Origin of the sequence: Promicromonospora citrea (genome assembly GCF_013004695.1) — a bacterium.
In the GTDB taxonomy this organism is placed as follows: Bacteria; Actinomycetota; Actinomycetes; order Actinomycetales; family Cellulomonadaceae; genus Promicromonospora; species Promicromonospora citrea.
In genome coordinates, this window is the sequence record NZ_JABEMG010000026.1 from 1 (window position 1) to 43,663 (window position 43,663).

General features: G+C 74.3%; 35 protein-coding genes and 1 pseudogene. 30 read left to right on the top strand and 6 right to left on the bottom strand.

Annotation, left to right across the window (positions count from 1 at the left end; genetic code table 11):
- The 9 genes and pseudogenes from HLB15_RS07505 to HLB15_RS07545 form a co-directional block, all read left to right on the top strand.
- Nucleotides 1-555: pseudogene (locus HLB15_RS07505) on the top strand (DUF5107 domain-containing protein); the annotation flags it as partial.
- A complete protein-coding gene (locus HLB15_RS07510) occupies nt 552-1,829 on the top strand; it encodes a cellulase-like family protein (protein WP_171104683.1) in 1,278 nt (425 codons plus the stop codon). The pseudogene HLB15_RS07505 and the gene HLB15_RS07510, both read left to right, overlap by 4 nt.
- A 42-nt stretch (nt 1,830-1,871) precedes the next feature.
- Nucleotides 1,872-3,164, top strand: a complete 1,293-nt coding sequence (locus tag HLB15_RS07515) for an ABC transporter substrate-binding protein (RefSeq protein ID WP_229785050.1) — start codon at nt 1,872-1,874, stop codon at nt 3,162-3,164.
- Nucleotides 3,161-4,051 (top strand): carbohydrate ABC transporter permease, encoded by an 891-nt coding sequence (locus HLB15_RS07520; protein ID WP_171104684.1) that lies wholly within the window; start codon nt 3,161-3,163, stop codon nt 4,049-4,051. The genes HLB15_RS07515 and HLB15_RS07520 overlap by 4 nt, the downstream gene beginning before the upstream one ends.
- A gap of 1 nt (nt 4,052) precedes the next feature.
- A complete protein-coding gene (locus HLB15_RS07525; RefSeq protein ID WP_171104685.1) occupies nt 4,053-4,895 on the top strand; it encodes a carbohydrate ABC transporter permease in 843 nt (280 codons plus the stop codon).
- The gene (locus tag HLB15_RS07530; RefSeq protein WP_171104686.1) at nt 4,892-6,943 is read left to right on the top strand and encodes an alpha-galactosidase; all 2,052 of its coding nucleotides are present in this window, start codon (nt 4,892-4,894) and stop codon (nt 6,941-6,943) included. Before HLB15_RS07525 ends, HLB15_RS07530 begins: the two co-directional genes overlap by 4 nt.
- Nucleotides 6,940-7,737, top strand: a complete 798-nt coding sequence (locus HLB15_RS07535) for a hypothetical protein (protein WP_171104687.1) — start codon at nt 6,940-6,942, stop codon at nt 7,735-7,737. Before HLB15_RS07530 ends, HLB15_RS07535 begins: the two co-directional genes overlap by 4 nt.
- A 53-nt stretch (nt 7,738-7,790) precedes the next feature.
- Entirely contained in the window at nt 7,791-8,540 is a 750-nt protein-coding gene (locus HLB15_RS07540; RefSeq protein WP_171104688.1) for a sugar phosphate isomerase/epimerase family protein, read from the top strand.
- Entirely contained in the window at nt 8,537-9,634 is a 1,098-nt protein-coding gene (locus HLB15_RS07545; RefSeq protein ID WP_171104689.1) for a Gfo/Idh/MocA family protein, read from the top strand. The genes HLB15_RS07540 and HLB15_RS07545 overlap by 4 nt, the downstream gene beginning before the upstream one ends.
- A gap of 4 nt (nt 9,635-9,638) precedes the next feature.
- On the opposite strand, the gene HLB15_RS07550 is transcribed toward HLB15_RS07545, so the two are convergent.
- Together HLB15_RS07550 and HLB15_RS07555 are read right to left on the bottom strand one after the other, a co-directional pair.
- A complete protein-coding gene (locus HLB15_RS07550; protein ID WP_171104690.1) occupies nt 9,639-10,232 on the bottom strand; it encodes a TetR/AcrR family transcriptional regulator in 594 nt (197 codons plus the stop codon).
- A gap of 4 nt (nt 10,233-10,236) precedes the next feature.
- On the bottom strand, nt 10,237-11,076 hold the full coding sequence (locus tag HLB15_RS07555; protein WP_171104691.1) for an SDR family NAD(P)-dependent oxidoreductase: 840 nt from the start codon (nt 11,074-11,076) through the stop codon (nt 10,237-10,239).
- Nucleotides 11,077-11,165: 89 nt separating this feature from the next.
- Here HLB15_RS07555 and HLB15_RS07560 point away from each other — a divergent pair, with 89 nt between their 5' ends.
- The 20 genes from HLB15_RS07560 to HLB15_RS07655 all read left to right on the top strand — a co-directional run bounded on the left by HLB15_RS07560 (nt 11,166) and on the right by HLB15_RS07655 (nt 35,480).
- Nucleotides 11,166-12,065 (top strand): LysR family transcriptional regulator, encoded by a 900-nt coding sequence (locus tag HLB15_RS07560; protein ID WP_171104692.1) that lies wholly within the window; start codon nt 11,166-11,168, stop codon nt 12,063-12,065.
- Between the two features lie 10 nt (nt 12,066-12,075).
- Nucleotides 12,076-12,828, top strand: a complete 753-nt coding sequence (locus HLB15_RS07565; RefSeq protein WP_171104693.1) for a class I SAM-dependent methyltransferase — start codon at nt 12,076-12,078, stop codon at nt 12,826-12,828.
- Nucleotides 12,829-12,872: 44 nt separating this feature from the next.
- Nucleotides 12,873-14,012 carry an MFS transporter gene (locus tag HLB15_RS07570; protein WP_171104694.1) on the top strand — a complete coding sequence of 380 codons (1,140 nt, stop codon included), beginning with the start codon at nt 12,873-12,875 and terminating at the stop codon, nt 14,010-14,012.
- A 124-nt stretch (nt 14,013-14,136) separates the two neighbouring features.
- A complete protein-coding gene (locus tag HLB15_RS07575) occupies nt 14,137-15,159 on the top strand; it encodes a LacI family DNA-binding transcriptional regulator (RefSeq protein ID WP_171104695.1) in 1,023 nt (340 codons plus the stop codon).
- The gene (locus HLB15_RS07580; protein WP_171104696.1) at nt 15,156-16,100 is read left to right on the top strand and encodes a carbohydrate ABC transporter permease; all 945 of its coding nucleotides are present in this window, start codon (nt 15,156-15,158) and stop codon (nt 16,098-16,100) included. The genes HLB15_RS07575 and HLB15_RS07580 overlap by 4 nt, the downstream gene beginning before the upstream one ends.
- A 4-nt stretch (nt 16,101-16,104) precedes the next feature.
- Nucleotides 16,105-16,932 (top strand): carbohydrate ABC transporter permease, encoded by an 828-nt coding sequence (locus HLB15_RS07585; protein ID WP_171104697.1) that lies wholly within the window; start codon nt 16,105-16,107, stop codon nt 16,930-16,932.
- Between the two features lie 26 nt (nt 16,933-16,958).
- A complete protein-coding gene (locus HLB15_RS07590) occupies nt 16,959-18,233 on the top strand; it encodes an ABC transporter substrate-binding protein (RefSeq protein ID WP_171104698.1) in 1,275 nt (424 codons plus the stop codon).
- Nucleotides 18,234-18,284: 51 nt separating this feature from the next.
- Complete coding sequence (locus HLB15_RS07595) at nt 18,285-19,448, top strand: ADP-ribosylglycohydrolase family protein (protein ID WP_171104699.1); 1,164 nt, start codon at nt 18,285-18,287, stop codon at nt 19,446-19,448.
- Complete coding sequence (locus HLB15_RS07600) at nt 19,445-20,794, top strand: ADP-ribosylglycohydrolase family protein (RefSeq protein ID WP_171104700.1); 1,350 nt, start codon at nt 19,445-19,447, stop codon at nt 20,792-20,794. Before HLB15_RS07595 ends, HLB15_RS07600 begins: the two co-directional genes overlap by 4 nt.
- Complete coding sequence (locus HLB15_RS07605; RefSeq protein WP_171104701.1) at nt 20,791-21,753, top strand: ribokinase; 963 nt, start codon at nt 20,791-20,793, stop codon at nt 21,751-21,753. The genes HLB15_RS07600 and HLB15_RS07605 overlap by 4 nt, the downstream gene beginning before the upstream one ends.
- A 40-nt stretch (nt 21,754-21,793) precedes the next feature.
- The gene (locus tag HLB15_RS07610) at nt 21,794-22,471 is read left to right on the top strand and encodes an ABC transporter ATP-binding protein (RefSeq protein ID WP_171104702.1); all 678 of its coding nucleotides are present in this window, start codon (nt 21,794-21,796) and stop codon (nt 22,469-22,471) included.
- A gap of 163 nt (nt 22,472-22,634) precedes the next feature.
- A complete protein-coding gene (locus tag HLB15_RS07615; protein ID WP_171104703.1) occupies nt 22,635-26,258 on the top strand; it encodes an endo-1,4-beta-xylanase in 3,624 nt (1,207 codons plus the stop codon).
- Nucleotides 26,259-26,432: 174 nt separating this feature from the next.
- Nucleotides 26,433-28,070, top strand: coding sequence for a peptide ABC transporter substrate-binding protein (locus HLB15_RS07620; RefSeq protein WP_171104704.1), 1,638 nt, complete (start codon nt 26,433-26,435; stop codon nt 28,068-28,070).
- Nucleotides 28,071-28,145: 75 nt separating this feature from the next.
- On the top strand, nt 28,146-29,150 hold the full coding sequence (locus tag HLB15_RS07625; protein ID WP_171104705.1) for an ABC transporter permease: 1,005 nt from the start codon (nt 28,146-28,148) through the stop codon (nt 29,148-29,150).
- Nucleotides 29,143-30,069, top strand: a complete 927-nt coding sequence (locus tag HLB15_RS07630; protein ID WP_171104706.1) for an ABC transporter permease — start codon at nt 29,143-29,145, stop codon at nt 30,067-30,069. The genes HLB15_RS07625 and HLB15_RS07630 overlap by 8 nt, the downstream gene beginning before the upstream one ends.
- On the top strand, nt 30,066-31,130 hold the full coding sequence (locus tag HLB15_RS07635) for an ABC transporter ATP-binding protein (RefSeq protein WP_171104707.1): 1,065 nt from the start codon (nt 30,066-30,068) through the stop codon (nt 31,128-31,130). Before HLB15_RS07630 ends, HLB15_RS07635 begins: the two co-directional genes overlap by 4 nt.
- The gene (locus tag HLB15_RS07640) at nt 31,123-32,217 is read left to right on the top strand and encodes an ABC transporter ATP-binding protein (protein WP_171104708.1); all 1,095 of its coding nucleotides are present in this window, start codon (nt 31,123-31,125) and stop codon (nt 32,215-32,217) included. Before HLB15_RS07635 ends, HLB15_RS07640 begins: the two co-directional genes overlap by 8 nt.
- Nucleotides 32,214-32,933, top strand: coding sequence for a type 1 glutamine amidotransferase (locus HLB15_RS07645; RefSeq protein ID WP_171104709.1), 720 nt, complete (start codon nt 32,214-32,216; stop codon nt 32,931-32,933). The genes HLB15_RS07640 and HLB15_RS07645 overlap by 4 nt, the downstream gene beginning before the upstream one ends.
- Nucleotides 32,934-32,958: 25 nt before the next feature.
- Nucleotides 32,959-33,762, top strand: coding sequence for a serine hydrolase (locus HLB15_RS07650; RefSeq protein ID WP_171104710.1), 804 nt, complete (start codon nt 32,959-32,961; stop codon nt 33,760-33,762).
- Between the two features lie 77 nt (nt 33,763-33,839).
- Nucleotides 33,840-35,480, top strand: a complete 1,641-nt coding sequence (locus tag HLB15_RS07655) for an AMP-binding protein (protein ID WP_171104711.1) — start codon at nt 33,840-33,842, stop codon at nt 35,478-35,480.
- 110 nt (nt 35,481-35,590) lie between these two features.
- Here the strand turns inward: HLB15_RS07655 and HLB15_RS07660 are convergent, their stop codons facing one another.
- Nucleotides 35,591-36,847 (bottom strand): kynureninase, encoded by a 1,257-nt coding sequence (locus HLB15_RS07660; RefSeq protein ID WP_171104712.1) that lies wholly within the window; start codon nt 36,845-36,847, stop codon nt 35,591-35,593.
- A 205-nt stretch (nt 36,848-37,052) separates the two neighbouring features.
- On the opposite strand from HLB15_RS07660, the gene HLB15_RS07665 reads away from it, so the two are divergent.
- On the top strand, nt 37,053-40,415 hold the full coding sequence (locus HLB15_RS07665; RefSeq protein WP_171104713.1) for a discoidin domain-containing protein: 3,363 nt from the start codon (nt 37,053-37,055) through the stop codon (nt 40,413-40,415).
- 122 nt (nt 40,416-40,537) lie between these two features.
- Here HLB15_RS07665 and HLB15_RS07670 read toward each other — a convergent pair whose 3' ends face one another.
- From HLB15_RS07670 to HLB15_RS07680, 3 genes are read right to left on the bottom strand one after another with little or no spacing between them, the layout of a single operon-like run.
- Nucleotides 40,538-41,410, bottom strand: coding sequence for an amidohydrolase family protein (locus HLB15_RS07670; RefSeq protein WP_171104714.1), 873 nt, complete (start codon nt 41,408-41,410; stop codon nt 40,538-40,540).
- On the bottom strand, nt 41,403-42,275 hold the full coding sequence (gene kynA, locus HLB15_RS07675) for a tryptophan 2,3-dioxygenase (RefSeq protein WP_171104715.1): 873 nt from the start codon (nt 42,273-42,275) through the stop codon (nt 41,403-41,405). Before kynA ends, HLB15_RS07670 begins: the two co-directional genes overlap by 8 nt.
- Nucleotides 42,276-42,294: 19 nt before the next feature.
- A complete protein-coding gene (locus HLB15_RS07680) occupies nt 42,295-43,575 on the bottom strand; it encodes a type II toxin-antitoxin system HipA family toxin (protein ID WP_171104716.1) in 1,281 nt (426 codons plus the stop codon).
- Nucleotides 43,576-43,663 lie beyond the last annotated feature (88 nt).

Genomic DNA, 43,663 nt, shown 5'->3' on the forward strand with positions numbered 1-43,663 from the left:
CACGTGCGCGCCGCGCTGGCCCCGCCGCCGACGCTCGGGGAGGCCCGGCACCCGCTGGCCAGCACCGCGCACCTGCACCTGCTGCTCGGCGACGCGCTCGCGGCCGGAGGCGCGCCCGACGCCGCCGCCGACGCGTGGCGCACCGCCGCCGACCAGCGCGGCGACTTCGTCGAGATGAGCACGCAGGAGCACGGCGAGCAGACGTTCTGGACGGTGCTCGCGCTGCGCCGCCTCGGGCGCACCGCTGAGGCGTCCGCGCTCACCGCGGCGCTGCGGGACCACCGCGACGCGTACGCCGCCGCGGTGCCGCGGGTCGACTACTTCGCCACGTCGCTGCCCGACCTGCTGCTGTTCGACCAGGACCCGCTGCGGGTGCGTGACCGGCGCGTGCTGGTCCTCGACGCCCAGCTCGCGCTGCTGGCGGGCGACCCGGCGTCCGCCACCGACCTGCTGGAGCGCCCCGACCTCGCGGCCTGGCGGCACGCGGCCGACCTGCGGCACGCCGTGGCGCGCGGCCTGACCCTCGCCGCACCCCTGGAGGAGGATCCCGCATGAGCGTCCCGATCGACACCGCCCGCCCCCGCGTCATCACCCTCTGGGACTTCACCTGGTACACCCGCACGGGCCCGGGGGAGCCGTTCGAGGACCTCGACCGCGCGTTCGACCAGGCGCGCGAGCGGGGCTACGACACCATCCGGATCTGCGCGATGCCGTTCCTGCTGTTCCGGTCGGGGCTGGACACCTCGGCCCTCGGGCTCGGTCCGCTGGGCGGCGACCACGGGCAGCGCACCCGCTGGTACGACGTACGGCACTCCACGACGATCGACGCCCGCGCCCACCTGCTGGAGCTGTTCCGCGCCGCGGACCGGCACGACGTCGGCGTCATCGCCTCCTCCTGGGAGTACCAGCAGTCGCCGGCGTTCGCGGCGACGCCGCAGTGGTACGAGGCGCTGCACGCCGTCGACCCCGAGGACCGGGCCGTGGTGCTCGCCGACGCGCACGCCGACCTCGTCGACCTGCTCGAGACCGAGGGCCTGGCCCACCGCCTGCTCCTCACCGAGCTGCACAACGAGGTGCAGGTCGGCTACCTCACCGACGGCCTGGGCACCGGCCGCGGGGACGCCGCCGTCCGTGCGCTCACCCCGCGCCTGGAACGCGGCATCGCCCGGTTCCGCGAGCGCCACCCCGCCCGTCCCGTGACGGTGAACTACGCGGGCGTGCCGGTCGGCGCACTGAGCGCCCTGCCCGCGGACCTCGACGCGCTGGTGGTGCACCCGTACGTGTACGGGGTGCTGCAGGAGCTGGTCGACACGTTCGGGCTGCGTGGCCCGGTCGAGGAGTTCGACGACGAGCGGGCGCGCGAGCTGCTGCGCCCCCACGCGCCGGGCCTGGCGGCGTGGCGGCCTCAGGAGTGGCGCACGCGGGCCACGATCATGGCGCTGCCCGAGCTCTACGTGCACGACTGGTGCGACCCGGACGCGTGGGACCGCTGGCTGTACGACCGGTGGGGCGCCCACCGGACGGCGACGGAGCAGAAGCTGACCCTGTGGCTCGAGGCCGCGGCCGACGCCGCGGCCGCCCGGGGGATCCCGCTGGTGCTCGGAGAGGGGTACCTGGGGTACACCCCGCTGCACGCCCGGTTCGAGGAGGGCCCGGTGGGGGCGGAGCTGTGCCGGCGCGCGCTGCGGGAGGCCCGGCGGCTGGGCGCGTGGGGCGCCGTCGTGTGCTCCAACGCGGCGCCGCAGCACCCGATGTGGTCCGATGTCGCGCTGCAGCGGGAGTGCGCGGCGATCTTCACCGGCCGGGACGAGCCCGCGCCGGTGTCCTAGGAACCAGGTGCACCAACGACGGTGCGCACAAGGAGGAAGACGATGTCCGAGACGACCCTCACCCGCCGCCAGCTCCTCGCGGGCGGCATGACCCTGGGCGCAGCGGGCCTGCTGGCCGCGTGCGTCGGCACGACGAGCGGCGGTGGCGGCGGGGGCGGCTCGGCCGGCACCGGCGCCGTCACGCTGCAGAACTCGATCCAGGACGCCGACCCGAAGGCCGCCCTCGAGGCACTGGTCAAGGCCTACCAGGGCGGCGACGTCACCCTGAACTCGGTGGCCACGGAGCAGTTCCGTGCCCAGCTCACGAACTACCTGCGCTCCGGCGACTCGCCCGAGGTGCTGAGCTGGTACGCCGGGTCCGTGGCCCGCGCGTACGCCGACGAGGGCCTGCTGCTCGACGTGTCCTCGCTGTGGGAGGGCGACGGTCCGTGCGCCGGGTTCTCCGACGCGCTGCGCAGCCTGTCCAGCGACGCGTCGGGCGCGCAGATCTTCGTGCCGACCAACTACTACTGGTGGAGCGTGTTCTACAAGCGCTCGGCGTTCGAGAAGTGGGGCGTCGAGCCCCCGACGACGTGGGACGAGTTCCACGCCCTGTGCGAGAACCTCAGCGGGCAGGGCGTCGCGCCGCTCGCGAACGGCCTGTCCTCCACGCCGTGGATGGCGTCGGGCTGGTTCGACTACCTCGACCTGCGCCTCAACGGCGCGCAGTACCACCGCGAGCTGCTCGCGGGCGAGCACGCCTTCAACGACCCGGAGGTCGTGGCCGTCATGGAGGAGTACAAGCGCCTCGTCCCGTACTTCGACAAGAACGCCGCGTCCTACACCGCGCAGGAGGCGGCCACGCCCGTCGCCCAGGACGCGACGGCCATGTACCTCGTCGGGGCGTTCGTCTCCGGCTACTTCCCGGAGGACCAGCGCGACGACCTGGACTTCTTCTCGGTGCCCGTGATCGACGACGCGGTGCCGACCGCGGAGGAGGCACCCACCGACGGGTTCTTCGCCGCCGCCCGCAGCGACAACCACGAGGGCGCCCTCGACCTGCTCGCCTACCTCGCCTCCGCCGACGCGCAGCAGCAGTTCATCGAGCGGTCCCGCTCGTCGAACCTGCCCACCTCGCCCGACGTCGACACCTCCGCGTTCAGCCCCCTCGTGCAGAAGGGCATCGCGCTGCTGAACGACACGGAGGAGATCACGCAGTTCTTCAACCGCGACTCCTCCGACGCCCTGCAGGCCACCGCCGACACCGCCCTGACGAAGTTCCTCGCCGACCCGGACTCGCTGACGAGCATCCTCGACGAGTGGCAGACCGCGGCGGAGGGGGTCCGCGGCTCGTGAGCGCGCCGCCGACCCGACGCCGGCTCGCGCGCGTCCCGCTGCTCGTCTGGGTGTTCCTCCTCGTCCCGCTCGCCGCCGAGCTCTTCTGGGTGTTCTGGCCCGCCGCGAACTCGTTCTCGCTCGCCCTCACCCGCTGGGACGGCATCGGCCTGGCCGAGCCCGTCGGCCTGCAGAACTTCCGCGACCTGGCGGACGACCCGATCTTCCTGACCGCCCTGCGCAACAACGTGATCTGGGTGGTCGGGTTCGGAGGCCTGTCCGTCGTCGGCGGGCTGGCGCTCGCGGTCACCCTCAACCGGCCCGGCCCGTTCGTGGGGCTGTACCGCAGCGCGATCTACCTGCCGATGGTGGTCTCGCTCGCCGTGAGCGGCCTCTTCTGGCGCGTCATGTACGCGCCGGAGGGGCCGGTCAACGCCGCTCTCGGCGCGCTGGGGCTCGAGTCCCTGGAGCGGCAGTGGCTCGCCGACCCCGCCGTCGCGCTGGGGGCCGTGCTGGTGGCGGCCGTGTGGCGGCAGGTCGGCTACATCATGGTGCTCTACCTGGCGGGCCTCAAGGGCACCGACGGCTCGCTCGAGGAGGCCGCCGCCGTCGACGGCGCGAACGCCTGGCAGCGGTTCTGGCGCATCGTCATGCCCCAGCTGCGCGGCGTGAGCACCGTCGTGTTCGCCGTCACCGTGATCGACTCGCTGCGCACCTTCGACATCGTCTGGGCCATGACCCGCGGCGGCCCCTACAACGAGACCCAGCTCCTGAGCACCTACATGTTCCAGCAGGCGTTCACCACGGGGAACCTCGGGTACGCGTCCGCGATCGCCGTCGTCATCTTCGCGCTCGCGATCGGCTTCATCATCACCTACCTCGCCCGCCAGGCCCGGACGGAGGACTGACATGACCCCCCAGGCCCTGCGCAGACGGCCCGCCCGCTCGCCGTGGCTGCACGTCGCGATGGTGCCCGTCACGCTGCTGTGGCTCAGCCCCATCGTGTTCGTGCTGTTCGTCGCCGTGCGCTCCTACGACGACATCGCGGGCCGCGGGCTCGGTGCGCTCCCGGCGTCGTTCACCCTCGACGGCTTCGCCACGGCGCTCACCCAGGGCGGCGTGCTGCGCTCGCTCGGCAACAGCGCCCTGGTCACGGTGTGCGCCGTGGTCGCCTCGCTCGCCCTGTCGTCCTGCGCCGCCTACGCCCTGAGCCGGTTCCACGTCCCCTTCCGTCGCACGCTGCTGCTCACCATGCTCGCGGGCAACCTGCTGCCCCCGCAGATCCTGCTCGTGCCGGTCGCGTCGATCACCGCGGCCCTCGGCATCGCCGACACCCTCACCGCGCTGGTCGTGGTCCAGGTCGGGTTCGGCATCGGGTTCTACACGTTCGTGCTGCACGGCTTCATGCGCAGCCTGCCCGACGAGGTCTTCGAGGCCGCACGGCTCGACGGCGCGGGGGCGGGCGGCATCTTCTGGCGCATCGTGCTGCCCCTGTCGCGACCGTCGCTCGCGGCGCTCGCCGCACTGGCCACGACGTGGGTCTTCAACGACCTCATCTGGGCCATGACGGTGCTGCGCACCGAGGCCAAGTTCCCCGTCACGGCCGCGCTGCTCAACCTCCAGGGCGGGTACGCGAGCGCGTGGAACGTCGTCGCGGCGGGCTCGCTGGTGGCGGCCGTGCCGACGGCGATCGTGTTCTTCCTGTTCCAGAAGCAGTTCGTGTCCGGACTCCTGGTGGGAGCCGACAAGTGACCTGGAGCCTGCCCACCCGCACCGGCCGGTACGTCGTGGCCGAGGCCCCGCGCGGCGCGGGCCTGGTCGCCGTCGGCTGGGGGCCGCACGTCGACCCCGAGGCCGTGCCGGTGGCCGTCACGTCCTCCTTCGAGGCCGATCTCGACCTCCTGCCCCTGGAGGCCACCGCCCTCGGCACCCGGAACGTGCACGGCGCCGAGCTCGTCGTCCGCCGCGCCGACGGCGTGCGCGGCGCCCGCCTCACCGTCTCCGGCGAGGTCTCGCTCAGCGCGGACGACGACGGTGGGACCCACCTGACCTGCCCCCTCGCCGACGAGGTGCTCGGCCTGGCCGTGACCCTGCACCTGCGCACCCACCCCGCCCACGACGTCGTGGAGAAGTGGGCGCAGCTGCGCAACCTCTCCTCGCACCCGGTCGAGGTCCTGCGCGGCTGGGGCGGCGCGTTCCCCGTGCCGGCCCCCGCCGGGGCGCACGTGGACCTGCTCGGCGGCGCGTGGTCGCGCGAGCTCACGCCGTTCCGGGTCACCCTGGGCGCCGGCACCCTGGGCCTCGGCAGCCGCCAGGGCATCACGTCCCACACGTACGCCCCCGTGGTCACGGTGGTCCCGGCCGACGGCGGCGCCCGGTACGGCGTCGCGCTCGCGTACAGCGGCTCGTGGCGGATGACGCTCGACGCCGTCCCGTTCGCCGACCACGTGCGGGTCTCCGCCGGGCCCGACGACGAGTCGGGCATCCTCACCCTGGAGCCGGGCGGCACCCTGACCACGCCCGTCCTCGCGGGCGTGCGTGTCGAGGGCGACGCCGACGACCTGGCCCAGGCCTGGCACGCGTACCAGGCGACGCTGGCCCGCACGCGCGGCCCCGAGCACCGGCCCGTGGTCTACAACTCGTGGTTCGCCACCACGTTCGACGTCCGCGTGGAGCACCAGCTCCGGCTCGCGCAGGTGGCGGCCGAGGTGGGCGCCGAGGTCTTCGTGCTCGACGACGGCTGGTTCCGCGGCCGCACGAGCGACCGGGCCGCGCTGGGGGACTGGGACGTCGACACCGACCGCAACCCGGACGGGCTCGGCCCGCTCGCCGAGGGCGTCCGCGCGCTCGGGCTGCGCCTCGGCCTGTGGGTCGAGCCCGAGGCCGTCAGCCCCGACAGCGACCTCTACCGCGCCCACCCGGACTGGGCGCACCACGTGGCCGGGCGGCCCCTGGAGACGCTGCGCCACCAGTACGTGCTGAACCTGGGCCTGCCGGAGGTCGAGCAGTGGGTGCTCCGCACGCTGCGCCGGCTGCTCACCGAGACCGACATCAGCTACCTGAAGTGGGACATGAACCGCTCCGTCGCCGACGGCGGGGTCACGGGCCCGGGCGGCGACGACTGGTCGTGGCGGCACACCCAGGCGTACTACCGCGTGCTCGACGCCCTGCGCGCCCAGTTCCCGCACGTCACCGTCGAGGCGTGCGCGGGAGGGGGCGGACGCGTCGACCACGCGGTGCTCGCGCGCACCGACGTCGTGTGGCCCAGCGACGAGACCGGGCCCCGCGACCGCCTGGCGATCCAGCACGGCTTCCTGGGCGTGCTGCCCGCCTGGACCATGAGCTCGTGGGTCACCGACCTGCCCGACCTGCGTGACAGCGACCGCGAGGCGGCCCCGGCGAGCCCGGACTTCCGGTTCGTCGTCGCGATGGCGGGCGTCCTGGGCATCGGGGCCGACCTCCTGGCGTGGGACGCGGAGACCCGGCGCCGGGCACGGTCGTTCGTCGACCTGTACCGCGCGCTGCGCCCCGTGCTGCACACCGGCCGCGTCCGCCGCCACGGCCGTCCCGCCGACCCGGCGTGCGCGGTGCAGTACACGGGCGACGACACCGTCGTCCTGCTGGCCTGGCGCCGCCGGGACGCCGACCTCACGGTCCACCTCGGCGACCTCGACCCGGACGCCCGCTACCGCGTGCGCGGCACCGGCGGGACCCGCACCGGCAAGGAACTCGCGACCGACGGCCTGGTGCCCGGCTGGACCTGGCAGGATTGCGACGTGGTCGTCCTGGACCGGGCATGAGCCCGCTCACCGTCCGCACGGACCCGGCCCTCGGGGGCCGCTGGACCTCGCTCGCGACGCCCGACCGCGAGTGGCTCTGGCGCAACCCGCGCGTGCCGGCGGCGGTGCGGGCCGCCGTCGCCCCCGGCGACCCGTTCGTCGACGCGGGCGGCGGCGAGGAGTGCTTCCCCACGGTCAACGGCCCGAGCGACCACGGCGAGGTGTGGTCACGGCCCTGGGACACCCTGGCCGACGGCGTCGCGCACGTCCGGGCCGGAGGCCTCGCCCTGACCCGCCGCCTCACCACGCACGACGGCGCCGTCCGCGCCGACTACACGGTCACGGGCCCGCCGCACTCCCGCGTGCTGCACGCCGTCCATCTGCTGCTCGACGTCGGCCCGGGCGCGCGCCTCGAGGTCCCCGGCACCCCGGAGGTCTTGGTCGTCGAGTGGCCGCGCCCCGGCGCCACGTCGCCCACCACGTGGCCCGACGGCGGGGGAGTGCCCCTCGACGCCTTCGGCCCGGACGACGGCACGGCCCGGTGCGCCGTCGTCGCGACCGACCGGGTCGACGTCGTGGACGGCACCGACCGGCTGCGGCTGCGCTGGGGCGCGGACGCGGGGGCGCCGGTGTCGCTCGTCGTCTGGCGCAACCTCGGCGGCTGGCCCGACGGCGCCCCGTACCGGTCGGTCGGCATCGAGCCGCTGCTCGGCGCCGAGACGAACCTCGACCGTGCGGCACCCGACCGGGTGGCCCGCCTCGACGGCTCGGGGCGGCTGGCGTGGCGGCTCGAGGCGAAAAACCTTCCACTGTAAGAAATTCACCACTAGCATCGTCGGGCCTGGCCACGAACGAGGGAGTTCCGCCGATGCCGACGTCCGTAGGTTCGATCTCCGTCCAGCTCTACTCCGTCCGCGACGCGATCGCCGAGGACCTGCCGGGCGCCGTGGCGCGCCTCGCCGGCCTCGGGCTCACGCGGGTGGAGCCGTACGCCTTCCACGAGCGCACCGCCGAGTACCGCGCCGCGTTCGAGGCCGCCGGCGTGACCGCGCCGTCGGGCCACGCGCCCCTGCTCACCGCGGACACACCCGAGACGATCCTCGACGCCGCCGCCGAGCTCGGCATGGAGACCGTCGTCGACCCGTACGTGCCGCCCGAGCAGTGGCAGGAGCGCGAGCAGGTGCTGCGCACCGCCGACCGGCTGGGCGCGCTGGCAGACCTGGCCGCCGAGCGCGGCCTCGCGTTCGGGTACCACAACCACGCGTGGGAGCTGAGCACCCGCCTCGACGGCAGGCACGCGCTGGAGGTGCTCGTCGACCACCTCGCGCCCGGCGTCGTGCTCGAGGTCGACGCCTACTGGGCGGCCGTCGGCGGCGCCGACGTCCCGGCCCTGCTCACGACCCTGGGCGACCGGGTGCGTCTGCTCCACGTCAAGGACGGCCCGCTCGACGGTGACGTCGAACGGCAGGAGCCGCTCGGCGCGGGCGAGGTCGACCAGCCACCGATCCTCGCGGCGGCGCCACGGGCGACGCGCGTCATCGAGTTCGACGCGTACGCCGGGGACGTGTTCGACGGCATCGCCCGCTCGCTCGCCTGGCTGACGGAGCACGACCGGTGAGGCCCGCGGGCGTGGGCCTGGTCGGGGCGGGCAACATCTCCGACCAGTACCTGGCCAACCTGACCCGGTACCCGGACGTCGAGGTGCGGTTCGTCGCCGACCTCGACCTGGCGCGGGCCGCGGCGCAGGCGCAGAGGTACGGGGTGCCGGCGTCGGGCACGGTCGAGGAGCTGCTGGCGCGCGAGGAAGTGGACGTCGTCGTCAACCTCACCGTGCCCGCGGTGCACGCCGAGGTGGGGCACCGGGTGCTGGCCGCGGGCAAGCACGTGTGGAGCGAGAAGCCGCTCGCGCTCGACGCCGGGTCCGCCGCCGCGCTGCTCGCCGACGCCGACGCGCGCGGCCTGCGCGTGGCGTGCGCGCCGGACACGGTGCTCGGGGCGGGCGTCCAGACGGCGCTGCGGGCGATCGCGCGCGGCGACATCGGCGAGCCCCTGACCGCGACCACGATGTTCCACGTGCCGGGCCCCGAGGCGTGGCACCCGAGCCCCGACTTCCTCTTCGCGCGCGGTGCGGGGCCGCTGTTCGACATGGGCCCCTACTACGTGACCACGCTCGTGCACGCGCTGGGGTCGGCGACGCGGGTGCAGGCCGTGGCCTCGACGTCGCGCACGACCCGCACCATCGGCAGCGGCCCGCGCGCCGGCGAGACGTTCGCCGTCGAGGTGCCCACGCACCATGCGGCACTCATCGAGTTCGAGCAGGGCAGGTCGGCGCAGTCGACGTTCTCGTTCCAGCACGCGCTGCCGCGCGCCGGGTTCGTCGAGGTCAACGGCACCGAGGGCACGATCGTGCTGCCCGACCCGAACGGGTTCGGCGGCGACTCGGCCCTGTGGCGCTACGGCTCCGAGGAGCCGACCACCGTCCCGGCGCAGGGCCCCGAGCTGGGACGCGGCGCCGGTGTGGTCGACCTCGTGCGCTCGATCCGGGACGGCGGTACCGAGCGCGCCTCGGGTGCGGTCGCGGCGCACGTGCTCGACATCCTGCTCGCCGTCCGGGACGCGGCCGACACGGCCACGGCCGTCACCATCGGCTCGTCCGTGCCGCCGGTCGACCCCCTGCCCGAGAGGTGGGACCCGGGGGTCGCGACCGGGTAGCCGGTCAGGCGGGCCCCGGCCCCGGCAGCAGCCGCTCGAGCAGGGCGAGCGACCGCCGTACGTCGACGGCGTCGGGGTCGAGCAGCCACTGCAGCTGCAGCCCGTCGGACGCCGCGGCCACGAGGGCCGCGGCGTCCTGCGGGTCGACGTCGGCCGGGACCGTTCCGGCCGCCTGCCCCGCCCGGACGCGCTCGGCGAGGTCGGCGCGCACGCGGCGGAACCGCTCGTGCACGAACCGGTGCGTCACAGGGTGCTGCTCGGCCTGCAGCGCGTCGGTGGTCAGCGTCGCGTACAGCTCGACGAGCCCCGGGATCGAGCGGTTCCGCTCGGCGCTGCGCTCCATGAGGCCGACCGCCGAGATCGCGGGCGCCGGGCCGCCCTCCTCGCGCACGGTCGCCTCGTGCGTGCGGTACACCTCGACCAGCAGCTCGTCGCGCGTGGCGAAGTAGTAGCGCAGGGCGGCGTGCGAGACGCCGATCGCCTCGCCGATGGCCCGCAGCGACGCGCCCACGCCGCGCCGCGCGAACAGGTCGAGGGCGCTCAGCAGGATCTGCGCGCGGCGCTGCGCCCCCTTGCGGTACGAGCGGCCGTTCGTCATGCGGTCATGGTGCCACCGGGCGGGCGGGCGCGGCCTCCCCGAACGCGGCGAGCGCGACGGGCTCCCACTCCCGCCACGTGCGCAGCCGCTCGGCGTACAGCTCCTCGACGGCGGCGAGGGGCCGGCCGAGGAAGACGTGCAGGGGCGGCCGCTCGGCATCGACGACCCGCAGCAGGGCCGCGCGCGTCGCCCGCGGGTCGCCGAGCTCGAACGCGGGGGCCGTGGCGACGCGGACCTCGGCGTAGTCGGGGTGCTCCGCGCTGACCCGCAGGCCCGGGCCGAACCCCGTGGCGTAGGGGCCGGGCTCGACGTCGGTCACGTGCACGCCGAACGGCGCGACCTCCTGGGCGAGCGCCTCCGTGAGGCCCTCGAGCGCCCACTTCGACGCGTGGTAGGCGCCGAAGCCGGGGAACGCGCGGACGCCGCCCTCGCTCGTGACCTGGAGGATCCTGCCCGAGCGCTGCGCGCGCAGGACGGGCAGCACGGCCTGGGTGACCCAGACGGCGCCGAAGAAGTTGGTCTCGAGCTGGTCGCGCAGCTCCTGCTCGGTGAGCTCCTCGACCATGCCGACCTGCCCGTAGCCCGCGTTGTTCACGACGACGTCGAGCCGCCCGAACCGCTCGACGTGCCGGTCGACGGCGGCCGCGACGGCGGCGCGGTCGGTGACGTCCAGCGACAGGGGCAGCACGGCGTCGCCGTACGCCTCGACCAGCGGGTCCAGCGCCCGCACGTCCCGCGCCGTCGCCGTGACGCGGTCGCCGCGCTCCAGCGCGGCCTCCGTCCACTCGCGGCCGAGGCCCTTGGCGGCGCCGGTGACGAACCAGATCGTGGGTGTGGTGTTCATGCTCTCCACCCTGCGCCGCCGCGAGCCATTCCACCAGCGACTCTTCCGCACACGAGACATGCGACACCGGCATGGGCCATGATGGCCCCGTGGCCGAGCTCACCGTCACCGCCCTGCGCGTGGTCCAGGCCGTGGTCGCCACGGGCTCCTTCACCGCGGCCGCCGACCTGCTCGGATACACCCAGTCCGCCGTCTCCCGCCAGGTCGCCGCCGCCGAGGCCGCAGCGGGCGTGCCCCTGTTCGTCCGCGGCGCCCGCGGCGTCGCCGCCACGCCCGCGGGGGAGCGGGTCGCCCGCCGCGCCACCGCCGCGCTCGCCGAGATCGACGCCGTGCCCACCGACCTCGCGCGGCTCGCCGACCGGCTCGCCGGGCGCGTGGTGCTCGGCGCCTTCCCGACCGCGACCTGGGTGCTCGCACCCCGCGCCGTCGCGGCGGTGCGCGCACGGCACCCCGGGCTGACCGTCGACCTGCACGAGGCGTCCACCCCGACCCTCCTGCGCCGGCTGCGCGCGGGCAGGGTCGACGTCGCGGTCGTCGCCGTCGGCCCCGACCTGCCCGCCTACGACCTCGACGACCTGCGCGCCGAGCGGCTCGTCGACGGCCGCGCGCTCGTCGCGGTCGGGCGCGACCACCGGTTCGCCGGGCGGGACCGCGTCGACGTGGCAGAGCTCGCCGACGAGGACTGGGTGGTCGGCACCGGCCTGAGCGGCGACCCGCAGTTCGGCGCGTGGCCCACGCTCCCGGCCCCGCGCGTCGCGTACACCGCGCGCGAGTGGAACGCGCGGCTCGGGCTCGTCGCGGCCGGGCTCGGGATCACCACGCTGCCCGAGATCGCGGTACCGGCGGCGCCGCCCGACGTCGTCACCGTGCCCGTCGACGATCCCGCATGGCTCGGCCGCAGCGCCGTCGCCGTGACCCGCGCCGACCGGACGCCCGGCGCCGCGGTGGTCGTCGCCGTCCTCCGCGACCTCGCGCAGTCCCTGGGTTAGTCTCGGCGGCATGCCCACAGACCCCTGGTCCGCCGTCGCCGACGACTGGGGGCGGTACTGGGGGACGTTCGCGCGACCCGTCTGGGAGCCGCTCCTGCGCGCCGCCCGCGTCGGCACGGGCTCCCGCGTGCTCGACGTCGGCTGCGGCAGCGGCGAGCTGCTCGAGCACCTGCAGGACCTCGGGGTGCGCGCGAGCGGCGTCGACCCGGCGGCCCGCATGGTCGAGCTCGCCCGGGCCCGCGCGGCCGGTGCCGAGGTACGCCGCGGCGACGCCGAGCACCTGCCCTACGACGACGGCCGGTTCGACGCCGTGCTCGCCGTCAACGCCCTGCAGTTCGCCGCGGAGACCGACGACGCCCTCGCCGAGGCCGCCCGCGTGCTGGCACCCGGCGGCGTGCTCGGCCTGGCCGGCTGGGCCGAGCGGTCCCGCAACGACCTGGACGCGCTCGACGCGGCGCTCGCGGAGGCGGACGGCGACGAGCCGGACGACCGGCCGGAGGAGAGCCCCCTGCGCGTGCCCGGCGGCCTCGCCGCGCTGCTGGCGGACGCCGGCTGGCGGGTGCTCGACAGCGGCCTCACGTCGGTGCCGTGGGACGTGCGCGACGAGACGGACCTGGTGCGCGGGATCCTGTTCGGCGAGGAGGCCTCGACGGTCGACGAGCTGGGCCCCGTGATCGTCGCGGCCGCGGCCCCGTTCCGCCGCCCCGACGGGGGATACCGCCTGGTCAACGCCTTCCGGTGGGCGGCAGCCGAGCGCCCGTGAACCGCACTCCTCACCCCGGTCCGCCGGTCCTGCGGGTCCCCGGCATGCCCGCACTCGTCTGCCTGTCGCTGCTCGGCTTCGCCGGGTACGCGCTGCTGCTGCCGACGGCCCCGCTGCTGGCCGTGCGCGGCGGCGCGGACGAGGGCGGGGCCGGGCTGGTCAACGCGGTCCTCATGCTCTCGACGGTGCTGTGCCAGACCGCCGTGCCCTGGTCGCTGCGCCGGCTGGGCTGGCGCACGACCCTGACGGCGGGCGTGCTCCTGCTCGGCCTGCCGCCGCTCGCGCTGGTGCTCACCGACGCGCTGCCGTGGATCCTCGCGGTCTCGGCCGTGCGCGGCGCGGGGTTCGCGATCCTCACGGTGTGCGGCGCGACGGCGGTCGCCGAGCTCGTCGAGGCCGCGCGCAGGGGCCGGGCCATCGGCGTGTACGGGCTCGCGGTCGCCGCCCCGCAGCTGCTGTTCACGCCCGGTGCGGCGTGGGTCGCCGGGAACGTGGACTTCCGGGTGGTGCTCGTCGCGGGAGCCCTGCCCGCCCTGGCGGTGCCGTTCGCGGCGGCGCTGGGCCGGCGGCTGGACGCGGCCGACGCCCCGCCCGGGCGTCCCGACGCACCCGCGTCGCGCGGCCGCGTCCTGCTCGCCCTCGTGCTGCCGTCGGTGGTGCTGCTCGCCGTGACGACGCCGGGCGGCGCCCTCCTGACGTTCGCACCCCAGCTCGGGCAGGGCGCCGTCGCGGCGGCCGCGGGCCTGTTCGGGCTGACGGCCGCCGCCGCGCTGTCCCGCTGGCTGGCCGGCGGGCTCGCCGACCGGTACGGGCCGCGCCCGTTCGTCGCCCCGCTGCTCGTGGTGTGCGCAGCGGGCCTCGCGCTGTGCGCGTGGTCGGTGAGCGGCTCCGGGCCGGGGGCCGCCGGGCTGGTCGGCGGCATGACGCTCGTCGGCGTCGCGTACGGCAGCCTGCAGAACCTGACCCTCGTCGCGGCCTTCGCGGCGGTGCCCGACCGGGCACGGTCCCTGGCGAGCGCCGTCTGGAACATCGGGTTCGACGCGGGGACCGGGTTCGGGTCGCTCGTCGTCGGGCTGGTCGCGGCGGGCGCGGGGTTCCCCGCCGGGCTGCTCGCCACCGCGGCGCTGTGCGTGGCGGTCGCGGTCGCGTCGCTGGTCACGGCCCTGGTGCGACGCCGCGCTTGACGTCCTCGCGACGCCGGTGCCAGGATGACGCACATCACCCCGGAAACGTTTCCAGGATGATCGAGGGTCGAATCTGGAAACGTTTCCAGCCCGGCCGTACCAGCCCGTCCCGCAAGGAGCGACAGTGTCGTCATCACGTGCCACCCTGATCCAGGTGGCCGAGCGCGCCGGGGTCTCGCTCGCCTCCACGTCGCGCGCGCTGCACGGCACCGGGGCCAGCCCGGCGATGGTCGAGCGCGTGCGCGCCGCCGCGGCGGAGCTCGGGTACAGCCCCGACGCGACCGGCCGCTCGCTGCGCATGAAGCGCACGTTCCAGGTCGCGTTCGCCGTCGCCGACATCGGCAACCCCGTGTACGTCGAGATGCTCACCGCGATCCACGAGGTGCTCGCGCCGCACGGGTACCGGGTGGTCGTCATGTCGACGGGCCAGACCGTCGCCTCGACCGTCGACCTGGTCCGCAGCCTGGGCAGCGGGTTCGTCGACGGCCTCGTCGTGAGCCCGCTGCGCACCGACGACACCCTGGTCGAGGCGATCCGGCAGGCGCCCGTTCCCGTCGTCGTCATCGGCCGGCCGCTCGACGGGATCGACTCGGTGTCCACCGACTCGGCGGCGGGCATCGGCCTGGCCGTCGCGCACCTGCTGGAGATCGGCCGGCGCCGGCTCGGCTTCGTCAACGGCCCGCTCGACACGACGCCGGGCGCGGCCCGCCAGCGCGGGTTCGACGCCGCGACGGCCGACCCGGCCTTCGCGGGCGAGCACGCGGAGACGGAGCGGGCCGACGACTTCACCGTCACGGCGGGCCTCGAGGCGGGCCGGCGCCTGCTGGCGCGCGGTGGCCTCGACGCCGTCGTGGCCGCCAACGACCTGCTCGCGATCGGTGTGATCCGCGCGGCGGGCGAGCTCGGGCTCACCGTCCCGGGCGACCTCGCCGTCACCGGCATGGACGACACCGAGATCGGCAAGGTCTTCCGGCCCGGCCTCACCAGCGTCTCGCTCGGGTCCGCCGAGCGCGGCCGCCTCGCCGCCCTGCTCGTGCTCGACCGGGTCGGCGACGGCGCCGAGCCCGTCCAGCAGGCCGCCGTCGGCCCGCACCTCGTCGTCCGCGAGTCCACCGCCGTCGCCTCGAAGGAGAAGAGCGCACGATGACCGTCCTCGACCCGCCCCGGCCACCGCGGGCGCGCCGCCGCGCCGCGAGCGGCATGGAGCGCGCCCGACGCCGTGAGGCGGCGGCGCTCGTCCTCCCGTCGCTGCTGCCGATCCTCGTGCTGTCGGTGGCGCCGCTGCTCATCGGCGTGCTGCTCGCGTTCACCGACGCCGAGCTCGTGCGGCGCCCCGAGTACGCGTTCGTCGGCGTCGACAACTTCGTGCGCCTCGCGGGCAACTCGTTCTTCTGGGAGTCGTTCCGCATCGGCCTCGTGTGGGCCGTGTCGGTCACGGTGCTCCAGCTCGTCGCGGCGCTGGGCCTGGCGCTGCTGCTGAACTCCGGGCTGCGCCTGCAGGGCCTGACCCGTGTGCTGGCGCTGATCCCGTGGGCGATGCCGCCCGTCGTCGTGGCGATCATGTGGAAGATGATCTACTCGCCCAACGCGGGCCCGCTCAACGCGGCGCTCGGCGCGGTGGGCCTGCCGGACGACATCAACTGGCTCGCGGACTTCTCCACGGCGCTGCCCGCCGTGATCGTCGTCGGCGTCTGGGTGGGCATGCCGCAGACGACGGTGACCCTCCTGGCCGGGCTGCAGCAGATCCCGACCGAGCTCAACGAGGCCGCCGCGATGGACGGCGCGAACGCGTGGCGCCGGTTCACCGCCGTCACGCTGCCGAGCCTGCGGCCCATCGTCGCCTCGATCACGTCGCTGAACTTCATCTGGAACTTCAACTCGTTCTCGCTGGTCTACGTGCTCACGGAGGGCGGCCCCGGCGGCCGCACGATGCTGCCGATGCTGTTCACGTACCTCGAGGCCTTCAAGAACCGCAACATCGGGTACGCGGCGGCGATGGGCGTGGTGCTCGTCGTGGTCGTCGTCGTGCTCCTGACGCTCTACCTGCGGACCCAGCTGCGCGAGGACCGCGCCGAGAGGAAGGGCTGATCCCGTGCGCGCACTCGTCCGTCCCGCCCAGTACCTGGCGCTGGCCGCCTACATCCTGTTCCTCGGCTTCCCGCTGCTCTGGCTCGTCTCGGCCTCCGTGAAGTCGTCCGCCGAGCTCAACTCGCTCGTGGTGAACCTGGTGCCGCAGGAGTGGCACTGGGAGAACTACGCGGACGCCCTCGCGCGGCAGGGGCTCGTCAGCTCGGCGGGCAACAGCGTGATCGTGGCGCTCGCGTCCACCGCGCTGGTCGTCCTCATCGCGCTGCCCGCGTCGTACGTGCTCGCGCGGCTCAAGGGCGCGGTCCGCGCGGCCGGCGTCGGCTGGATCCTGGTCAGCCAGGTGTTCCCCGTGATCCTCGTGATCCTGCCGCTGTTCCTCGTGCTGCGGACCATCGGCCTGACCGACAGCCTCGTCGGCCTGATCCTCGTGCACACCACCTACACCCTGCCGTTCGCGCTGTGGATGCTGCAGGGGTACGTGGCGGGCATCCCCGTCGAGCTCGAGGAGGCCGGGTCGATGGACGGCGCGAGCCGCCTGGAGGTGCTGCGCCGCATCGTCTTCCCGCTGCTCGCGCCGGGCGTCGTCGCCACGGCGATGTTCAGCTTCGTCTCCTCGTGGAACGAGTTCTTCTTCGCGCTCGTGCTGCTCCAGTCGCCCGAGAACTACACCCTGCCCATCACGCTGTCGACCTTCATCGGCGGCGAGGGCAAGGTCGCGCTCGGCCCCCTCGCCGCGGGCTCCGTGCTCGCCGCGATCCCCAGCATCGTCTTCTTCTCGATCATGCAGAGGAAGCTCACCGGCGGCCTCATGGCCGGGGCGGTCAAGGGATGACCGCCCACCCGACGAAAGGTAGACCCATGAAGTCTCGTGGAGTGTTCATCGCCGCATGCCTCACGACCACCAGCCTGGCCCTGGCCGCCTGCGGCAGCGGCGGCTCGGGGGACGGCGGTCCGGTGACCCTGAAGTTCCAGGCCCTGTCCGACCAGCCGGCCGCCATCGCCGCGACCGAGTCGATCGTCGACGACTGGAACGAGGCCAACCCCGACGTCCAGGTCGAGATCGTCCCGGCGGGCTGGGACGGCGTCTACGACAAGCTCATCACGCAGTTCAACGGCGGCGCCGCGCCGGACATCATCCACTACGAGGCCGCGAGCATCGTGTCCTTCGCGCGTGACGGCTACCTCGCCGACCTCACCGACCTCATGTCGGACGAGCGCCGCGCGGACATCCCCGAGGGCGTCCTGGACTCCGTGACGGTCGACGACCAGGTCGTCGCGTACCCGACCGAGCTGCAGTCGTACGTCGTGTTCGCCAACCGCACGCTGCTCGAGGACGCGGGCGTCGAGATCCCGACGGGCGACACCATGACGTGGGACGAGCTGCGCGAGATCGCGCAGGCGACCACGAAGGGCGACGTCTACGGCCTCGGCTGGGGCCTGTCGAGCCCGACCGCCGCGTTCATGGCGCTCGCGCCGGCGTTCGGCGGCACGTACATCTCCGGCACCGGCGAGGACGCCGACCTCACCGTCGGCGAGGGCGAGATGGCCCTGCCCGAGCTCGTGCACGCGATGGCCTACGAGGACGAGTCGATCCTGCCGGTGACCCTGACCCAGTCGGGCGGCGAGGCCATCGCGTCCTTCTACGCGGGCCAGACGGCGATGACCGTGCAGGGCTCCTACCAGGCCGCGAACATCGCCAAGGACGCGCCCGAGGACCTCGACTGGGTGGCGCTGCCCCCGCTCGAAGGCCCCGAGGGCCCGCAGCAGGCCGCCAACCCGCAGACGCTCTCGGTGAACATCGACTCGGAGCACGTCGAGGAGTCGGCCGAGTTCATCGAGTTCTTCACCCGGACGGAGCACCTCGCCGCGCTGAACGAGGCGGACGCCCTCATCCCGGCGACGACGTCGGCGCAGGAGGCCCTCACCGAGAAGCTGGGCGACGAGAACGGCTGGAGCACGATCCTCGCCTCCGGCCAGCACTTCACCGCGGCGCCGTACCTGTTCGCCGACTCGTACGCGCAGTGGAAGGACACGGTGGCGACGCCGGCCTACCAGCGCTACCTGGCGCAGGAGATCGACGACGCACAGCTCGCCGACCAGCTCACCAGCGGGTGGGACGAGATCACGCAGTGACCTGCCGTCACTGACGCACGACCACACAGGAACGACGAGGGGAGAGCAGCCGTGAGCTGGTTGGAGGACCGGGCGGTGGCCGTGATCACCGGGGCGGCCGTGGGCGACGCCCTCGGTGGCGCCACCGAGGGCTGGACGCCGGAGCAGATCGAGGAGCGGCACGGGGGCCGCGTGCGCGGCGTCGTCGGGCCCTGGTACCCCAACTGGCGCGACGCCCGCCCCATCGCCCCGTACCACAAGGGCGACGGGCACATCACGGACGACACCCTCATGACGCGGGCGCTCGTCGAGGTGTACGCCAAGCGGCGCGCGCACCTCGACGCGTACGCCGTGGCCGAGGACCTCGTGCCGCTGATGATCGGCGAGCCGCGGTGGATCCCCGAGCTGGAGTCGACGGCGCTGCTGCTGCAGCGGGTGTTCCTCGCGGAGAAGTGGCTCGTCGCACGCCTGCACTACGGGCACGTGGACCCGCGCGAGGCCGGTGTCGGCAACGTGGTCAACTGCGGCGCGGCGATGTACGTGCCGCCGGTCGGCCTCGCCAACGCGGGCGACCCGCGCGGCGCGTACGCGGAGGCCATCGACCTCGCCGGCGCGCACCAGTCCAGCTACGGCCGCGAGGCGGCCGGCGTCTTCGCGGCCATGGTCGCGGCGTCGGTCACCCCCGGCGCCACGCTGGACGACGTCGTGGCCGCGGCGCTCGACGTCGCGCACGACGGGACGGCCGCCGCGCTGCGGGCCGTGGTGGACGCCGCGTCCGGCTGGCCCGAGCCGCCGACGACCGACGACGAGGAGCGCCGGGTCGCGCGGCTCGTGCGCGAGGTCGTCGCGCCCTTCGACTCGGTGGGCCCCGAGTACCGGCAGATGTCGATGGACGCGCGCCGTCCGTCGCGCACCAAGTCGATCGAGGAGCTGCCGGTCGCGCTCGGCCTGCTGCTCGCGCACCGCGGCGACTACCGCGGCGCCGTGCTCGCCGCCGTGAACTACGGCCGCGACGCCGACTCGATCGCCGTGATGGCGGGCGCCGTCGCGGCCGGGCTCGGCGGCAGCGACGTGGTGCCCGCGGAGTGGCTCGACGAGGTGGAGACCGCGAGCAGGATGGACGTCCGCGAGACCGGCCGCCTCATGGCGTCGGCCGCCGCGGACATCCTGGCCGCCGACCGGGACCGCGCCACCGCCCGCCTGAAGGTGCTCGACGCGGTGCAGGTGGGATCGTGAGGCTGACCTGGGCCCAGCCCGAGGACCTGCTCGCCCACGAGCTCGTGCAGTCGGCGGCCGAGGGCAAGGACGTCGCCGCTGTCCGCGACCGCTGGGTCGCGGCGGGCGGCGACCCGGTACCCGCGGTGAGCGGCGCGGGCGCCGAGCCGGCGACCCCGCCGCTGCGGGCGCTGGCCCGCGAGCTGCTGGACGAGCTGGACGCGATCCCCGGCACGCCCGGGCCGGCGACCTGGGCCGAGGCCGAGGCGCTGCTCCCGCCCGCCCCCGCCCTCCCGGCAGCCCCCGCGTCCTACGCCGCCCGCGTCGAGGGCGCCTGGCTCGGCCGCGCCGCCGGCTGCCTGCTCGGCAAGCCCGTCGAGAAGATCCCGCGCGCGGGCATCGAGGAGATCCTGCGCGCGACGGGCCGCTGGCCGCTCGACCGGTACTTCACCGCGGTCGGTCTGCCCGACGACGTCGCCGCCCGCTGGCCGTGGAACCGCCGCTCGGCGCCGACGTCGCTCGAGGAGAACATCGCGGGCATGCCCGAGGACGACGACCTCAACTACCCGATCCTCGCCCTGGCCCTGCTCGAGAAGCACGGGCGCGCGTTCACGACGGACGACGTCGCGCAGCTCTGGCTGGACAACCTCCCCGCCGGGCGCACGTTCACCGCCGAGCGGGTCGCCTACCGCAACATCCTCGACGCGCGGCCCGTGCCCGAGACCGCGACGCACCACAACCCGTTCCGCGAGTGGATCGGCGCGCTCATCCGCACCGACCTGCTCGGTTGGGTCTCCCCGGGGGACGTGCCCGGCGCGGCCCGCCTGGCCTGGACCGACGCCCGTCTGAGCCACACCGGTGACGGGATCTGGGGTGCCACCTGGGCCGCCGGCCTCGCGGCGGCCGCGGTCGTCGCCGACGACGTGGAGCAGGTGCTCGACGCCGCCTCCGCCGCCGTGCCCGCGGACAGCGGCCTGGCCGCCGCCGTCGCGCTCGGCCGGTCGCTCGGCCGGGAGTGCGACGGCTCGGAGCCCGCCGTCCGCGCGGGCCTGGACCGGATCCACGAGGCGTACGGGCACCTGCACTGGGTGCACACCCTCAACAACGCCGCCGTCGTCGCGTTCGCGCTCACGGTGGGCCGGGGCGTGTTCGGCCCGAGCGTCGCGATCGCCGTGACGGCGGGCTGGGACACCGACTCCGCCGCGGCGACCGTGGGCGGCGTCGTGGGCGCGCTGGCGCCCGACGCGATCGGCGAGCGGTGGACCGCGCCCCTCGACGGGCGCATCGCGACCTCGCTGCCGGGTGGCGAGCAGCGCATCGCCGACCTCGCGGCGCGGACCGTCGCGCTGGCGGGAGGTGCGTCATGACGGGGACCGTCGTGGTCGTCGGCTCGGCGAACGTCGACCTCGTGGTCGACGTGCCGCGCCACCCCGCGGGCGGCGAGACCATCCTCGGCGGAAACCTGCGCCGTACGCCGGGCGGCAAGGGGGCCAACCAGGCCGTCGCCGCGGCGCGCGCCGGGGGAGCGGGCACGACCTTCGTCGGCGCGCTCGGCCGGGACGAGTCCGCCGACCTCCTGCTCGCCTCGCTCGAGGGCGCGGGCGTGCGCACCGAGACGGTCGACCGGGTCGACGCCCCGACCGGCACGGCGCTCATCACCGTCTCGCCCGACGGCGAGAACGCGATCGTCGTCGCGCCGGGAGCCAACTCGCGCGTGCGGGTGGGCGCGGCGCAGGCCCGGCGGGTCGCCGCGGCCGACGTCGTGCTCGCGCAGCTCGAGATCCCGCTCGGCACCGTGACCGCCGCGGCGGTCGAACGCCGCCAGGGTGCGCTGTTCGTGCTCAACGCGGCGCCGTCGCGCGAGCTGCCCGACGCGCTGTGGCGCGAGGTCGACGTGCTCGTGGTCAACGAGCACGAGGCGGCGGACCTCGCGGGAGCCGCCGGGACCCCGGAGGACCTCGCTGCGGCGCTGCTCGCCCGGGTGCCCGCCGTCGTCGTCACGCTGGGTGCCGAGGGCAGCCTCGTCGTGCGCCGGGACACCGACCCGGTCCGCGTCCCGGCCGCGCGGGTCGACGCCGTCGACACCACGGGCGCGGGCGACACCTACTGCGGCGTGCTCGCGGCCGCGCTCGCGCGCCTGGGCCTCGCCGGCCTGGCCGACGCCGCCGGCACCGCCGTCGACGTCGTGCTCCGTGCCCCGGTCAGCCCGTGGATCGTGCTCGCGGCGATCGGCCTCGCGGTGCTGGGCGGGCTGCTCGCGGGGGTCGCCGGCGGACGGCGCGCCGCGCGGCTGCGCCCCGTCGAGGCCTTCCGTTCCCTGGCCTGACACCACCGTTCCCGGCGACACCACGACGAAGAAGGCAGACATGTACCAGCTCCACGACCTGACCAAGACGTACCGCCAGGGCAAGCGCGTGGTGCGCGCGCTGCGCGGCGTGTCGCTGACCATCGGCGAGGGCGAGCTCGTCGCCGTGCAGGGGCCGACCGGCGGCGGGAAGTCCACCCTGCTGCAGATGCTGGGTGGGCTCGACCGCCCGACGTCCGGCGCCGTCTCGCTCGACGGCACCGACCTCGCGTCCATGACGGACGCCGAGCTCACCGCCACCCGCGGCCGCACCATCGGCTTCGTGTTCCAGAACTTCAACCTGATCCCGACGCTCACGGCGCTGGAGAACGTCGAGACGGCGCTCGTCCCCGGGCGGGTGCCGCGGCAGAGCAGGGCGTCCCGAGCACAGGCCGCGCTCGAGTCCGTGGGTCTCGGTGACCGCGGCGACCACCTGCCGGGCGAGCTCTCCGGCGGTCAGCAACAGCGCGTCGCGATCGCGCGGGCGCTGGTCAAGGACCCGAAGGTGCTCCTGGCCGACGAACCGACGGGCAACCTCGACGAGGAGACCCGCGACGAGATCGTCGACCTCATCGAGGGCCTGTGGAAGGAGCAGGGCCTGACGACGGTGCTGGTCACGCACGACTCGGTCGTCGCCCGCCGGGCCAGGCGCCGGCTCCGCATCGCCCAGGGCGCGGTCACGGAGCTGACAGGCTCCTGACCGACGTCGAGGGACCGGCCGGCCACGTCGAGGTCGGCCGGTCCCGGCATCTCGACGCCCCGCGCATGTCTGGCTACGCTGCTCCTACGTCCGCCGTGGCACCGTCGCCCCGGCGCACGCACCGGAAGAGATCCCCGCACCACACCGCGCAAGGGAGCGCAGCATGCGTCGTAGAAATCGTTTCACTCCGCGATCCGCGCCGTTCAGAAATCGTTTAGCAAGGGGCGCCACCGCGAGCCTCGGCGTCGCGGCGCTCGTCGCGACGGGCCTCCTCGCGACCCCCGCGGCGGCCGACGACGTCGTCCCGGGCGGTGCCGTCGACCCGGTCCCCACGCCGGTGTACGCCGCGCAGGGCACGGGCGACGTCTCCGCCCTCACGTTCGACGACGGGCCGAACCCCGGCACCACCCCCGCGCTGCTCGACTTCCTCGCCGAGCACGATCTCACCGCCGTGTTCTGCGTGATCGGGCAGAACATCGAGGCCGACGGCGGCGCCGACATCCTGCGCCGGATCGTCGCCGACGGTCACGTGCTGTGCAACCACTCCACGGGCTACGCCGACATGGGCTCGTGGACCGCCGACCAGGTGCGTGCCGACATGGTCGAGAACCTCGGCATCATCCGCGAGGCCCTCGGCGACCCCGACCACCCCGTCCCGTTCTGGCGCGCGCCGAACGGCTCGTGGGGGGTGACCCCCGAGGTCGCCGTCGAGCTCGGCATGCAGCCGCTGGCCGTGCGGAACACGATCGCCGACTGGGAGACGCAGGACGTGCCGACCCTCACGGCCAACCTGCGCGCCGCGATGGTCCCGGGCGAGCTCGTCCTCGCGCACGACGGCGGCGGCGACCGCGCCGGCACGCTGGCCGCCGTGCGGACGGTCGTCACCGAGCGCCTCGCCGACGGCTGGCGGTTCACCCTGCCGGCGGGCACGCCCGCCGCACCGACGGACGCGGTGATCAGCACCGACTTCGAGGACGGCACGCTCGGCGGCTGGGAGCCGCGGTACGGCTCGGAGTCCGCGGACCTCAAGCTCGAGGTCACCGACACCGACGCGCACGAGAGCACGTACTCGGCCGCGCTCACCGGCCGGGCGGTGACCGGCGACGGCATCGGCCGCGACGTCACCGGCGTGCTGCGGGCGGGCACGGCCTACGACGTCTCGGCGTGGATCCGGTTCGCCGAGGGACAGACACCGGGCGACGTCTGGCTGAGCCTCGCCGCCACCACGGACGGCGCGCAGAGCTTCTCCACGCTCGCCCAGCTCACGGGTCTCACCAGCACCGGATGGACCCGGGTCGAGGCGTCGTTCACGATGCCGGAGCACGACAGCGCCCTGCTGTACCTCGAGACCGCCTACAGCGGCGGCAACACCAGCGACTGGCTGATCGACGACATCGTGGTGGCCGAGCCCGAGCCGCCGCTCGTGGAGGACCTCACCCCGCTGCAGGACACCGTCGACTTCCCGGTCGGCGTCGCGATCGACAGCCGGGAGACGACGAGCGCGGCCGCGCAGCTGCTCGACCGGCACTTCGGGCAGATCACGCCCGAGAACCACATGAAGCCCGAGGCCTGGTACGACGAGGACCGCACCCTGCGCAGGCACCCCGAGGCCACGGCGCTCATGGACTTCGCGCAGGAGAACGACCTCGGCGTCTACGGCCACGTGCTCGTCTGGCACAGCCAGACGCCCGAGTGGTTCTTCCAGGACGACGCCGGCGAGCCGCTGACCGCGGACGAGGCGGGCCGCGCCGTGCTCCGCGAGCGCCTGCGCGACCACGTCTTCGGCGTCGCGGAGAACCTGGCGGCGGACTACGGCCCGTTCGGCTCGGACACCAACCCGCTGGTCGCGTTCGACGTCGTCAACGAGGTCGTGTCCGACGGCGCCGAGAACCCGGACGGCCTGCGCCGCAGCGAGTGGTTCCGCGTGCTGGGCGAGGACTTCGTCGACCTCGCGTTCGCGTACGCCGACGAGGCGTTCAACGAGACGTACGCGGCGCCAGGCGCCGAGCGCCCGGTGGCCCTGTTCATCAACGACTACAACACCGAGCAGGGCGGCAAGCAGGACCGGTACCTCGCGCTGGTGGAGCGGCTGCTGGAGCGTGGCGTGCCGCTGGACGGCGTGGGCCACCAGTTCCACGTGTCGCTCGCGATGCCGGTCGGTGCGCTGGAGGGCGCGCTGGCGCGGTTCGCGGACCTGCCCGTGACACAGGCGGTCACGGAGCTCGACGTCACGACGGGCACGCCGGTGACGCAGGCCCGCCTGATCGACCAGGGCTACTACTACCGGGACGCGTTCGACGTGTTCCGCGCGCACGCGGACGACCTGTTCAGCGTGACGGTGTGGGGCCTGACCGACGGGCGGTCGTGGCGCGTGGACAGCGGCGCCCCCCTGCTGTTCGACGACCGGTTCCAGGCCAAGCCCGCCTACCACGGCGCGGCGGGCGGCGAGCTGCCCGACCGGCTGCGGACGGCGAACGTGTTCGCGGGCGACGTGCCGCTGGACGCGCAGGCGACGTCGTCGCCGGTGTGGGACCGTCTGCCCCTGCACGCCTTCGCGACGCCGGACGGCGGCGAGGCCGGCTTCCAGCTCCGCTGGGCACCGGACCACCTCACGGCGTACGTCACGGTGGACGACGCCGCGGCGGGCGCCGGCGACGCGGTGACGCTGGTGCTGGGCGACGCGGAGCTCACGGTCGACCGTGCGGCGGGCGCCGACGGTGCGGTGGTGACCGAGCGGGAGGGCGGCTACGACGTCGTCGCGCACCTGCCCGCCACGCTGGAGCAGGGTGCGACCGCGGACCTCGACGTCCGGGTGACGAGCGGCGGCGAGACCGCGGGGTGGAACTCGCCCGGAGCGCTGGGCACGCTGACGCTCGTCGAGGAGCTGTCGTACGTCGAGGTCGCCCAGGCGGCGACGGCGCCGGAGGTCGACGGCGACGTCGACGAGGTGTGGGAGTCCGCGGGCCCCGCGGTGACCACCGAGAAGGAGGTCGAGGGCTCGGGCGGCGCCGTCGCGACGGTCCGCACCCTGTGGGCGGGCGACACGCTGTACGTGCTGGCCGACGTCGCCGACCCGGTGGTCGACGTGTCCGGCTCCGACCCGTGGGTCCAGGACTCCCTGGAGGTCTACGTGGACGGCGGCAACGCGAAGAACGGCGGGTACCGGGCGGACGACACGCAGATCCGCGTCTCGGCGGAGAACGCGGTGTCGTTCGGCACGGGCGACGAGGCGGCGCAGCGCGCCCGCGTGACGAGCGCGGCGACACCGACGGACGACGGGTACCGGGTCGAGCTGGCGGTCGACCTGCTGGAGTACGGCGGCGAGGGCACGTTCCACGGCCTGGACTTCCAGGTCAACGACGCCGCGGACGGCGCACGCACCGCGGTGCGCAACTGGGCCGACCCGACGGGCGCGGGCTACCAGTCGACGGCCCGCTGGGGCGTGGGGCAGCTCGTCGGGCCGACGGCGCCGTCCGTGCCGTCCTGGTCGGCCGGCACGGTCTACACCGCGGCCGACCGGGTGAGCCACGACGGCGCGGTGTTCACGGCGCTGTGGTGGACGCGCGGCCAGGTGCCGGGGGCCTCGCCGTGGGGCCCGTGGGCCGAGGTCGGTGCGCCGCAGGTCTGCGCGGCGGGCACGTTCCCTGCGTGGACCGCGTCGGCGGTGTACGAGGGCGGCGAGACGGTGGTGCACGACGGTCACCGGTGGACCGCGCAGTGGTACAGCCGCAACCAGGTGCCGTCGGGCACGCCGTGGGGTCCCTGGCGGGACCTCGGTCCCTGCTGAGCGCCTGCTGAGCAGCTCTCTCTTCCGTGCGGCGCGACCGCGCGCCGCACGGAAGAGAGACCGGGGCAATCGTTACAGACGATTAACACGAATTTCCAGGCGGTGCCGCTCCGGCGGCGATATGGTCCACATCTCCCCTGCCCGTGGGCAGGGGACCGACCTGGGAGGCAATCAGTGAGGCAAGCACGCATCGCCACCTTCGCCGCGGGGGCGGCAGCGGTGGCCCTGACCGTCGCCGGGTGCAGCCCGAGCGACACCGACGACGACGCCGGTCCGGTCACGCTGGAGACCTGGATCAGCCAGGACATGGACACGCTGTTCCCCGGTGACGCCGGGTCCTACGACCCGATCAGCGTCCTCGACGTGGTGTACGACGGACTGGTCCGGTACGACCCCGAGACCACCGAGCCGTACAACTACGTGGCCGAGTCCATCGAGCCCAACGACGACAACACGGTCTGGACCATCACGATCAAGCCGGACCTCACCTTCCAGAACGGCGAGCCCGTCGACGCCGCCGCGTTCGCCCGTTCCTGGAACTACACGGCCGACGGCGACAACGGCCTGTACAGCAACTACTTCTTCAGCATCATCGAGGGCTACGACGAGATGCAGCCCGAGACGGACGACGACGGCAACATCACCGCGCCGGGCGCCGCCGACGAGCTGTCGGGCGTCGAGGTCACCGACGACCTGACGCTCGAGGTCACGCTGAGCTCGCCGTTCGCCGGCTTCGCGACCATGCTCGGCTACACCGGCTTCTTCCCGATCGCCCAGGAGTGCCTGGACGACGTCGAGAAGTGCTCCACGCAGCCCATCGGCAACGGGCCCTTCCGGGTGACCGAGTGGCAGCAGAGCCAGGAGCTGACCGCCGAGCGGTGGGAGGACTACCCGCTCGAGGAGACGCCGGGCTACGACGCCATCCACTGGACGGAGTACGCCGCCGGCGAGACCGCGAGCTGGGCCGACTTCCAGGCCGACGAGATCGACCTGTCGTTCCCGCCGACCGCCGAGGTCGAGGCCGCGAAGAACGACCCGGAGCTGTCCCAGCGGTACGTCGAGGCGCCGGGCGCGGCGCTGACCTACCTGGGCTTCTCGCTGTACACGGACGGCCCGTGGCAGGACGTCGAGTTCCGCAAGGCGATCTCCATGGCCATCGACCGCGAGGGCATCATCTCCTCGCTCGGCAGCGGCCAGGCCACCCCCGCGGACTCGTGGGTCGTCCCGGGCGGCGTACCCGGCGGCGAGGCGGGCACGTGCGAGTGGTGCGTCTACGACCCCGAGGCGGCCAAGGCGGCCCTCGAGCAGGCCGGCGGCTGGCCCGAGGGCGAGAAGCTGCAGATCAGCCTGGGTGACGACGACGCGGAGGTCGAGTACTTCACGGCGATCGGCAACTCCATCGAGGAGGTGCTCGGCATCCCGTACGAGCTGGACATCCTGCCGAGCAGCGACTACTTCTCGACCCGTTCCGCCCAGGGCTTCGACGGCGCGTTTCGGAACAATTGGTTCCCCGACTACCCGCTCAACGAGAACTACCTCAGCTTCTATGCCGCGGGCTCGGAGGAGGACAGCCAGTTCGGCTGGTACAGCGAGGAGTTCGAGGACAAGCTCGACGAGGCGGCCGCCGCCCCGTCGCTCGACGAGTCGGTCGCCCTCTACCAGGAGGCCGAGCAGATCCTCGCCGAGGAGTTCCCGACGATCCCGTTCCGCTGGAGCTTCAGCGCCACGTACTACAGCGAGCGCCTGGACAACGTCGTCCTCAACCCGTTCTCGGGGGCGCCGATCCTGCGCGCGATCGAGATCACGGCGTAACGAACCACCGCACCGGCCCGGGACGGCACCAGAGCCGCCCCGGGCCGGGCACCCCATACCCCCCGGAAGGACCCCATGGGGCGCTACATCCTCCGCCGTGCCGTCCAGGCGGTCGGCACGCTGCTGCTCGTGATGCTCCTGCTGCACCTGCTCACGACGGTGGCCATCCAGCTCAACGGCAACCCCGCCCAGGCGTTCTTCGGTGACAAGGTCGCCACGCCCGCGCAGATCGCCGCCGTCGAGGAGCGGTTCGACCTCGACGACCCCTGCTACGACCAGGTGGGCAACCCCTGCCTGGGGCCGTTCGTCGAGCGGCTCGGCCAGTACGCCCAGGGCGACTTCGGCACCAACCTGCGCGGCCGTGAGGTCGCGGACATCGTCGCGACGGCGGCGCCGAACACGCTGCGGCTGTTCTGCATCGTGCTGGTCACGTGGCTCGCGCTCGGCATGGTGCTGGGCTCGGTCGCCGCGCGGTGGCGCGGGTCGGCGGGCGACCACGGCATCCGGCTCACCTCCGTGCTCATCGACGCCTTCCCCGTGTTCGTGCTGCTCATCGTGTACCGGTACGTCGTCGCCGTGCCGCTGCACGGCTGGGCGGAGGACACGTTCGGTGCGGACAGCTGGCCGCCGTACTGGTTCAAGCCGTCGTTCGACCCCGACCACCCGTGGGCCACCGTGCTCGTGCCGGGCATCCTGCTCGGACTCGCCGGGTCCGCCGCGTTCATCCGCCTGGTGCGGGCCAGCCAGCTCGAGTCCTACCAGGGCGACCACGTGCGCACCGCGCGCTCGAAGGGCCTGGTGGAGCGGCACGTCGTCGTGCACCACGTGGTGCGCAACTCGTCGGTGCCGGTCGTGACCGCCGTCGGCCTCACGTTCGCCGAGGCGCTCGGCGGCGCCGTCATCACGGAGGGCCTCATGAACATCTACGGCATGGGCGGGGTCCTGTGGGGCGCCGTGCGCGACGACGACGTGTCGCTCGTGCTGGGCGTCGTGACCCTGCTCGCCGCCGTGACCGTCGTGGTGATGATCGTCGTGGACATCGCCTACGCCCTGCTCGACCCGAGGATCCGCTATGAGTGACGCCGCAGCCTCCGCCCCGCCCGCCGCCCGGACCGCGGCGTCGAGCCCCGTGGCCGAGGCCTGGCGCACGCTGCGCCGCCGCCCCGACACGGTGATCGCCGCCGTCGTGCTGCTGTTCTTCGCGGTCATGGCCGCCTTCCCGCGGTTGTTCACGAGCACCAGCCCCCGCACGTGCCCCATCCGCGAGGCGCGGACGGCGCCGCAGGGCTGGGGCGGCGACCACCCGCTCGGCACCGACGCGCTCGGCTGCGACGTGCTGGCCACCCTCGTGCACGGTGTGCGGCCGTCGCTGCTGCTCGCCGTCGTCGTGGTCGGGATCTCCCTGCTCATCGGCGTGACGCTCGGGCTGCTCGCCGGGTACTACCTGGGCTGGGTGGACTACCTCGTGTCCCGCGCGGTCGAGGTGTTCCTCGTCGTCCCGCTGCTGCTCGCGGCGCTGCTCGTGCTGTCCCTGTTCAAGGGCGTCGACCTGGGGGCGGGCACGTTCAACGTGATCCTGCTGCCCGCCGTAGTGCTCATCCTGTTCGGCTGGATGCCGTACGCCCGCTACGTGCGGGCCAGCACGCTGGAGGCGAAGAACCTGGACTACGTGACCGCCGCGCGCTCGCTGGGCGCCTCCGACGTACGCATCATGACCCGGCACGTGCTGCCCAACGCGATCGGCACGGTCACCGCGCTGCTGCCGACCTCGGTGGCCGGCGTGATCAGCGCCGAGGCCGTGCTGTCGTTCCTCGGCATCGGCGTGCGCCCGCCGGCCACGAGCTGGGGCATCCAGATCGAGCAGGGCTCCCAGTGGGTGCTCGGTGGCGCGCCGCACATCTTGCTGGCCCCGCTCGCCTGCCTGGTGGCGACCGTGCTCGCGCTCGTCGTGCTCGGCGACGCCCTGCGCGACGCCCTCGACCCGAGGCTGGCGGCATGAGCGCCCCGAGCCAGGCCGCCGCCCCGCAGCCCGTGGCCGAGGAGACGCCCCTGCTGGAGGTCACCGACCTCGCCGTCGAGTTCCGCACCGCCGAGGGCACGGTGCGCGCCGTCGACGGCCTCTCCTACCGCGTCGAGGCCGGGCGCACCCTCGCGATCGTCGGCGAGTCCGGCTCCGGCAAGTCGGTGTCGTCGCTCGCCGTGATGGGCCTGCTGCCGCCCACCGCGCGCGTCACCCGCGGCAGCGCCCGGCTCGCGGGCACCGACCTGCTCGCCCTGCGCCCCCGGCAGCACCGCGCGTACTGCGGCGAGCGCGTCGCCATGGTGTTCCAGGACGCCCTCGCGGCGCTCAACCCCGTGCACACCGTGGGCTACCAGCTCACGGAGGCCCTCCGCGCCCGGCGCGGCCTGTCCCGCGCCGACGCCCGGGCCCGCGCGATCGAGCTGCTCGACCTCGTCAAGGTGCCGAACGCGAGGGCCCGCGTGAAGGAGTACCCGCACCAGTTCTCCGGCGGCATGCGGCAGCGCGTCATGATCGCCTCCGCCCTGGCCATGGACCCGGAGGTGCTCATCGCCGACGAGCCCACCACGGCGCTCGACGTCACCGTCCAGGCGCAGGTGCTGCAGCTGCTCGCCGAGATCCAGGCCGAGCGGAGGATGGGTCTCGTGCTCATCACGCACGACCTCGGCGTCGTCGCGGGCGTGGCGGACGACGTCACCGTCATGTACGCGGGCCGCGCCGTCGAGCAGGCACCCGTGGGGCCGCTGTACGCGGCGCCCGCCCACCCCTACACGCGCGCGCTGCTGCGGTCCATCCCGTCGACGGCCGGAGCCGACCGTGGCACACGGCGGCGCCTGCCCGTGATCCCTGGGCGCCCGCCCAGCCCCGCCGCCCGGCCGTCGGGCTGCCCGTTCCACCCGCGCTGCGACGTGGCGCAGGACCTCTGCCGCACCGAGGTGCCGCCGCTGACCGGCCCGGCCCCGGCCCGCCTCTCGGCGTGCCACTTCGCGGCCGACGTCCTCGCGAACCGCCCGCCCGAGACCGGAGGTACCCATGAGTGACGCGGTGCTGCAGGTGCGGGAGCTCGTCAAGCACTACCCCGTACGGCGCGGGCTGCTGCGGCGGTCCGTCGCGGCGGTCAAGGCCGTCGACGGCGTCTCGCTCACCCTCGAGCGGGGCCGCACCCTCGGCCTGGTCGGCGAGTCCGGGTCGGGCAAGTCGACGCTCGCGCGGATGCTCGTCGGCATCGAGGCGCCGACCAGCGGCCAGGTGCTCGTCGACGGCGAGGACGTGAGCCGGCTGTCCCGCGCGGGCCGCAAGCAGCTGCGCCGCGACGTGCAGATGGTGTTCCAGGACCCGTACACGTCGCTCAACCCCCGCATGTCGGTGGGCGAGATCGTGGGCGAGCCGTTCGCGATCCACGGCATCGACCCCGCGGGCGGGCGCCGCGCCGCCGTCGGCGAGCTGCTCGAGCTCGTGGGGCTCGACCCCGACCACGCGAGCCGGTACCCGCACCAGTTCTCGGGCGGTCAGCGCCAGCGCGTCGGCATCGCCCGGGCGCTCGCGCTGCGGCCCAAGGTGCTCGTGTGCGACGAGCCGGTCTCCGCGCTCGACGTGTCGGTGCAGGGCCAGGTCATCAACCTGCTCGAGGACCTGCAGGACGAGCTCGGGCTGTCCTACCTGTTCGTCGCGCACGACCTCGGCGTGGTGCGGCACATCGCGCACGACGTCGCCGTCATGTACCTCGGACGCCTCGTGGAGCAGGGGCCGGAGACCGACGTCTACGACACCGCGCAGCACCCCTACACGCAGGCGCTGCTCTCGGCCGTGCCCGTGCCCGACCCGGCGGTCCGCCTCGCGGCGGGGCCGTCGACCGGGGCGCCGACGGCGCAGCCGGGTCTGCTCGGCGGCATCGTGCTGGAGGGCGACCCGCCGTCGCCCGTCGACCCGCCGTCCGGCTGCCCGTTCCACACCCGGTGCTGGCTCGCGCCGACGCTGCCCGAGGCCCGCGCCGACGGCGACGGCCGCGCCGTGCCCGAGGTCTGCGTGACCGACGTGCCCGCCCTCGCGCCCCGCGGTGCCGCCGCGGCCCACGCGGTGGCCTGCCACTTCGCGCGCGAGCTCGTCGCGACCGGGGTCGAGGCATGACCCGCGTCCTCGTCGTCCTCAACTCCCCGACGAGCTCGATGGGCCGCCTCGAGCAGCTGCTGCCGGAGTCGGGCCTCGACCCCGTGCTGACGCCCGCGGCCGAGCTGCCCGCCACGCTCGACGGGTTCGCGGGGGTCGTGCTGCTCGGCGGCGGCTTCATGCCCGACGACGACGCCGGCCATCCCTACCTCGCCCAGGAGCGCCGCCTGGCGGTGCAGGCGCTGGCCGACGAGGTGCCGCTGCTCGGCCTGTGCCTCGGCGGGCAGCTCCTCGCGCACGTCACCGGCGGCGGGGTGACGGCACGCTCGGGCGAGACGGAGCGGGGCATGTGCGCGCTCACGGTGCTGCCGGAGGCCGCGGACGACCCGGTCCTCGGCGACCTCCCCGGGGCGCCGCCCGGCGCCGCCGGCGCCCTGTGGATGATCGAGAACCACGAGGACTCCGTGACGGCCCTGCCGCCGTCGGCGACGCTGCTGGTGTCCAGCCCTGCCTGCGCCGTCCAGGCGTTCCGCGTGGGCGAGGCGGCCTGGGGCCTGCAGTTCCACCCCGAGGCACGGCCCGACCGGGTGGCTACGTGGGACGAGGCGGCCCTGTCCGAGCAGGGCATCGACCGGACGGCGCTGGCCGAGGCCGCGCTCGCGCGCGCCACCGAGAACGAGGCGCAGTCCCGCGCGCTCGTGGCCGGCTGGGCGGACGTCGTCCGCGCGGCGGCCTGACCCCGGAGCCAGGAGGAGGAACGGCATGGTGTCGACCGGCACGCACAGCGACGGTGTCCCGGTGGTGACCTACCGGGTGGCCAGGGCGTCGGGCCAGGTGCTCGCCGCCCGCGACGACGACCTGGACCTGTACGCCGCCTCGACCGTGAAGCTCGCGGTGCTGGTCGCGGCCGCCCGCGCGCTCGACGCCGGCACCGCGCACCTCGACGACAGGCTGGTCGCCACGCGCACCTTCACCTCGCAGGTGCCGGGGGCGGGCGCGTACACGATCGAGCCCGACGACGTCGACGCGGGCCTCCCGCCGGACGGCACCCCGATGCCGCTGGGCGACGTCGTCGACCGGATGGTCACCGTCTCGTCGAACGAGGCGACCAACATGGTGATCGAGCACGTCGGCCTCGACGCGGCGAACCAGGCCCTCGCGGACGCCGGGGCGACCCGCTCGACCGTGGGACGCAAGTACTCCGACCTCGCCGCCGAGCGGGCGGGCGCCTCGCACCGCACGACGGCGGCCGACCTCTGCGCGCTGATGTCCGCCGTCGTGACCGGGCGGCTCGCGAGCCCCGAGCGGACGGCGTGGATGTGCGCGCTGCTCGGCCGGCAGACGGACCGCCAGCTCACCGCGGGCCTGCCCGCCCCCGGGGAGCCCGGGTCGGTGCCGTTCGGCTCGAAGTCCGGCTGGGTCGACGGCATCCGGCACGACGTCGCGTTCGTCGGCGAGCCGGGACCGGACGCGCTGGTCGTCGCGGTGTGCACGCGCGGCTACGACGAGCCGGCGGCGGAGGAGACCCTCAAGGCCCTGGGCGCGCTGGCCCGCGCGCTGGCCTGACGCGGGGGTTGCCTCGATCGCCCGTTTCCTATTGAATGCGGCTGCAATAGCCGGAGCCACAGGGGGCGCGCGACGTGATGACAGAGACGCATCCGACGAAGGACCTGGTGCAGGTCGAGACCAGGCAGACGCTGCTGCGGCAGGGCTACCACCTCGTCCGCTCGGGCGTGCTGGCGCCCGGCCTGCGCGTGCACCGCGACGTCGGCGCCGTCTGGCAGCTCCTCACCTGGGGCCCGTCGATCGCCGGCGGGTACCGGGCGAGCGCCGTCCGCGTCCCGCACCAGACCGCGTTCGTCGACGACCGGCGCAGCCTCACCTTCCGCGAGCTCGACGCGCGGACCGACCGGCTGGCCAACGCGCTGCGCGACCGCGGCGTCGGCCCCCGCACCCCCGTCGCGGTGCTGTGCCGCAACCACGGCGGGCTCGTCGAGGCGATGGTCGCGCTCGCCAAGCTCGGCGCGACCACGCTCCTGCTCAACTCCGGCCTCTCCCCCGCCCAGGTCGCGGCGGTGGTCGCCGAGCAGCAGCCGGCGCTCCTCCTCGCCGACCAGGAGTTCCTCGACCGGGACCCCGGCCTGACGGGCCGCCTGCCCGTCCACACCACGTGGGCCGACGACGGGGACTGCGACCTCGCCGGGCTCGTCACCGAGGGCGCGGCGGCGCCGGTGCCGATCCCCGACCACCCCGGCCGGACCGTCGTCATGACGTCGGGCACCACGAGCACCCCCAAGGGTGCGCGCCGTCCGCACCCGCACGGGCTGAGCGAGGCCGCGTCGCTGCTGTCGGTCATCCCGCTGCGGGCGGGCGACCGCATGATGATCACCACGCCGATCTTCCACACGTGGGGCCTCGCGGCGCTCCAGCTCGGCATGGCGCTGCACGCCGAGCTCGTGCTCCCCCGCCGGTTCGACCCCGAGGAGACACTCCGCACCATCGCCGAGCGTCGCGTGACCGCGCTGGTCGCGGTGCCCGTCATGCTGCAGCGGCTGCTCGACCTGCCCGCCGAGGTGAAGGCGCGGTACGACACGTCGTCGCTGCGCGTCGTCGCCTACTCGGGGTCGGCCATGCCCGCCGACCGGGTCACGCAGTTCCTCGACGAGTTCGGTCCCGTCCTGTACGGGCTGTACGGCTCGACCGAGGCGTCGTGGGCGTCGATCGCCACGCCCGCCGACCTCGCCGCCGCGCCCACCACGGCCGGCCGGCCGCCGCTGGGCACCCGGCTCGCCGTCCTCGACGACGACGGCAGGCCCGTGCCCCGCGGCACCGTCGGCCAGGTCCACGTGGGCAACGGCATGCTGTTCGAGGGGTACACCAACGGCACGGGCAAGCCGGTGCGCGGCGGCCTCATGGCCACGGGCGACCGTGGCAGGCTCGACGCCGACGGCCGCCTCTACGTCGTCGGCCGCACGGACGACATGATCGTCTCGGGCGGGGAGAACGTCTTCCCCCGGCCGGTCGAGGACGCGATCACGGCCCTGCCGGAGGTCGCCGACGCCGCGGTGTTCGGCGTGCCGGACGAGGCGTTCGGGCAGCGGTTCGCCGCGTACGTCGTGCTGCGCGACGGCGCGACCCTCGGCGCCGCCGAGCTCGTCGAGCGGCTGCGGGACCGCCTGCCCCGGTTCTCGCTGCCGCGCGACGTCCACTTCCTGCCTGCCCTGCCCCGCAACCCGACGGGCAAGGTCGTCCGCCGCGACCTCCCGGGCCTGCGCGAGTCCTGACGCCGCGGAGGCGTTGCCGCGGCCCCTCGCCTTTCAACCCGACGTTTCTCGGCTTTGAGGCGGCCCAAAGCCGAGAAACGTCGGGTTGAAAGGCGAGGGGCGACGGCGGCTCAGCCCAGCAGCTCGCGGATCACCCACAGGCCGACGGCGACCTCGGTGAAGCTCGTGCTCAGCGGGGACAGCCCGACCCGCAGGCCCTGCGGCGGACGGAAGTCCGGGACCACGCCTCGCTCCCACGCCTGCGCCACGACGCGGCGGAAGTCCGGGTGGTCGAGCATGACGTGGCTCCCGCGCCGCTCGGGGTCGCGCGGGGAGACCACGCGGACCCCGGGCAGGTACGCGTCGGCGACGTCGATCACGAAGCCGGTCAGCGCCGTCGACTTGGTCCGCACGGCGGGCATGCCGGCCTCGTCGAGGAGGGCGAGCATGTCCCGCATCGGCAGCATGCCGACGATCGGCGGCGTGCCGCTGATCATCTGCCGGATGCCGGACGCCGGCTCGTAGGCGGGCCCCATGGCGAACGGGTCGGCGCTGCCCATCCAGCCCTGCACCGGCTGCCGCACCTGGTCCTGCAGGCCCGCGGCCACGTACACGAACGCGGGCGAGCCCGGCCCCCCGTTCAGGTACTTGTACGTGCAGCCGACGGCGAGGTCCACGCCGTCGGCGTCGAGCGACAGCGGGACGGCACCGGCCGAGTGGCACAGGTCCCAGAGCACGAGCGCACCCGCGTCGTGGACCAGGCGCGTGATCGCGGGCAGGTCGGCGACGTACGCGGACTTGTACGCGATGTGGCTGAGCAGCACGAGCGCGGTGTCCGGGCCGACGGCGCGCGCGACCTCCTCCGGCGTGACGCCCGCCTCCGGGTCGGGCGTGATCCAGCGCAGCTCGAGGTCGCGCTCGGCGGCGATCCCCTCGAGCACGAAGCGGTCCGTCGGGAAGTTCTCCGTGTCGGCGACGACCACGCGCCGGTCCGGCCGCGCCTCGAGCGCGGCCCGCGCCGCCTTGTAGAGCAGCACGGTCGTCGAGTCGGCGACGACGGTCTGTCCCGGGCCCGCGCCGAGCGCGACGCGCCCGAGCAGGTCGCCGAGCTCGGTCGGCGCGTCCATCCAGCCCTCGTCCCACGACCGGATGAGACGGCCGGCCCAGGGCCCGTCGACGAACGACGCCAGCCGGTCCCGGGTGGCGGCGAGCGGCCGGCCCAGCGAGTTGCCGTCGAGGTAGGCCACCAGACCCTCGCTGCGGGCGAAGCGGTCACGGTGGCGCGCCAGCGGGTCGGCGGCGTCGAGCGCGGCCGCGCGCTCGCGCAGGTCGGCGGGCAGCGCGGCGAGCAGGTCGGCGGGCAGGTCGGCGGGGACGGTGTCGGTCACGGAGGCTCCTGAGGGTGGTCGGGTCCGCGCCGAGCGTACGTCGCGGTGACACCCGCCCCGCACCACTCTTGACGCCCTCCGGCGCGCGTCAGTACTGTCCGTTCCATCCGCCTGCAAGAAGTCGACAAGAGCCTGCGCTTTTGTCTACAGAGATAAGCAAGCCGAACGACAACCCGTCGAGGACGACGGGAGATCGGGGACGACGATGTTCCGCTCCGCCGCACCACACCGCGCGCACGCGACCGTGCGCAGACCCGGGCGCACGCCCGCCCTCCTGTCCGTGCTCACGGCGTCGGCGCTCACGGCCGCCGTGCTCGTGCCGACGAGCGCCGCCGCGGCGCCCGTCGTGCTGTCCGCCGGCGCGACGGCGACCGCGAGCAGCAGCAACGCGCCGTATCTCGCCGACAACCTCACCGACGGCAACAGGTCCACCTACTGGGAGTCGACCAACCACAGCCTGCCGCAGTGGGCGCAGGTCGACCTCGGGGCGGGCGCGACCGTCGAGGAGGTCGTGCTCGCGCTCCCCGCCGGCTGGGAGGCCCGCACGCAGACGCTGTCGGTCCAGGCCGGGGCCGACGCGTCGTCGTTCACCACGCTCGCCGCGAGCGCCGAGCGCCGGTTCGACCCGGCGTCGGGCAACACGGTGACGATCGACGTGCCGGACACCGAGGCCCGCTACGTGCGGGTCGCGATCACCGCGAACACGGGCTGGCCCGCGGGGCAGCTCTCCGAGCTCGAGGTGCGCGGCACGCGCGAGGCGCCCGAGCCGGAGGGCCCGGTCGAGGGCACCGACCTGGCGGCGGGCCGCCCGACGGTGGCCTCGTCGACCGAGTGGACGTACGTCGCGGCGAACGCGACCGACGGCGACACCGGCACGTACTGGGAGGGTGCGGGCGGGCAGTACCCGAGCACGCTCGCGGTGACGCTGGAGTCGGCGGCGGAGCTCGAGGCCGTCGTCGTGAAGCTGCCGCCCGCCACGGCGTGGGGACCGCGCACCCAGACGTTCGAGGTGCAGGGCCGCGCCGGGTCGGGCGACGCGTGGGAGACGCTCGCGGCGTCGGCGGGGCACGCCTTCTCGCCGGCGACGGGCAACGCGGTGACGGTGCCCGTCTCGGGGACGGCACGCGAGGTGCGGCTGCGGTTCACGGGCAACACGGGGGCAGGCAACGGCCAGGTGGCCGAGCTGCAGGTGTTCGGGGCGCCCGCGGCCGGCCCGAACCTGACGGTCACGGGCGTGACGGCGGACCCGGCGTCGCCCACGGAGTCGGACGACGTGACGCTGTCGGCGACCGTGAAGAACATCGGCACGCTGGCCTCGGCCGCGACCGACGTGTCGTTCACGCTCGACGGCGACGAGGTCGGCACCGCAGAGGTCGGCGCGCTGGCGGCGGGTGCCGAGGCGACGGTGAGCACGGAGGTCGGCTCGCGGCAGGCGGGCTCGTACGAGCTCGGCGCCGCGGTGGACCCGTCGGGGGCCGTGGCCGAGCAGTCCGAGGCGGACAACGGCTACGCGCACCCGGACCCGCTGGTCGTGACCGAGGTCGCGAGCTCCGACCTGGTGCCGACGGTGACGTGGTCGCCGAGCACACCGGCGTCGGGCGAGACGGTCACCTTCTCGGCGACGATCGCCAACCGGGGCACGGTCGCGACGTCGTCCGGGGCCCACGGGCTCACCCTCGAGCTGCGCAACGGCTCCGGCGCGGTGGTGCGCACGCTGACCGGCTCGGTGTCGGGCGCGATCGCACCGGGTGCCACGAGCGCGAGCGTCGACCTCGGTACGTGGACGGCCGCTGACGGCTCCTTCGACGTCACGGTCGCCGCGGCGGCGGACGCCACGGAGGTCGCGGCCAAGCGCGCGAACAACGAGGTCACCCGGTCGCTGTTCGTCGGCCGGGGCGCGAACCTGCCGTTCGACACGTACGAGGCCGAGGACGGCGCGGCCGGCGGCGGCGCGGTCGCCGTCGGGCCGAACCGCGTGGTGGGCGACCTGGCGGGCGAGGCGTCGGGGCGCCGGGCGGTCACGCTCGGGCAGACCGGCTCGTACGTGGAGTGGACCACGCGCGCGTCGACCAACTCGCTCGTGGTGCGGTTCTCCATGCCCGACGCGGCGGGCGGCGGCGGTACCACCGGCTCGCTGGCCGTGTACGTGGACGGCGACTTCGTCAAGAACATCGACCTGACCTCGCGGTACGCCTGGCTGTACGGCAACGAGGCGAGCCCGGGCAACCAGCCGGGGCAGGGCGCGCCGCGGCACATCTACGACGAGGCGAGCACGCTGCTCGGGCGGACGGTCCCGGCCGGCTCGACCATCCGACTGCAGAAGACCGCGAGCAACCCTGGCCCCTACACGGTCGACTTCGTGGACCTCGAGCAGGCGACGGCGCAGGCCAACCCGGACCCGGCCCGGTACGTCGAGCCGAACGGCTTCACGCACCAGGCCGTGCAGGACGCGCTCGACCGCGTGCGGATGGACACCACCGGAGCCCTCGCGGGCGTGTACCTCCCGGCGGGCGACTACCAGACGTCGAACAAGTTCCAGGTCTACGGCAAGGCCGTCGACGTGGTCGGCGCCGGGCCGTGGTTCACCCGGTTCCACGCCCCGGCCGGCCAGGAGAACACGGACGTCGGCTTCCGGGCCGAGTCCAGCGCCAACGGCTCGACCTTCCGCGGGTTCGCCTACTTCGGCAACTACACCTCGCGGATCGACGGCCCCGGCAAGGTGTTCGACTTCGCCAACGTCAGCGACATGACGATCGACGACATCTGGGTCGAGCACATGATCTGCATGTTCTGGGCCGCCAACATGGACAGCTCGGAGATCACGAACTCGCGGATCCGGAACACGTTCGCCGACGCGCTCAACATGACCAACGGCAGCGCCGACAACCACGTGCACAACAACCAGGCGCGCGGCACGGGCGACGACTCGTTCGCGCTGTTCGCGGCCACCGACTCCGGCGGCAGCGGCCAGCGGGGCAACGTGTTCGAGAACCTGACCTCGACGAACACCTGGCGGGCCGCCGGCCTGGCGGTCTACGGCGGGCAGGACAACACGTTCCGCAACATCTACATCGCCGACACGCTCGTGTACTCGGGCGTGACGATCAGCTCGCTGGACTTCGGGTACCCGATGGAGGGGTTCGGCCCGGCGCCGACCACCTTCGAGGGCATCTCCGTGGTGCGTTCCGGCGGGCACTTCTGGGGCGCGCAGGTGTTCCCCGCGGTGTGGCTGTTCTCGGCCTCGGAGCCGTTCCGGGCGATCCGGGTCAACGACCTCGACATCACCGACCCGACCTACTCCGGGATCATGTTCCAGACGCAGTACGAGAACGGCGGGCCGGTCAACCCGATCCAGGACACCGTGTTCACCGACGTCTCGATCACGGGCGCCCAGCGCTCGGGCGACGAGTACGACGCGAGGTCGGGCTACGGCATCTGGGCCAACCCGATGCCCGAGGCGGGGCAGGGTCCGGCGGTCGGCTCGGCCACGTTCAACGGCCTGACCCTGAGCAACAACTACCGCGACATCGTCAACGACACGACGACGTTCACGATCACCCGCGACTGACCACCCCACCTCGCCGAGGTAGTCACTTGGCGAGGTAGTCAGTTGGCGAGGTAGTCACCCGTGATACGGGCTGACTACCTCGCCAGCCGACTACCTCGCCCCATGACTACCTCGCCCCATGACTACCTCGCCAGATGACTACCTCGGCGGGGAGGGAGGGCGGGGCGGGAGGTGCGGAGCCAGGCGGTCAGGTCCGGCGCCGTGTCGGGGAGCGGGAGCGGGGACGTCAGACGCGGGGCCGACGGCGGACCCAGGACAGCGCGGCGCAGCGCAGCACCCGACAGGCCCGCCTCGCCGAGCAGCTCGATCTCGCGCTCGTGCACGCCCGGCGGCGTCGGCCCGTTGCCCAGGTCGGTGCCGTACTCCAGCGTGCCGCCTGCCGCGACGAAGCGGCGCGCGTTGTCGAGCGCGACGCCGAGCGCGTCGCCGTCGTGGATCGCGAGGGTCGAGATCCACGTGGTGCGGGCCGCGGCGCGCGCGATCAGCCCGTCGGGCAGCACCTCGGTCCAGGGCACGTGGACGAGGGTGTCGGCCCCGGCGTCGACCGCCCGCTCGGCCTGCCCCGTGCCCTCCGCGTGGACCAGCACGGGCAGCCGCGCGGCGTGCGCGGCGTCGACCAGGGCGTGCAGCACGTCGTCGGGCAGCAGGGGCATGCCCGCGTGCAGGGTGACCTTGACCCCGAACCCACCCGCCGCCACGACGTCGGCCACCGCGGCCGCGGCCTCCTCCGGCGCGGCGACGTGCCGCACGGCCGCCTCGGGCGCCCACGCGCGGCCGCTCGGGTAGCCGCCGGGAGCGGTGTGGAACGGCCCCGCGTACCGCACCCGCAGACCCGACGGCGGCGCGGCCGCCAGCGCACGGACCGCGCGGGGGTCCCAGCCCAGGTCGTGCACCTCGACGACCGGGCCGTCCGCCAGGCTCGCGACGTCGACGAGACCCAGGTGCACGTGCCGGTCGACGACGCCGGGCAGCGTCACCGACGGCGCGTCACCCACCGAGCGGACCGTCGATCTCGGTGCGCACGGAGATGAGCTCGGGGAAGAACGTGAGGTCGAGGGCCTTCTTGAGGAAGCCGACGCCGCTCGACCCGCCCGTGCCCGTCTTGAACCCGATGGTGCGCTGCACGGTGCGCAGGTGGCGGAACCGCCACAGCTGGAAGGCGTCCTCGATGTCCACCAGGTCCTCGCACGCCGCGTAGAGCTCCCAGTGGTCGTGCGGGTGCTCGTAGATCGTCTTGAACACGGTGACCAGCTCGGGGCGCTCGGTCCACGCCTGCGTGACGTCGCGGTCGAGCACGTCCTGCGGCACGGCGTGGCCGCGGCGGGCGAGCAGGTGCAGGAACGCGTCGTACACCGTCGGCTCGGACAGCAGCAGTGCGAGCTGGTCGTGCACGGCCGGCTTGTCGCGGAAGACCTGCAGCATGGCGGCGTTCTTGTTGCCCAGCAGGAACTCGACGGCGCGGTACTGGTGCGACTGGAACCCCGACGCCTGCCCCAGGGTGTCGCGGAACTCGGCGTACTCGCTCGGTGTGAGCGTGGCCAGCACCGACCACTGCTCCGTGATAGTGCGCTGGATGTGCTTGACCCGCGCGAGCCCCTTGAGGGCACGGGACAGGTCGTCGCCGTCGAGGTACTGCCGCACCGCGCGCAGCTCGTGGACCACGAGCTTGAGCCACAGCTCCGTGGTCTGGTGCTGGATGATGAAGAGCAGCTCGTCGTGGTGCGCCGGGTCGCTCACCGGGTGCTGGGCCGACAGGATCTCGTCGAGCCCCAGGTAGGAGCCGTAGTCCATCGCGCCGCGGAAGTCGGTGCGGATGGTGGCCTCGATGGGCCGGGTGTTGCCGCTCGGTGTGCGAGTCATGCGGCGAGCGTAACGCCGCTCAGGCCGCCGCCTCGTCGCGGTTCGGGTTCTCGAAGGCCTCCGCCATGAGCGCGATCTCCTCGCTCGGCAGCCCCATCTCGCGCGCGACCCGCGTCCAGCCCGCCGTCGCCGCGGCCACCTCGGCGAGCACCCCGCGGGCGTCGTCGGGCCGCAGGCCGTACGAGTCGGACGTCGCCAGCAGCTCGCGGACGTCGCGGTCGATGCGGCTGCCGCCGGGCACCAGGGGCGTCGACTCCGCGACCGCGAACGGGTTCGGGTTGACGTCGAACAGCGGCGACAGCGACCACCCGTCGGCCCGGCGCAGGAAGCCGTGGTTCTTCATGTGGTCGTCGACGTTGCGCACGAGCAGCGTGAACGCGACGCGACGGAACAGGTCGTGCCCGTCGGTGGCCGGCCGTCCCGAGTGGTCGGCCAGGGTCTCCGCCAGCGTCCGGTAGTCGATCACCTCGAAGAACGCCTTCTGCGTGAGGCTGTCCGCCGAGATGAAGCCGATGCGCCGCCCGCCGGCCGGACCGTCGGGCTCGTCGCGTGCGACGGGGCGCCGGTCGAACCGCCGCGTCAGCAGGATCGAGCGGCCCGGGCCGATCCGGTGCAGGCGCGCGACCGGCACCTCGATACCGGCGTCCGACGCGAGCCGCAGCGTGAGGTACTCCCACGCCTGCACGTCCCAGCGGTCGTTGCTCTCGGGCAGCTTGGCCATCCACAGGTCGCCGGCCTCGTCCTTGACCGTGGCCTTCGGGCGGGCTCCGCCCATCGACGTCCCCGCGGCGACGAGCAGCCGCACGTCACGGTCGGTCTCCCGGTGCTGCGCGACGGCGTCGGCCGCCTCGGTGAGCGACGGCAGGTCGACGAGGTCGGGCACCTCGGAGCGCGCGGGGCCCAGGAAGGTGCGGCCGTCGTCGAGCGAGAAGCGCAGGGCGCCCAGCCGCGTCTCGTCCTGCACGCCGAGCAGGAAGTCGAGCTCGGTGAGCGTGAGGAACCGGCGCCCCTCGGCACGCGCGGCGCGGCGCTCGGCGTTGAACAGCAGGGTGCGGCCCCACTGGTCGGGCTGGCAGTCGGCGAAGACGCCGAACAGCGGCCGGTCGCTGCCCGACGGGATGTTGCCGGGCGTGAGCGGCAGCTCGGGGCACAGCGCGTACGCGCCCGGCCGGCGGAGGTACGCGGTGTCGTAGCGGAACGTGCAGCCGACGAGAGCACCGCCGCGGTTGAGGTGCATGTCGAGGTCACCGGCGTGGACCTGGCCGCCGCCGGGCAGCTCGACCTCGACGTGGATCGCCAACCGCGTTCACCTCCTTCTCAGTGCCCGGGGCTCATCGGCTGACCCGGACCCGCTGCGGCAGGGCCCGTTCCGCGTGAAACCGGCCCAT

What these genes read in the sequence shown, in the direction of transcription:
- HLB15_RS07510 (WP_171104683.1), top strand. Translation starts at nt 552, where the DNA reads ATGAGCGTCCCGATCGACACCGCCCGCCCCCGCGTCATCACCCTCTGG.
- HLB15_RS07515 (WP_229785050.1), top strand. Translation starts at nt 1,872, where the DNA reads ATGTCCGAGACGACCCTCACCCGCCGCCAGCTCCTCGCGGGCGGCATG.
- HLB15_RS07525 (WP_171104685.1), top strand. Translation starts at nt 4,053, where the DNA reads ATGACCCCCCAGGCCCTGCGCAGACGGCCCGCCCGCTCGCCGTGGCTG.
- HLB15_RS07535 (WP_171104687.1), top strand. Translation starts at nt 6,940, where the DNA reads ATGAGCCCGCTCACCGTCCGCACGGACCCGGCCCTCGGGGGCCGCTGG.
- HLB15_RS07540 (WP_171104688.1), top strand. Translation starts at nt 7,791, where the DNA reads ATGCCGACGTCCGTAGGTTCGATCTCCGTCCAGCTCTACTCCGTCCGC.
- HLB15_RS07550 (WP_171104690.1), bottom strand. Translation starts at nt 10,232, where the DNA reads ATGACGAACGGCCGCTCGTACCGCAAGGGGGCGCAGCGCCGCGCGCAG.
- HLB15_RS07555 (WP_171104691.1), bottom strand. Translation starts at nt 11,076, where the DNA reads ATGAACACCACACCCACGATCTGGTTCGTCACCGGCGCCGCCAAGGGC.
- HLB15_RS07565 (WP_171104693.1), top strand. Translation starts at nt 12,076, where the DNA reads ATGCCCACAGACCCCTGGTCCGCCGTCGCCGACGACTGGGGGCGGTAC.
- HLB15_RS07570 (WP_171104694.1), top strand. Translation starts at nt 12,873, where the DNA reads ATGCCCGCACTCGTCTGCCTGTCGCTGCTCGGCTTCGCCGGGTACGCG.
- HLB15_RS07580 (WP_171104696.1), top strand. Translation starts at nt 15,156, where the DNA reads ATGACCGTCCTCGACCCGCCCCGGCCACCGCGGGCGCGCCGCCGCGCC.
- HLB15_RS07590 (WP_171104698.1), top strand. Translation starts at nt 16,959, where the DNA reads ATGAAGTCTCGTGGAGTGTTCATCGCCGCATGCCTCACGACCACCAGC.
- HLB15_RS07605 (WP_171104701.1), top strand. Translation starts at nt 20,791, where the DNA reads ATGACGGGGACCGTCGTGGTCGTCGGCTCGGCGAACGTCGACCTCGTG.
- HLB15_RS07610 (WP_171104702.1), top strand. Translation starts at nt 21,794, where the DNA reads ATGTACCAGCTCCACGACCTGACCAAGACGTACCGCCAGGGCAAGCGC.
- HLB15_RS07615 (WP_171104703.1), top strand. Translation starts at nt 22,635, where the DNA reads ATGCGTCGTAGAAATCGTTTCACTCCGCGATCCGCGCCGTTCAGAAAT.
- HLB15_RS07625 (WP_171104705.1), top strand. Translation starts at nt 28,146, where the DNA reads ATGGGGCGCTACATCCTCCGCCGTGCCGTCCAGGCGGTCGGCACGCTG.
- HLB15_RS07630 (WP_171104706.1), top strand. Translation starts at nt 29,143, where the DNA reads ATGAGTGACGCCGCAGCCTCCGCCCCGCCCGCCGCCCGGACCGCGGCG.
- HLB15_RS07635 (WP_171104707.1), top strand. Translation starts at nt 30,066, where the DNA reads ATGAGCGCCCCGAGCCAGGCCGCCGCCCCGCAGCCCGTGGCCGAGGAG.
- HLB15_RS07640 (WP_171104708.1), top strand. Translation starts at nt 31,123, where the DNA reads ATGAGTGACGCGGTGCTGCAGGTGCGGGAGCTCGTCAAGCACTACCCC.
- HLB15_RS07645 (WP_171104709.1), top strand. Translation starts at nt 32,214, where the DNA reads ATGACCCGCGTCCTCGTCGTCCTCAACTCCCCGACGAGCTCGATGGGC.
- HLB15_RS07650 (WP_171104710.1), top strand. Translation starts at nt 32,959, where the DNA reads ATGGTGTCGACCGGCACGCACAGCGACGGTGTCCCGGTGGTGACCTAC.
- HLB15_RS07655 (WP_171104711.1), top strand. Translation starts at nt 33,840, where the DNA reads ATGACAGAGACGCATCCGACGAAGGACCTGGTGCAGGTCGAGACCAGG.
- HLB15_RS07665 (WP_171104713.1), top strand. Translation starts at nt 37,053, where the DNA reads ATGTTCCGCTCCGCCGCACCACACCGCGCGCACGCGACCGTGCGCAGA.
- kynA (WP_171104715.1), bottom strand. Translation starts at nt 42,275, where the DNA reads ATGACTCGCACACCGAGCGGCAACACCCGGCCCATCGAGGCCACCATC.